This is a genomic window from Lacrimispora sp., assembly GCF_047605665.1.
GTDB lineage: Bacteria > Bacillota > Clostridia > Lachnospirales > Lachnospiraceae > Lacrimispora.
Map to the genome: position 1 here is coordinate 115,343 of NZ_JASGFH010000010.1, position 41,191 is coordinate 156,533.

At 46.7% G+C, this 41,191-nt stretch carries 32 protein-coding genes; 8 read left to right on the forward strand and 24 right to left on the reverse strand.

Going from position 1 to position 41,191, the window contains the following annotated elements:
• The first annotated feature begins 172 nt into the window (after window positions 1-172).
• Complete coding sequence (locus QM657_RS10140) at window positions 173-1,351, forward strand: M20 family metallopeptidase (RefSeq protein WP_415066522.1); 1,179 nt, start codon at window positions 173-175, stop codon at window positions 1,349-1,351.
• A gap of 244 nt (window positions 1,352-1,595) precedes the next feature.
• Here QM657_RS10140 and QM657_RS10145 read toward each other — a convergent pair whose 3' ends face one another.
• From QM657_RS10145 to QM657_RS10165, 5 genes are all read right to left on the reverse strand, one after another.
• On the reverse strand, window positions 1,596-2,681 hold the full coding sequence (locus tag QM657_RS10145; protein ID WP_415066558.1) for a methyl-accepting chemotaxis protein: 1,086 nt from the start codon (window positions 2,679-2,681) through the stop codon (window positions 1,596-1,598).
• 284 nt (window positions 2,682-2,965) lie between these two features.
• Window positions 2,966-4,237: a diaminopimelate decarboxylase gene (locus QM657_RS10150; protein ID WP_415066523.1), complete on the reverse strand. Its 1,272-nt coding sequence runs from the start codon at window positions 4,235-4,237 to the stop codon at window positions 2,966-2,968.
• A gap of 139 nt (window positions 4,238-4,376) precedes the next feature.
• Window positions 4,377-5,813, reverse strand: a complete 1,437-nt coding sequence (gene pyk / locus QM657_RS10155; protein ID WP_415066524.1) for a pyruvate kinase — start codon at window positions 5,811-5,813, stop codon at window positions 4,377-4,379.
• 16 nt (window positions 5,814-5,829) lie between these two features.
• A complete protein-coding gene (locus QM657_RS10160) occupies window positions 5,830-6,675 on the reverse strand; it encodes a hypothetical protein (protein ID WP_415066525.1) in 846 nt (281 codons plus the stop codon).
• 12 nt (window positions 6,676-6,687) lie between these two features.
• Complete coding sequence (locus QM657_RS10165) at window positions 6,688-7,629, reverse strand: magnesium transporter CorA family protein (protein ID WP_415066526.1); 942 nt, start codon at window positions 7,627-7,629, stop codon at window positions 6,688-6,690.
• Between the two features lie 244 nt (window positions 7,630-7,873).
• Between QM657_RS10165 and QM657_RS10170 the strand changes: the two genes are divergently transcribed.
• Entirely contained in the window at window positions 7,874-12,145 is a 4,272-nt protein-coding gene (locus QM657_RS10170) for an acyl-CoA dehydratase activase-related protein (protein WP_415066527.1), read from the forward strand.
• A gap of 45 nt (window positions 12,146-12,190) precedes the next feature.
• Here the strand turns inward: QM657_RS10170 and QM657_RS10175 are convergent, their stop codons facing one another.
• Both QM657_RS10175 and QM657_RS10180 read right to left on the reverse strand, forming a co-directional pair.
• The gene (locus tag QM657_RS10175) at window positions 12,191-13,042 is read right to left on the reverse strand and encodes a DUF6179 domain-containing protein (protein WP_415066528.1); all 852 of its coding nucleotides are present in this window, start codon (window positions 13,040-13,042) and stop codon (window positions 12,191-12,193) included.
• Window positions 13,029-13,487 (reverse strand): DUF6323 family protein, encoded by a 459-nt coding sequence (locus QM657_RS10180; RefSeq protein WP_415066529.1) that lies wholly within the window; start codon window positions 13,485-13,487, stop codon window positions 13,029-13,031. Before QM657_RS10180 ends, QM657_RS10175 begins: the two co-directional genes overlap by 14 nt.
• 18 nt (window positions 13,488-13,505) lie before the next feature.
• Here QM657_RS10180 and QM657_RS10185 point away from each other — a divergent pair, with 18 nt between their 5' ends.
• Window positions 13,506-13,745 carry a hypothetical protein gene (locus QM657_RS10185; RefSeq protein WP_415066530.1) on the forward strand — a complete coding sequence of 80 codons (240 nt, stop codon included), beginning with the start codon at window positions 13,506-13,508 and terminating at the stop codon, window positions 13,743-13,745.
• Here the strand turns inward: QM657_RS10185 and QM657_RS10190 are convergent.
• Window positions 13,729-15,396, reverse strand: coding sequence for an SEC-C metal-binding domain-containing protein (locus QM657_RS10190; RefSeq protein ID WP_415066531.1), 1,668 nt, complete (start codon window positions 15,394-15,396; stop codon window positions 13,729-13,731). The two genes, QM657_RS10185 and QM657_RS10190, sit on opposite strands and share 17 nt — an antisense overlap.
• 55 nt (window positions 15,397-15,451) lie before the next feature.
• The gene (locus QM657_RS10195; RefSeq protein WP_415066532.1) at window positions 15,452-16,300 is read right to left on the reverse strand and encodes a KilA-N domain-containing protein; all 849 of its coding nucleotides are present in this window, start codon (window positions 16,298-16,300) and stop codon (window positions 15,452-15,454) included.
• A gap of 499 nt (window positions 16,301-16,799) precedes the next feature.
• Here QM657_RS10195 and QM657_RS10200 point away from each other — a divergent pair, with 499 nt between their 5' ends.
• Window positions 16,800-17,306 carry an ECF transporter S component gene (locus QM657_RS10200; protein WP_415066533.1) on the forward strand — a complete coding sequence of 169 codons (507 nt, stop codon included), beginning with the start codon at window positions 16,800-16,802 and terminating at the stop codon, window positions 17,304-17,306.
• Here QM657_RS10200 and QM657_RS10205 read toward each other — a convergent pair.
• The 10 genes from QM657_RS10205 to QM657_RS10250 form a co-directional block, all read right to left on the reverse strand.
• The gene (locus QM657_RS10205; protein ID WP_415066534.1) at window positions 17,290-18,177 is read right to left on the reverse strand and encodes a ribokinase; all 888 of its coding nucleotides are present in this window, start codon (window positions 18,175-18,177) and stop codon (window positions 17,290-17,292) included. The two genes, QM657_RS10200 and QM657_RS10205, sit on opposite strands and share 17 nt — an antisense overlap.
• On the reverse strand, window positions 18,174-19,205 hold the full coding sequence (locus QM657_RS10210) for a LacI family DNA-binding transcriptional regulator (protein WP_415066535.1): 1,032 nt from the start codon (window positions 19,203-19,205) through the stop codon (window positions 18,174-18,176). Before QM657_RS10210 ends, QM657_RS10205 begins: the two co-directional genes overlap by 4 nt.
• The gene (locus QM657_RS10215) at window positions 19,189-20,364 is read right to left on the reverse strand and encodes a M20 family metallopeptidase (protein WP_415066536.1); all 1,176 of its coding nucleotides are present in this window, start codon (window positions 20,362-20,364) and stop codon (window positions 19,189-19,191) included. The genes QM657_RS10210 and QM657_RS10215 overlap by 17 nt, the downstream gene beginning before the upstream one ends.
• A gap of 10 nt (window positions 20,365-20,374) precedes the next feature.
• On the reverse strand, window positions 20,375-21,121 hold the full coding sequence (locus tag QM657_RS10220) for a glutamine amidotransferase (RefSeq protein ID WP_415066537.1): 747 nt from the start codon (window positions 21,119-21,121) through the stop codon (window positions 20,375-20,377).
• Window positions 21,114-22,397, reverse strand: coding sequence for a M20 family metallopeptidase (locus QM657_RS10225; protein ID WP_415066538.1), 1,284 nt, complete (start codon window positions 22,395-22,397; stop codon window positions 21,114-21,116). Before QM657_RS10225 ends, QM657_RS10220 begins: the two co-directional genes overlap by 8 nt.
• A 5-nt stretch (window positions 22,398-22,402) precedes the next feature.
• Window positions 22,403-23,341: a nucleoside hydrolase gene (locus QM657_RS10230; protein ID WP_415066539.1), complete on the reverse strand. Its 939-nt coding sequence runs from the start codon at window positions 23,339-23,341 to the stop codon at window positions 22,403-22,405.
• A 15-nt stretch (window positions 23,342-23,356) separates the two neighbouring features.
• Window positions 23,357-24,289 carry an ABC transporter permease gene (locus QM657_RS10235; protein ID WP_415066540.1) on the reverse strand — a complete coding sequence of 311 codons (933 nt, stop codon included), beginning with the start codon at window positions 24,287-24,289 and terminating at the stop codon, window positions 23,357-23,359.
• A 14-nt stretch (window positions 24,290-24,303) separates the two neighbouring features.
• The gene (locus tag QM657_RS10240; protein WP_415066541.1) at window positions 24,304-25,335 is read right to left on the reverse strand and encodes an ABC transporter permease; all 1,032 of its coding nucleotides are present in this window, start codon (window positions 25,333-25,335) and stop codon (window positions 24,304-24,306) included.
• Window positions 25,332-26,849: an ABC transporter ATP-binding protein gene (locus tag QM657_RS10245; protein WP_415066559.1), complete on the reverse strand. Its 1,518-nt coding sequence runs from the start codon at window positions 26,847-26,849 to the stop codon at window positions 25,332-25,334. The genes QM657_RS10240 and QM657_RS10245 overlap by 4 nt, the downstream gene beginning before the upstream one ends.
• A gap of 134 nt (window positions 26,850-26,983) precedes the next feature.
• Window positions 26,984-28,096: a BMP family lipoprotein gene (locus tag QM657_RS10250; protein WP_415066542.1), complete on the reverse strand. Its 1,113-nt coding sequence runs from the start codon at window positions 28,094-28,096 to the stop codon at window positions 26,984-26,986.
• Window positions 28,097-28,408: 312 nt separating this feature from the next.
• On the opposite strand from QM657_RS10250, the gene QM657_RS10255 reads away from it, so the two are divergent.
• The 4 genes from QM657_RS10255 (at window position 28,409) to QM657_RS10270 (ending at window position 33,122) form a co-directional block, all read left to right on the forward strand.
• Complete coding sequence (locus tag QM657_RS10255) at window positions 28,409-30,307, forward strand: PfkB family carbohydrate kinase (protein WP_415066543.1); 1,899 nt, start codon at window positions 28,409-28,411, stop codon at window positions 30,305-30,307.
• Window positions 30,308-30,550: 243 nt separating this feature from the next.
• Window positions 30,551-31,966: a cell wall-binding protein gene (locus QM657_RS10260; RefSeq protein WP_415066544.1), complete on the forward strand. Its 1,416-nt coding sequence runs from the start codon at window positions 30,551-30,553 to the stop codon at window positions 31,964-31,966.
• Between the two features lie 228 nt (window positions 31,967-32,194).
• Window positions 32,195-32,578, forward strand: a complete 384-nt coding sequence (locus QM657_RS10265) for a Fur family transcriptional regulator (RefSeq protein ID WP_415066545.1) — start codon at window positions 32,195-32,197, stop codon at window positions 32,576-32,578.
• A gap of 67 nt (window positions 32,579-32,645) precedes the next feature.
• On the forward strand, window positions 32,646-33,122 hold the full coding sequence (locus tag QM657_RS10270) for a 6-pyruvoyl trahydropterin synthase family protein (protein ID WP_415066546.1): 477 nt from the start codon (window positions 32,646-32,648) through the stop codon (window positions 33,120-33,122).
• Between the two features lie 111 nt (window positions 33,123-33,233).
• Here the strand turns inward: QM657_RS10270 and QM657_RS10275 are convergent, their stop codons facing one another.
• The 5 genes from QM657_RS10275 to QM657_RS10295 all read right to left on the reverse strand — a co-directional run.
• The gene (locus QM657_RS10275) at window positions 33,234-35,069 is read right to left on the reverse strand and encodes a methyl-accepting chemotaxis protein (RefSeq protein ID WP_415066547.1); all 1,836 of its coding nucleotides are present in this window, start codon (window positions 35,067-35,069) and stop codon (window positions 33,234-33,236) included.
• 40 nt (window positions 35,070-35,109) lie between these two features.
• Window positions 35,110-35,604 carry a chemotaxis protein CheW gene (locus QM657_RS10280; RefSeq protein WP_415066548.1) on the reverse strand — a complete coding sequence of 165 codons (495 nt, stop codon included), beginning with the start codon at window positions 35,602-35,604 and terminating at the stop codon, window positions 35,110-35,112.
• A gap of 92 nt (window positions 35,605-35,696) precedes the next feature.
• On the reverse strand, window positions 35,697-37,280 hold the full coding sequence (locus tag QM657_RS10285; protein WP_415066549.1) for an HD domain-containing phosphohydrolase: 1,584 nt from the start codon (window positions 37,278-37,280) through the stop codon (window positions 35,697-35,699).
• Window positions 37,261-39,753 (reverse strand): ATP-binding protein, encoded by a 2,493-nt coding sequence (locus QM657_RS10290; RefSeq protein WP_415066550.1) that lies wholly within the window; start codon window positions 39,751-39,753, stop codon window positions 37,261-37,263. The genes QM657_RS10285 and QM657_RS10290 overlap by 20 nt, the downstream gene beginning before the upstream one ends.
• A gap of 33 nt (window positions 39,754-39,786) precedes the next feature.
• Window positions 39,787-41,191 (reverse strand): methyl-accepting chemotaxis protein (locus QM657_RS10295; RefSeq protein WP_415066552.1); only part of this gene is annotated, 1,405 nt, incomplete at its 5' end.

The following is a 41,191-nucleotide window of genomic DNA, read 5'->3' on the forward strand; positions in this document are numbered from 1 at the left end:
GATCCACAATCCATTACCTTATTCCTTTTTTATTAGGATATTCCAGTCCGGGCCCCTTGGTTTCTTTTCCCCTGGAAAATGGAGTGAGAAGATTTTTTTGTTTAAAATATCATTTACTTTCTCCTTCCCCCTTTCTATAATAAAAATAAAAACACTTAAGGAGAATTTTGTTATGCAAGACCAATCATCCGGCGCTATTTCGCTGACACAGGCCCTGATCCGCATTGACAGCACGGACCCCGGCGCATACGAAACAAGGATAGGGGAATTTATTTTTGACCGCCTCTCCCGCCTTTTAGTTCCTGTTATCAAAAAAGAGGTCCTGCCGGGCCGTTTTAATGTCATGGCGAAAATCCAGGGAGAAATTGACGACCCGGCCCTGGTCTACATCTGCCATATGGACACGGTTACCGTCGGGGAGGGCTGGACTAAAGACCCCTTTGGCGCACAAATCCAGGACGGCCTGATTTACGGACGGGGTGCCTGTGACATGAAATCCGGACTGGCCTGCGCCCTTTCCGCCTTTGAGGCCATGGCTGGGGAAGCTGCCTCAGGAAAAAAGCCCAGGCATTCCTTTGTCTTTATCGGGACTGTTGACGAAGAGGATTTTATGAGGGGATCAGAAGATGTGATCAAAGAAGGCTGGGTTACAAAAAAGAGTCTCGTCCTGGACACGGAGCCCACTAACGGGCAGATTCAGGTGGCGCATAAAGGCCGTACCTGGTTTGAAATCACGGTAAACGGCACCACCGCCCACGCCAGCACGCCATGGAAAGGGGCCGATGCCATTGCGGGAGCTGCGGAAATCATCTCCTTCATCCGCAGGAAGATCGGGGAATGCCCCTCCCATGAAGACTTAGGCATTTCCACCGTCACCTTCGGACAGATCGAAGGGGGATACCGCCCCTATGTGGTTCCCGACCACTGCAAGATGTGGATCGACATGCGTCTCGTCCCTCCTGCCGATACCCAGGCTGCCGCCGGCATCGTCACACGGGCCATTGAAGAGGCTGCCAAAAAGGTTCCCGGCATAAACGCCTCTTACGTCATCACAGGTGACAGGCCTTATATTGAAAAGGATGAAACTTCGGTTTTATTAAAGGCTTTAAAGGCTTCTGCAGAGGAGATTACAGGAGAGCCTGTTCCCGTCACCTGCTTTCCAGGGTATACGGACACGGCTGTCATCGCCGGAAAACTGGGCAATCACAACTGCATGTCCTACGGCCCCGGCGACTTGGAGAGGGCCCATAAGCCTGATGAATTCGTCCCATGCGAGGATATTTTAAGATGTGAAAAGGTCCTGACCGGGCTGGCCAAGTCCATTCTCTTTGAGGATTTTTCGTTGGGATGACATATTAAGAAAATCTTCATAATCTATTCAAACAATATACAAACTTTTCCTGAGGTCTTGTGATATACTAAGAACATAAGAAATGCACAAGAAATAATTATCCTTACATCCTTTTTGAAATCCGAAAATCCTAAGAAAAATCTCCCTGTGTCATGTGGCACAGGGATTTTTCTATTAATTGGGAAAACGGCATACAAAAGCCGCTGTAAAAAGGCAGTTACTGCCTTTTTACAGCGGCTCTTTCTCATTCACATGGATTTTTCAGTTTAAAGGTCTGTACCATATCCTTTAAGCTTCCAGCCTGCTGATAGAGCTGGGAAGTGGCTGCGGTGCTCTCCTCGGACGCTGCCGAATTGGCCTGTACCACGGAGGAAACCTGATTCAGCTCATCATTGATCCGGGAAATGCCCTGGGCCTGCTCTGACGAGGCTCCGGCGATTTTCTCGGCCAGATCTGCAACCTCTTCGATTCCGCCCACAATTTTATTAAAAGCATCTGCAGTGGTCTTTGCAATCCTGGTTCCGTACTCAGCCCTCTGTATGGAGTTCTCTATCATGTCCGTACTTTCCTTTGCGGCCTTTGCAGAACGGGCTGCCAGACTGCGCACCTCATCGGCTACAATGGCAAAGCCCTTTCCGGCCTCTCCGGCCCTTGCAGCCTCTACGGAAGCGTTTAAGGACAGCATATTGGTCTGGAAAGCAATGTCCTCAATGACCTTTATGACCTTTGAGATATTTGCTGAAGATATGTTGATCTCATCCATAGCACGGAGCATTTCCTCCATGTGCTTGTTTCCTTCCACCGCTCCGTCCCTGACATCGTTGGCACACGTCCGGGCTGCCGCCGCATGGTCTGCGCTTAAGCGTATCTGGTTCTTCACGTCCTCTGCTGCCGCTGCCAGCTCCTCAAGGGAAGCTGCCTGACGGCTTGCGCCTTCTGAAAGGCGTACGCTGGCTTCTGATATCTGTCCGGCGCCGCCCACCACCTGACCGGAAGCACCGCATATCTGGGACAGAATGCGGTTGTTCTTATCCACAATCCGGCTTAAGGCAATGCCCAGAACATCTTTTTCTGAATTGACCTGTACATGAACCGTCAAATCCCCATTGGCGATGGCCTCGGCTGTATGAGCCTGGGCTCTGGTGTTTTCCACCATCGTCTTAAAGGACTGCATCAGTTCTCCTACCTCATCATTTGTGAGAACCCGTACATTTGCGCTGACATCTCCTACGGATAACTGCTGCGCTATGTTGCTGAGTATCTTAAGAGGACGGACAATGCTTTTGTTTAATACCCTGCTCACAATCTCGCTTACAATGAACGATATCACTGTCAAAAGCAGTATTCCTGCCAAAAAAAATACAAAAAATCCTGATGAAACACTGTCTTTAGAATATAACCCGTAAATAGTGAAAATGCTTACCAGCGAAATTAAAGCCGTGGTGATATTCACTATCCTGAATCCCCTTGCCAGCCTCTGACCGAGAGCAATTGAATTCTGTCTTTCCTGTTCTCCCATTTGAACTGCACCCCTTGTTTAGTTTTTATATTGTGTATATCGACAGTTTCTAAAATAATTTTAGCAAAACAGAAAATTTATTTTAACACATCATCTCACTTTTCAGCACTTTTTAACACATCGCAGAAATCAAAGGTGGCAAAGTAGTCCTCCGGAGTCTCCGCCCTGCGGATCATCTGGACGGAACCGTCTTCCTTTAAGAGGAGCTCCGCTGATTTTAACTTTCCGTTGTAATTATATCCCATGGCAAAGCCGTGAGCCCCTGTATCGTGGATGAACAGCAGATCTCCCCTGGAAATCTCAGGCAGCATCCGGTCAATGGCAAACTTGTCATTGTTCTCGCAAAGAGAGCCCACCACATCGTATTTGTGGTCGCAGGCAGCATCTTCTTTTCCCATGACCGTAATGTGATGGTAAGCCCCGTACATGGCGGGCCTCATTAAGTTCACGGCGCAGGCATCCACGCCCACATACTCCTTATGGGTGTGCTTTTCATGAACCGCGGTTGTCACCAGACCGCCGTAAGGCGCCAGCATAAAACGTCCAAGCTCTGTATAAATCGCCACATCTCCCATGCCTGCAGGCACCAGGATTTCCTCATAGACCTTGCGCACACCCTCTCCGATCACCTGGATGTCGTTAGGCTCCTGATCAGGGCGGTAGGGAATTCCGATTCCTCCGGATAAGTTGATAAATGCGATATCAGCTCCTGTTTCCTTTTCCAGCCTCACCGCCAGCTCAAAGAGCACCTTTGCAAGAAGGGGGTAATATTCGTTGGTCACTGTGTTGCTTGCCAGAAAGGCGTGAATGCCGAACTTCCTGGCTCCCCTGCTCTTTAATATCCTGTACGCCTCAAAAATCTGCTCTGTGGTCATTCCGTACTTGGCATCTCCCGGATTGTCCATGATATCCGTGCTGATTTTAAATAATCCGCCGGGATTATAACGGCAGCTTATGGTTTCCGGTATATAGCCGATGGACTCTTCCAGAAAATCGATGTGGGTGATGTCATCTAAATTGATGATGGCTCCCAGCTTCTCCGCATAGCGGTATTCGTCCGCAGGGGTATTGTTGGAAGAAAACATGATATCCGGGCCGGCAAAGCCTGTGGCCTCAGACATCATGAGCTCTGTTAAGGAAGAGCAGTCCATTCCGCAGCCATAGTCCTTTAACACTTTCAGGATAAAGGGATTCGGCGTGGCCTTTACCGCAAAATACTCCCGAAAGCCCTCATTCCAGGCAAATGCCTCTTTCAGCTTCAACGCATTTTCCCGGATTCCTTTTTCATCATATAAATGAAAGGGCGTTGGATACTCCCTCACGATTTCCTCTAATTTTTCCTTTGTTACAAATGGTCTCTTTTCCATGTTTCTTTCTCCTCTCGCATCTTTATGATAGCAGAAGGAGCCTGTCTCCGGCACCTAAGCTTTCCAGCTTTTATTGTACCGGGGATAGACTCCTTTGTCTACATTTATTGTATAAATACTCAAATCACCTGTAACTCAATCAGTCTACGGTCACCACGCGCATGATGTTGGTATGTGCTGCCGGTTCATACCGTTTCACCGGACTCACCACTCCTGCAGTTACCACAACCATGTCATCTTCCTTTACAATTCCCTTGGCCTTTAACAGCTCCATGGAGGAATAGATGAGAACGTCGGTGGATTCCGCACGTTTTGCATGAAGGGGTCTCACGCCCCAGTAAAGCTGCATCTGGCGGAGGGCCGCAGAGCTTGGGGACAAGCCGATGATCTGGCTTTCCGGCCTCCATTTGGACAGAAGCCTCGCTGTAAAGCCTGTAATACTGGGAGCCACAATTACCTTTGCACCCAGGTCATGAGCCGTTGACACGGAAGAATAGCATACGGCATTGGATATGTTATGGACGTTGACAGCGGAAACCTTGCGCTTGCGGTATGCGTTGTAATCGAGATGCTTTTCTGTCTCTTCCACAATAGAAGCCATCATGGAAAGGGCCTCCACCGGATACTTGCCCATAGCAGTCTCTCCGGAAAGCATGACCGCATCGGTTCCGTCGTAAACGGCATTTGCCACGTCCGTCACCTCTGCTCTGGTGGGGCGGGGGTTGCGGATCATGGAATCCAGCATCTGGGTTGCGGTAATAACCGGCTTACATGCTTCGTTGCACTTTTCAATGATGCGTTTCTGAATAAATGGAACCTCCTGAGCCGGAATCTCCACACCCATGTCGCCGCGGGCAACCATGATGCCGTCACTGGCTTCAATGATTTCATCCAGATTTTCAATGCCCTCTGCATTTTCAATCTTGGCGATAACGCTGATGTTGGAGCTGTTGGCTTCCAGGATTTCCTTGATTTCATAAATGGCTGCTGCCGTACGGACGAAGGAAGCCGCGATAAAATCAAAGCCCTGTTCGATGCCGAACTGAATGTCCTGCTTATCTTTTTCTGTCAGAGCGGGAAGCTTTACTTTTACATTGGGCACATTGACGCCCTTTCTCTCTCCCAGTTCTCCGCCGTTAATGATTTTACAGACGATTTCCTTACCACTTACTTTAAGAACCTCCAGCTCAATGAGACCGTCGTCAATGAGAATGCGGTTTCCGGCCTTTACATCCTGATTCAGTCCGTCATAGTTGATATGTCCTTTTGAGGCGTTTCCCACGATCTCCTCTGTTGTCAGAATATAAGTATCTCCATCATTTAAAATTACTTTCTTTCCATCTTCCAAAAGTCCGGTACGGATCTCCGGTCCCTTGGTGTCAAGAAGGGCTGCAATGGGAAGATCCAATTCCTCGCGGATGCTCTTTAAGTCGTCAAGGCGGGCCTTCTGCTCTTCATAATCACCATGAGAGAAGTTGAATCTGGCAATATCCATCCCGTGTTCAGCCAGAGCTTTCATCAGGGTGCGGTCATTGGTGTTGGGTCCCATGGTGCAAATAATCTTGGTTCTTTTCATGAATCGTCCTCCGTAGCTAGTTAATCGTGTCTCCGGATACAGGGTGATCCGGCGTAACGTGTTTATGTGTATACAAATGCTCAGAACAGTATTCATAGCTGCCCTGGCACTTTGAGCAATAACGGAATTCCAGATCAGGGGAGTCTTTTTCCGTCCGTCCGCACACGGCGCACCGGTGATGGGCTCCTCCCTGGGGTGTTATCTTCATCTGCCTGCGGAATGTCTGCTTTCTCTTCATTTCCTTTGGGTTAAAACGGTTTAAATTGCGGGTCAGAAGGAAAAAGAGAATGCAGTTGAACAATGACATAACAATGGTGATCCTGGTTGCCATTCCTCCCACCAAGAATCCGTAAATGAAGTAAATGCCATTAAAAAGGGCCATCCACTTAGCTTTGACAGGAATGGCAAAAAACAGCAGAAATTCCAGATCCGGAAAGGTGACGGCAAAAGCAAAAAACAGGGAATAATTGAGAAATTGGGTGGTCATAGGCACACTCATCCCTGTGAGGGCATAAACCGCGAAAGCAGCGGCCACATGTCCGGCCACTCCCATAAAGAAGTAGACATTAAAACGGAATGCGCCCCATACTCTCTCTAAATTGGTTCCCAGCATATAGTATAAATACAGGCTGAGAACAGCAAAAAACGGGTCGCTTCCCGGAGGATAAATCATAAAAGTCACAATCCTCCACACCTGGCCCTGAAGGATTTTCCCTGCGTCAAGAGATAAATACTGCAGGTAAAAGCCTGGGGCAAACCAAGTGATCAAAAGTCCCACACCGTACATGCCGATGATATAATACATCAGATTTGGAATCGCATATTTTCTGAATCTGCGCTCCAGGTTGTAAAAAAATTTCATGCTTTCCTCTTTTCAAAACATATCCTTTTTGGAAAAAATCCATGCCACAATCAGGGTCAGAACCAGGGTTAAGCCTAAGACAACGGAAAAGCCGTAAGGGCTGTCCGCAAAGGGGATTCCTCTGGTATTCACATTCATTCCATAAAAACTGGCTACCATGGTAGGGATGGACATGACAATGGTGATGGTTGCCAAAAACTTCATTACAATGTTCTGGTTATTGGAAATAACGGAAGCAAATGCATCCATGGTCCCGCTTAAGATGCCGCTGTAAATATTGGCCATCTCAATGGCCTGCTTATTTTCGACGATAACATCTTCCAAAAGCTCCGTATCTTCCGGATACTTCTTGATTTTTTCGTTTCTCATAAGCTTTTCCAGCACCACTTCATTGGAACGCAAAGATGTGGTGAAATACACCAGACTCTTCTCCAGTTCCAGAAGCTCGATCAGTTCCCGGTTTCTGGTGGACTTATGAAGCTGTTCCTCCACCTCTCCGCTTTTTTTGTCGATGACCCTTAGGTATTGCAGGTAAAGAGATGCATTCTTATAGAGAATCTGAAGAATAAAACGGGTCTTCATATAAGTGTGAAAATCCCGGACTCTTCCATCCATAAATGCATTGAGCACTGTGGTGTCTTCCAGACAGACTGTAATAATGACGTCTTCTGCTGTGATGATGCCCACAGGAATGGTCACATACCAGTCCTTTCCGCCTCTTTCCTCTACCGTGGGAACGTCCACCAAAATCAGGGTATAGTGATCCTCCACCTGAATACGGGAACGCTCTTCCTCATCCAGAGGGGCCCTTAAATCATCGGGATCGATCCGGTACGTATCGGCAATTTCCAGAATTTCCGTCGCAGTAGGGTTCGTAAGAGCCACCCAGCAGCCTGGTAAAAGTTCATCCTTTTGCTGGATCAGGCCGTTCTCTGTTTTATATATCTGAATCATGGCTTTCTCCCCTTTCTACTAAAAAATTTTTGCATACTTCGACTTATACATTATAGATTCCAGAAACCTTTTTGTCAAATAAAATGAAGGCATATTTAGTGAAGTTAAACAAATTTTGCTAGTTTTAACATATATTTATCGTGGGAACGGAATTGTATTATTTCTTATTTTATGGTAAACTGATGTCCGGTGAGCTTGTAAACTTACTTTTGCACAAAAGGAGGCAAGGGATTATCCCGCGCGTATGACTACATATAACACATTAGGAATCGATATCGGTTCCACAACCGTAAAAATTGCAATACTAAACAGCAGCCGCGAAATATTATTCGCTGATTATGAGCGGCATTTTGCTAACATACAGGAAACTTTAGCCGGCCTTTTAAAGAAGGCCTATGATAAATTAGGGCCCATGGACCTTCTGCCTGCCATCACAGGTTCAGGAGGTTTAACCCTTTCCAAGCATTTGAGAGTTCCCTTTGTTCAGGAGGTGGTTTCCGTGGCCTCCGCTCTAAAAGATTATGCCCCGCAGACCGACGTGGCAATCGAACTTGGGGGAGAAGATGCAAAAATAATTTATTTTACCGGCGGAATTGACCAGAGGATGAACGGAATCTGCGCCGGAGGAACCGGGTCTTTTATCGACCAGATGGCCGCTCTTTTGCAGACCGACGCTTCCGGATTAAATGAATATGCGGCCAATTATAAGGCTATTTACCCCATCGCAGCCCGCTGCGGAGTGTTCGCAAAGACAGATATCCAGCCGCTTATTAATGAAGGGGCTACCAGAGAGGATTTATCGGCCTCTATTTTTCAGGCTGTGGTGAACCAGACCATCAGCGGACTGGCCTGCGGAAAGCCCATCAGGGGCAATGTGGCCTTTTTAGGAGGGCCTCTTCACTTCCTTCCTGAGCTTCGCAAGGCATTTATCCGCACCTTAAACTTATCCGGGGACGCGATTATCGCTCCGGACCACTCTCACTTATTCGCTGCTGTGGGCGCCGCTGTAAACGCCGAGGAAAACAGCGCAGAAACCGTCTCCTTAGATGAGATGATCCACCGCTTATCCACCGGAATCCAGATGGATTTTGAAGTTAAGCGCATGGCGCCTTTATTTGCCGACCCGTCAGAATACGATGAATTCTTATCACGCCACAACAGCCACTGCGTAAAAAAGGGAGAACTGTCTTCCTATCACGGAAAATGCTTTTTGGGAATTGACGCCGGCTCCACCACCACAAAAGTGGCTGTCGTAGGAGAAGACGGCACCCTGTTATACAGCTTTTACAGCAGCAACAACGGAAATCCCCTGGCAACGGCCATCCGGGCCATGGGAGAGATCAAGGAGCAGATGACAAAGGACAGCCAGATCGTATGGTCCTGTTCCACCGGCTACGGAGAGGCCCTGTTAAAAGCGGCCTTTCTTCTCGACGAAGGAGAAGTGGAGACCATTTCCCACTACTATGCCGCCGCCTTTTTTGAACCAAAGGTGGACTGCATCCTGGACATCGGCGGACAGGATATGAAGTGCATCCGCATTAAAAATAACACCGTGGACAGCGTTCAGCTCAATGAAGCCTGCTCCTCCGGCTGCGGTTCCTTCATCGAAACCTTTGCCAATTCCTTAAACTACACTGTGGAGAACTTCGCCACAGAAGCCCTGTTTGCCAAAAACCCCACGGATTTGGGAACCAGGTGCACCGTATTTATGAACTCCAATGTAAAGCAGGCCCAGAAAGAGGGAGCCGAGGTTGCCGACATCTCCGCCGGCCTGGCTTATTCGGTTATTAAAAATGCCTTATTTAAGGTTATCAAGATCACAAACGCCTCTGATTTAGGACAGCATGTTGTAGTCCAGGGCGGCACCTTTTACAACAATGCCGTCTTAAGAAGCTTTGAGAAAATAGCAGGCTGTGAAGCCGTCCGCCCTGACATCGCAGGCATTATGGGAGCCTTTGGAGCTGCCCTCATTGCCAGGGAGCGGTACGAGGATTCAAAGACCACTTCCATGCTGAGCCTTGACAAGATTCTGGGCCTTCACTATGAGACCTCTATGACCCGCTGCAGGTGCTGTACCAACAACTGTGTCCTGACGGTCAACCGCTTTGACGGAGGCCGCCAGTTCATCAGCGGAAACCGCTGTGAGCGGGGCCTTGGAAAAGAAAAGGCCAAGCGGGAGGTGCCAAACCTCTTTGACTACAAATTCCACCGCATGTTCGATTACGAGCCTTTAGAGGAGGACCTGGCCGAAAGAGGCACCATCGGCATTCCCAGAGTTTTGAACATGTATGAAAACTATCCCTTCTGGGCCGTTTTCTTTAAGGAATTAAAATTCCGCACCGTGCTTTCTCCCCAGTCCACCAGAAAGATTTATGAGCTGGGCATTGAGTCCATTCCAAGCGAGTCGGAATGCTATCCGGCAAAAATCGCCCACGGTCATGTGGAATGGCTGATCCGCCGGGGAATCAAGACCATTTTTTATCCCTGTATCCCCTATGAACGGAATGAGTCCCCTGACGCAGGAAATCATTTCAACTGCCCCATTGTCACCTCTTATGCGGAAAACATCAAGAACAATGTGGAAGGGCTTCAGACGGAAAACGTCCGTTTCTTAAATCCGTTTATGGCTTTTACCAATGAAGAAATATTGACGAGACGTCTGACAGAAGTATTTGCCGAAGACTTTGGAATTCCGGCTTCCGAAACCGCCGAGGCCGCTCACAAAGCCTGGGAAGAGCTTTTGGCTTCCCGCTCTGACATGGAGAAAAAGGGCGAAGAGACGATTCTGTGGCTTAAGGAAAATAACAAGAGGGGTATTGTGCTGGCAGGCCGCCCCTACCATGTGGACCCGGAGATCAACCACGGAATCCCGGAACTGATCACCTCCTACGGTTTTGCAGTCCTCACCGAGGATGCCATTTCCCATCTTGCTGAAATTGAGCGCCCCATAGTGGTGACAGACCAGTGGATGTACCACACCCGTTTATACCGGGCAGCCAGCCTTGTAAAGAAAGAAAGCTGTCTGGACTTGATCCAGCTCAATTCCTTTGGATGCGGCCTGGATGCCGTCACCACCGATCAGGTCAGCGACATACTGACCGGTTCCGGAAAGATTTATACGGTCTTAAAGATCGATGAGGTCAACAACTTAGGGGCCGCCAGAATCCGTATCCGTTCCCTGATTGCCGCATTAAAGGTCAGGGACAAGAGCCATTACGAGCAGAAGGTGGTTTCCAGCGCTTACCACAGAGTCACCTTTACCAAGGAGATGAAAAAGGAATACACCATCCTCTGCCCCCAGATGTCACCCATTCACTTTGATTTCGTGGAGCCGGCCATCCGTTCCTTCGGCTACCGGATTGAGATTCTTCAAAATCACAACCGCTCTGCCGTTGACACCGGTTTAAAATACGTGAACAACGACGCCTGCTACCCCTCTCTCATTGTGGTGGGGCAGATCATGGACGCTCTTTTATCCGGCAAATACGATTTAGACCGCACGGCTATTTTCATGAGCCAGACCGGCGGAGGCTGCCGGGCCTCCAATTACATCGGCTTTATCCGCAGGGCCTTAGACAAGGCCGATATGAGCCAGGTTCCTGTTATTTCCGTCAATGCGGGCAACATGGAGACCAATCCGGGCTTTTCCATCACCCTGCCCCTTCTGACAAAGGCCATGCAGGCGGTGGTATACGGGGATGTCTTTATGAGGGTGCTCTACGCCACCCGTCCCTACGAAAAGATTCCAGGCTCCGCCAATGCCCTTCACGACAAGTGGAAACGGCGCTGCATCGAGTCTTTATCGGCAAAGACACCGGGCATGATGACATTTTCCAGGAATTTAAAGGGAATCATCAGAGACTTTGATAACCTGCCCAGAAATGAGGTCAGAAAGCCCAAGGTGGGAATTGTAGGGGAAATCCTGGTCAAGTTCTCTCCTTTGGCCAACAACAACATCGTAGAGCTTCTGGAGGCAGAAGGAGCCGAGGCCGTTATGCCTGATTTAATGGACTTTTTGCTGTACTGCTTCTATAACAATAACTTTAAGGCGGACAATTTAGGAGGCAGAAAAAAGACTGCTGCCCTTTCCAACATGGGAATTTCCCTGCTGGAATACTTCCGCAAAACCGCTAAAAAAGAACTGGAAAAGAGCAGACACTTCATCGCTCCGGCCCATATCGGAAATCTGGCGGATATGGCAAAGGATTTTGTCTCCATCGGAAACCAGACCGGCGAAGGCTGGTTCTTAACCGGCGAAATGCTGGAGCTGATCCATACAGGAACGAATAACATCGTCTGCGCCCAGCCATTTGGCTGCCTTCCCAACCACATCGTTGGAAAGGGCGTGATCAAGGAGCTGAGAAAGGCGTATCCCGATTCCAACATCATTGCCGTGGATTACGACCCCGGCGCCAGTGAGGTGAATCAGTTAAACCGTATCAAGCTGATGCTTTCTACGGCTCAGAAAAACTTAAACAAAGAAAACTCCGTTCATATGGAGAAGGAAATGAGTTAACATGCCGATGGGGAGGAACGTATACATTCCTCCCCATTTCGCATCCTATATGGCAATGATCCGGTTCAGGCACCGGTTTTTAATCCCCTGTTTCAGTTCAAAGACATAATCATGGATATCCCCTTTTAAATACTCTCCCAATTCCTCATCGTTTCCGTATCCCAGGTCCATCAGTTCATCGGTCAGCCCCTTTAAATAGAGCTCCAGCTCTTCTCCGGTGCTGCCGTTGATGCAGTTTTCCAGCCGTTTTACTTCCTCTCCCGTATACGGCCCTGTATGAATCCCCTTTCCTGCCATCCTGCATCCCAAAACATTGCGAAACACGATGGAAGCAGGATTGATGAGAAGGCCTTTATGATCTGCAGAATAGGCTTTCAGCACATGAAAGATGTATTCTTCCGGGAATTTCCCAAGAAATATCTGTTCTAAGCCAATGCTTTTCACATAGACGTAAATAGCATCGATTCCCCGCAAAGAGTCCATGGGCCGCAAAACAGGATAATCGAGAGTGAGAAGGTGATCCTGGGGCGCAAAGCGGGGATCATAATACAAAAAGAAAGAGGGAAGCCCCTTTGCAAAGGTATCGTAACAGCACCGGTTCCCATAGGGGTTAAAATCGCCTATGATGTGATTATACAGGGCCTGCGTTTCCTTTACCTTTTCAAGGACTTTCTCATAGCCCAGCCGGTAAGCTGTTCTGGCTTCTGCCCGGTCACCGGGGGAAATAAGTCCCTCTTTTTCTTCCAGGTCCTCTTCGTATTCCCGGATGCAGTACAGGACCGCCCCCATAAGCTGTCTGGCCTTTTCATAGGTGATGGACGTGCTCTCCCTGCCCGTATATTTTTCAGCCAGCTCGCCCACAAGGGGAAGTAGTTCTTCCATGTTATCCTTCTTCATCTTCCTCCTCATACAGTCCCTGCCCAAAGCGGGCCCTTCTTGCAAAGGTCTCCAGCCGGGTGTCCTCCAGATAATCCAGGGAGCCCTGGCAGGGCCCGTCAAACTGTTCCTTCATGAAATCGATCAGCTCATCATCCGTGTACTCATCCAGGGATTCATTCTTATAAAAATAAAAAATGTCCTGAAGCCGTCCCAGAGTTTCCACGTAATTGTCCTGATAAATGTAGGGAGAATCGCAGAAAGCATAAATCAGCTTGGGCAAAATTCCTTCTCCAAACTCCACCCTCTCCTGATTCCTTAAAACATCTTTTCTTTCCCTTAAAAGCAGGGTTCCTTCCTCCTCTGTCAGGGATAAGCCGAACTTTTTTGTATAGTCATTGGCCTTCCTGATTTTCTCAAGCTGCATACTGTCATTTGCCGCCTCAAGCCATTTTTTATCTTCCATAAAAAACGCCCCTTTCCTTTGATAAATACCAAGTCTACTCCCAAAGGGACGAAATTACAAGACTTGAAAAAAAGTCATTTTTGTGGTATGATATATACAGAAAATGAGAGGGATTATGAGTTGTGTCCTGTCAAGAAAAATTTAAATAATATGGAAAATGCCAATAAAGAAGAGGGTGTTGCAAAAAAGGAGCGTTGCTCCGCAGATGATTTTTCATCTATTTTGCAATGCCCTATTTTATTTATACTTCTTTCTTAATGCAACACTTCTTATACTTTTTTCCACTGCCACAAGGGCAAATGTCATTACGTCCAACGGAAACAGCCTTTCGAACTATATCATATTTTCCTTCCCGCCATGCAATTTGAATATTTCCTATTTTTTCGTGATAAAATTGTCTCCATAAACTCTCGAATACTCCTCCATTTTCGAGAGTTGTTTCACCATTAAGGTTATAATCAACAAAACAAACAAAATTTTTATTATTAGGATACATTTCTTTGTTTTTGCGCGAATCCTCTCTATATACTTTTATATATAATGAATCCGCTTCCATTGTTCCATATTTATGTGGCAATGTGGGTGATGGTGGATTTTTTACATTCTTCAACCAGGAAATTGACTGTTGAATAATCTCCAATATTTCTTTTTTGTCTGTTATGTGACCTATGAACAGGTGTGCCCTTATTCTCTTTTTGTCAGGCAAGCTGGCATCTTCAACCCTATTTATTTTAAAATTACTGCAAGAATAATTTGGAAATCTAAAATATTTAACTTCTTGTAAGTCGATTTCTTCCGTTGACACATTCCAGATAAGGCAGTCTTTCCGTTGAATAATATCTGTAACAACATCGCTAAATTCACGTTTTTTATTTATCATGTCAAACACATCTTGATTCGTGAAACGTATCCAGCTGGATTGCAGCCTTTCATTACTAAAAGAAACCATATATTGCTTATAGTCACTATATTTTGAATAGACTAGTATAACTAATTCAATTGCTGTTTGGAATAGAAAAGCTCTGTCTGTATTTTCAATATAAAAATCCAAGTTAATTTGCTTATTTTCTGGCAATCCACTTATACTTTTACATCTGATAGACGGAATACTTAATTCCATACCAAGCAGACAAAATGGGGCGAAAAATTCTCCAGTTCGATCAACAGTAATTGATGTTATATGTTCATTTAAGAACTGACTGATACCAAGCAAAACCCCACCCGCAACATCATAGACTTTGTTTATGAGTTGGTCGATTTCGTATGCATTTACGGATAATACCATGAGTTGCCTGTTTTCATTATACAAGAATTCAATTACTTTACCATTTTCTTTGAAAATAACACCACCATGATTTATAGCATTTCTTATATTAACATTGACATCTTTGACCAATAAATCAAACCCATTCCTTTGTAATGCTTCACAAATGGGGGCGAGTTTTTTCTGTGATGAAAAATCCTTAGATGATGTTTGATCTAAGACGAGAAGTATAAATCGAAATAGATTTGTCAAGCACCCCTCAACTATGGAAATATACGTAGGTATTCGGTATAAGCGATTTTTTATTTCATGGCTATCATTCAACTTTTCTAAATCATTGATGATGTTCGTAATCTGTTGATAAGTATGATATCCAATCAAGAAATGTTCAATTAGCTCATCATAAAAAAATATAGGTGTAGAATTTTCCTTGAATAAAGTATCAAGCTGTGAATATGTTTGTCTATAAACTGCATTATTCCAGTAGCAACAAGGTTCTTTTGTGAGAGTATCATAAAAAATACAAAGAAACTCAGGGGCGATGAAACAAATGTTTGAATCAAGTTTTTCCTTTACCAGCTTAGAAATTTCACTTGCCCGATTTTTGGAATAATGACGAATTTTAGCAGCAGTGATATAGTCCATATTGTCCCCTAATCCTATTAATTTTCAGTATACTGTAAAAGACTTATATCTCTTTTTACGTATTATCTTCTATATGCGGTAACCTAGAGGTATTCAAGGCTGCCATCGTTTGCAGCTGCCTGACTACCAAATCATGAAGAACCACCAAACGCTCTGACTGTCGCTTCCCCTGTTCAATCAAAATTGCATTATAACTTTCTATATTAGCAAGCACAAGAAGCTGATTGATTGTCGCTTCATCCCTGATATTACCTTTGCTGTCCGGATTTTCATTCCGCCACTGTCTCGCCGTTTTTCCAAACAAAGCCATGTTCAGCATATCCGCTTCGCTGGCATATGTATACGATATTTGCTCTGGAGTCAAATCAGGTGGAATCAGATTGGCCTTGATCGCATCCGTATGAATTCGATAATTCAGCTTAGAAATCTCCCTATTCAAATTCCAATTCAAAGAGAGGCGGCTGTTTTCATCTGATTTTAGCCGTTTATAATCTTTTATGATATATAACTTGAATTCTGCTGAAATCCATGATGCAAACTCAAAAGCAATATCTGAATGGGCGTAGGTACCACCATATCGGCCAGCTTTTGATACAATACCAACTGCATTAACACCCTCAATCCACTTTCTTGGAGACATTGTAAATGCGTTCAGCCCTGCCTGGTTTCTAAACCCTTCGAATTCGACGGGTTTAAAATCCGGATTATGCAGACTTTCCCATAAACCCAAAAATTCAAGTGTATCGCGGTTGCGAATCCAATTTTTAATTACATCATTTGGCTCGTCACTTTTATATTTAGCAATGTCAGTTATTGAAATATACTCATTCTGAAAATCCATTGTATAAATTCCAATATCAATCCCTTTTGCATGAATTATTTCTTTCACAGGTGTTTTTGCCATAATGTGCTCCTTTCTTCATGCTCCTTCATCATCTGCACTTGCGAATTATAATTATATTTTTTAATATCACACAATTCTCTATTCTGTTCATCAATTCTGTTTTTAAATTATATCATAGTCAAATACAAAAAAATAGCATTAGCCTTCCTATCGATACGAATGATAATATATATTTGAAAGAGGGTGCTGGCCTTTTAACTAATGCTTTTGGCCACACCCTCTTCCTATTTTAGAGCCAAAAAGAGCGCTGCTCCACAGATGATTTTTCATCTATTTTATAACGCTCTCTTCGTTCATTGTAAAAAAACGAATCTTCCTACCCATAGCTTATCAACCGGGCTGTATTATGGTCAGAAATCAGGCTTTCCAAATCAAAGAATAGAATACTCTCTTAAACTGGTATGTATAAATTTTATCAAATTGGATATTTAAAAAGTACCAGTATCCCTATATCATAGAGTTAAACAAACTATAGATGGCCTATGAGAAAGGGAAAGATATGAACAGCAGCAGAACAAAAAAAATCGTTTTCAGCGCCTTAATGGCATCACTCACCGCAGCAGCCACCATGATCATACACATCCCTTCCCCATTCAGCGGTTATATTCATCTGGGGGATGGGCTGGTGCTGTTAAGCGGCATACTCTTGGGACCCATGGCCGGAGCGGCAGCAGGGGGAATTGGCTCTATGATGGCGGACTTGCTGTCCGGCTACGCTTTTTATGCGCCGGCTACCTTAATTATCAAAGGGCTGGCGGCATTTTCAGGCGGATATCTGTATAAACGTCTTCGTACGCTGCCTTTTCTGGCTGCCGGAGCAGTGTGCAGTGCAGTCGTCACAGGCGGCTATTTCGCCTTTGAGCTTGCGGTGTACGGCTGGCCTGCCGCCTCTTCCAATGTTCCCTTTAATCTGGTGCAGAATCTGTTCAGCCTGATTTCGGCCGGCGTTCTGCTTCCCGTTCTTTTGCGGGTCCGTGAGATCAGGGAATTCAGCCGTTCTTCATAACCTCATCCCTCATGGGAATGGAAGGTGCGGCCCCTGCCCTGGACACGGCGATGGAAGCGGCCTTTGCCGCATGGTCCAAAGCCTGCTCAGGGGCTTCTCCCAAAGCGAGCCCTCCTATAAAGTAACCGGTAAAGGTGTCCCCTGCCCCGGTGGTATCCACCACCTGTACGGGATAGATCGCCTGTTTTATGACGTGACCGCCGTCTTTGTACAGAGAACCGTCCTGGCCCAATGTCAAAAGAATCTTTGCTTTGGGGAATTTTTCAGCCAGCTGATTTAACAGTTCTTCGCCGCTTCCGGACTTCTGGCAGATATCGCCTGCTTCAATCTCATTTAACATGAAAAATTCCACGCAGTGAAGGGGATAGGTCCATATCCTGCTGTTCATGGGGGAGGGGTTCAATACGATCCTCATCCCTTTTTTATATGCCTCTTCCATGATATATCCCACTTCATTGATCTCATTTTGAAGAATGAGAAAATCACCTTCATCAAACTCACTTAAAACATGATCCACATGATCCCTTGTGATTTCCTGATTGGCTCCCCCATACAAAAGAATGCCGTTCTGTCCTTTGGGATTTTTCTGTATGATGGCATGTCCTGTCTTATGTTTCAGCCGCTTAATATTTCTCGTATCCACGTCAAAACGCTCCAGCTCTTCGGTCAGGATTCCTCCATCCATCTCTCCCACTGCTCCTGCGTGCCAGACATTAACGCCGCTCTTACTCAGCGCCAGAGACTGGTTTAAGCCTTTTCCTCCGCAAAATGTCTCCAGAGAATCCGAGGATACAGTCTCCCCTTCCCTGACGAAATGATCCACCTGGTAAACATAATCAATATTCAGAGAACCAAAATTCAATATTTTCATACACTCCACTCCTGTCCGACTCCCACGGTACTGCTTCTTATGATCAATTCCGGCTCAAATACCGTATGGCTTTTTTCCGCCTTTTTCCCCTTGATCTGGGAAATCAACTGCTTTACAGACTCCACTCCCATTTCATATACAGGCTGTCTGACTGTTGTTAAGGGAACTGCCATCATTTCCGCATAAAGAGCGTCATCGTAACCTACCACCGAGATATCCCCCGGCACCATCTTGCGATATCCGGCCAACTGCCTGCACACGCCAAAGGCAGAAAGATCGTTGCAGGCAAATATGGCCGTAAATTGGTGCTCCATCAGCGCCGTGACGGCACGGGCGCCGCATTCCATGGTATAATCGCCTTCATAGACTAAATTTTCATCAAAAGGAATGTGAAATTCCCGGAGGGCGCGGGCATATCCTTTTAATCTTCTGGCTGAATCCGCCAGATTTTGGGGCCCTGTAACACAAGCGATCCGCTTATGTCCAAGCTCCGCCAAATGTCTGGCTGCCAGATATCCTCCCATTTCATGATCCAGGATCACTTCAGAGCAGTCCGTCTCCGTAAGAAAACGGTCCAGAAGCACAAAAGGCATCTGAAGCTGTTCCAGAAGACGGACTGATTTCCTGCCTGCTGCCTCATCGCATTTCCTGGACATGACATAGATGATTCCTCCCACCCCCTGATCAGCCAGAAGGTGGATGTATTCTATATCTCTTTCGTGAAGATCGTTGGTGTTGCACAGGATCAGGGTCTTTCCGTACTGCCTGCAGCACTCCTCAATTCCCTTCACCATATGAGCGTAAAAAACGTTTCCAATGTCAGGAATAATCAGACCTATGGTTTTGCTTCTCTTTTTAACCAGGCTGACCGCCAACTGATTGGGCCTGTAATTCAGCTTTCCGGCAGATTCCATAATCCGCTTTTTTGTTTCATCCGGTATTTTATAGGCTTTCCCGTTCAATACCAGAGAAACCGTAGTCACTGAAAGTCCCGTATCATTAGCAATATCCTTAATTGTCGCTCTCATCCTCAATCCTCACTGCTGTCATATTTGCCAATACCCGCACTGCATTGAAATAATTCTCAAGCGATACGCATTCATTGGGCTTGTGTGCCATATCCGCCGAGCCCGGACCGAATAAGACGGTGGTGAGCCCTTCTCTTCCTTCCGCCAGGATAGAAGCGTCGGTAAAATACGATATCCCGGAATAAGCCTCCCGGATTCCGACGGCCTCCATGCTCTTTACCAGCCTGGAAACTCCCGCAAAAGCCCGGTCTGCCTCGATGCTGATTCGGTGATTTTTAATCCGGACAGTCAGACCTGGGATTCCTCCGTGCCTTTTGCTGATGTCCTCAAATACGGTCTGCAATTGGCTGAGAATCTCTTCCCTGGTGAGCCCCGGCACAGTCCGGATGTCCATCAGCACAGTGCACAGATCCGGCGTCATATTGGGCTGTATTCCGCCCTGTATTTCCGTAATCTGAGCGGTGGCATTTCCCAATACGGGATGGCCGTGGCGGCAGATCCAGTCTCCCAGACTCTTTGCCGCTTCGTAAGCACAGGTGATCGCATTGCAGCCTTCCTGCGGATAGGCGCCATGACTGGTCTTTCCTCTTACCTCCAGCTCCAGCCAGATGCAGCCCTTTTGGGCGATGCCCACTGTACAGCCCGTAGGCTCTCCGATCAGCAGAGTCTTCGCATCCATCATGTGTCCGCCGGAAATAACGGCCCTTGCCCCGGCTCCTCCCCGCTCTTCATCGCAGGTTCCCAGAAACTGAATGGAGGTTTCCGGCTTTTTCCCGGACTCTCCCAGCCTTCCAAGAACGTATACCATGGCGGCCAGACCGCTTTTCATATCGCTGGCTCCCCGGCCAAAGAGAAATCCGTTTTCTATGACCGGAGTCCATGGGTCGGTGTTCCAGCTATCCAGCTCGCCGTAATCCACAGTGTCTAAATGGCCGTTCCAGATCATGCCCTTATCGGTGTTCTCTCCCGGAATCAGGGCGATGACGTTTCCTCTTCCTTCGCCTATATCCTGGACAAAGGTTTCAATTTTGCGGCTGCTCAAGTACCGGCAGATATATTCCGCAGCCGGTATTTCTCCGTCTTTTCCGTTGACAGTCCTGATTTCCATCAAATCCTGCAAAAGCTGCACTGCTTCCTGTTCCCAGCCCTTTTTTTCCATCTTAAATCCTCTATTCTTCCGTCAGCCAGTCAAGGATTCCCTTCCAAAGCTGATCGTAATATTCCCACTCGCAAAACTCCGGGGGAGCCCAGTGAGGAGCACAGTCTGTGGCAAATGCCGCACTTCTGCCTTTTCCATAGGTGCCGAAAGCGAGGAATGGGTCCCCTTCTACGGTAACAGGTACCGCGGCTTCCGGTTTTGCTATTATCTTATTATATCCCAGCACTTCCGGCCAGTCTGCCGGTATTCCGGATATGGCCGGATGAGCCTCTTTCACAACAGGCTTTACTCCGTCGCAGTGTTCCATTCTGTCATCTACAGTCAGAACTTCCACCGGAAGAACCTCCTGAACAGCCGTATCATGCCATTTTCCTTTTGCATCCACACCGGAAAATGTCAGATACCCTCCGATCATCAAAAGAGCGCCTCCATACAGAACATAGTCCCGGATCAGCTTGCAGCGGTCAGGCATCTTCTTGCTGTGAGTGAAGGTAGCGCCCGGCAGCAGCAGGGTATTGGCTCCGATATCGGACAGAATAACGCCATCATACTGCTTTAATTCTTCCATAGTGAAGGGAAACTCTTCCGTAGCCAGATGGTTCGGAAGGAAGGTCACCTCGTAGCCGGCATTTTCCAGCGCTTTTTTCAGCCATTTTTCTCCGGTCTCATAGGTAGAGGTATAAAAAGAATCAAACCCCTTCACATGTGTAGTATAACTCATCCAGGATTCTCCTGCCAGTAATATTTTCTTATTCATCTGCTTTATCTTCCTTTCCCCACTCTAAAATTAATTGTGCATAAATATGAATTGTTTCAATATAATCTTTAATTGAAATATGTTCATTGATGGCATGGCACTGCTCTAAGTCTCCGGGGCCGAACTGAACAGTCGGGCAGCCGGCTATATTTCTCCAAAGCCTGGAATCGCAGCCTGCCGGGGAGCCCTTGATCACCACCGGTTTCCCCTCCGCATTTTCAAAGGCCCGTTTAAAGCTTTCCACAAAGGGGCCTCCCTCCATTTCAAAAGGACCTCCCGCCTGATAAATGCTGATTTCCGGCATATGCTCTCTCAGCCATAAATCACTTTCTGCAAAACGCCTGATCTCGTCTGTGACCTCAGAAACCACCTGATCGTGGCTCATCTGGCCCGGCAGATAGTGAATGCACATTTCAAATTCACAGTCTCCGGCAACGGTAGACCCTGCGCAGCCTCCATGAATGGTCCCGACATTTAAATTCGGGGCCGGAAGGAGGGGATGCTTATAGGTGAGCAGCCATCGATGTTCCAGCTCGTTAAGCCGTTCCATGATCTTTACCGCCTTTTCAATGGCGCTGACTCCCAGCCACTTCGCGCCGGAGTGATTGGATTTTCCGGTGATCTTCACCTTCATAAATACGAATCCCATATGAGCCAGAATCAGCTCTCTTGAAGTGGGCTCGCAGACCACCACTCCGTCCGCCCTTTTTCCCCTCATGACCGCCTGAATGGAGCCGTTTCCTCCGCCCTCTTCATCACACACGGAGCAGATATGAACATCAAGAGGAAGCGGAATTTTCGCATCCTTTAAAAGCTTGACCGCCATGACGGAAGCCATGAGCCCGCCCTTCATATCCGCAGCGCCCAGGCCGTAGAGTCTGCCGTCTTCGATTCTGGGAGTATGGGGAGAAGAGGTCCATAAGGATTCATCCCCCGGAGGCATGGTATCCATATGCCCGTTAAACATCAGGCTCCTGCTTTTTTGTCCCTTAAAAACGCCATACACATTATAGCGGCCATCATAGTCATGGCCTGGATTGCCTTCCTTATATTTCTCTATGGATTCTGTGATGGTCTCTTCTGTCATCTGGTCCCGTTCGATCTCATCTACTCCCATTGCCTCCAGCAGCCGGATGAGGTAATCCTGTCCTTCTTTTTCTCTTCCGCCGGCAATGCCATGGCCTAAATCCTGGGTATCGATAGCGATCAGTTCCGATAAATACTTAATATACTCTTCCTTATTTTTCTCCAGCACTTCCCTTAACTTTTCCATCATTCACCTCATGAGCCGTAAGCCCGGATTCCCTCTTCAATGATATCCCAGAAACGTTCCACATCAATATCAATCGCCACATCAGCATTGGCCTCTCTGTGGCTGTAGCCGAAAAAGTCACAGTTGGTCCTTCCATAGCTCTGTACGCTCCTGATATCCACCTCCGTGTGCATGGGCTTTGTCACCAGAAGCTCAGGGTCCAGAATGGAAGCGATGGTCACCGGGTCGTGGAGAGGACCTCCCTCCCAGCCGAACACCTCTTTCTGGGTCTTGTTAAAATGTGCCATAAGGTCTGTAAACAGCCCTGCTGCCCTGGTGCCGACAGCTCCCATACGCTCTACGATCTGAGGATAACAGAGCACCTTTCTGGTCACGTCAAGCCCTACCATGGTGATGGGACAGCCGCTGGTAAATACCACGTGAGCGGCATCCGCATCGGCTATGATGTTAAACTCAGCCGCAGGAGTCACATTTCCCAACTGATAGCAGCCTCCCATGAGGACAATTCTCTTTATCTTCGGTATGATGCGGGGCTCCATCCTCATAGCCATGGCAATATTGGTCAAGGGGCCTGTAGGCACCAGAATAATATCCCCCTCCGATTCCATCAGGGTGCGGACCAGAAACAGCACTCCGTGTTCCGGTTCTTCCTTTCTCGTCAGCGGCTCAAAAACCGGGCCGTCAAGGCCGCTTTCCCCATGGATATCCCCTGCAAGCATCTGCTTATCCCGGATCATGGGCTGTCCGCAGCCTGCATAGACCGGGATATCAAGCCCCAGATGCTGGCAGACATGCAAAGCATTTCTTGTGGTTTTTTCAAGAGACTGGTTTCCCGCCACCACAGTGATACCCAGCACCTCGATCCCGCTGTTTTTTCCTGCCAGCAGTATATTCACCGCATCATCATGTCCCGGATCACAGTCCAGGATGACCTTTTGTTTTTCCATCGATCATTCTCCTTTTCAGACCTTTGTCAATGCGCTCTTTTTCTTATTTTCCCTGGCCAGCTTGGAAGCCATGGAAACAGCCAGTGTGACGATGGTCACCACATAAGGCATTAAAAGCACCAATTGGGACGGCACTCCATACGCCTGAAGCCTGGCTCCTATGGAATCTGTAAAACCGAATACCAGACAGCCGACTGCGGTTAAAATGGGGTGAGCGCCTCCGAAATACATGGCTGCCACGCCCATAAAACCTCTGGCATTGGTCATGTTCTCCACGAACATTTTGCTGTAGCCCAAGGATAAATGCGCTCCTGCCAGACCGCCGATCAAGCCGGAAATGGCAATGGCCCGGTACTTCATGGCGTTTACATTGATTCCCGCCGTCTGTGCGGCCATGGGAAACTGGCCTACCGCCCTCAAACGAAGCCCCCAGACTGTTTTGTAAAATACGAACCAGATCAGAATAATCAGCACAATGACAAACCACTCGGTAATACACCAGTTGTCAAAAATCTCTTTCAAAAACGGAACCTTTGCCAGGAAAGGAAGGCTGACTCTTGGGATGGCAATAATCCCCGGCTCTGAAAATGTGCCGCTCTTTCCTAAAACGCTGTTTAATAAAAACTTGGTGATTGCCAGCGCAAATAAATTGATTCCCATTCCGATGGCACATATCTCCGCTTTATAACGGATATGGCCCACTGCCATGATCATCGCCATAATCAGTCCTGCAATCATGGCAACGGCTACTCCCAGAACCCAGCTTCCGGTCAGATAACTGACTGCCACCGCTGCAAATGCGCCGGTCAGCATGATTCCTTCCGTTCCGATATTTAAAATATCCGCCTGCTGGGTGATGGCTGCACACAACGCCGCATAAATAATAGGCGTGGCAGAACGAAAGGTTGCATATATCAAGGACACACTGAAAACTTTGCTAAAATCCATAGTCCTGCCTCCTCCTATTTGCTCTTTTCCTTTTTACTTTTCTTATCCTTAAACTGAAACAGCAGCTCCATGGTCGCTACGATAATGAAAACTGCGGTTATGGTATCTACAATAGATCTGGGTACGCCGGTGCTCTGCTGCATCCCCAAGGCTCCTGATCTTAACACCGCCAGGAAGAAGGACACAAAGGGAGCAAAGATCATATTGTTTTTCACGATCAGAGAAGCCAGCATTCCGTTGGAGCCAAGGCCTGCGGCAAAGTTATTGAGGAAATAGCCGTGTACTCCCAATACCTCGATGCACCCGGCCATGCCGCCCAATGCTCCGCTCAGCATCATGGACTGAATAAATATCTTTTTCGGGCTGATTCCCACATACTCCGCATGGGCCGGATTCGTTCCCACGGTTTTTATCTTATAGCCAAAGGTGGTCTTATTTAAGACCCAGATTATAAGCACCACGGTAATGACAGCAATGAAAAGTCCTACGTTGGCGCTGCTTGGCTTCATAAACTGGAACAAATTCACCGTTACGGGCAGGGACTGGGCATTGGCCACGCCTGCACTCATGGGGCCGCTGACCAGATAAGAGGTTATGTAAAGGGCCACACTGTTCATGAGAATGGTCACGCAGACCTCGCTCACCCGGTAATAGGCCTTTAAAACGGCTGGAATCAGCGCCCACAAAGATGCCACTGCCATGGCCCCCAGAAAGCAGACCACTAAAAGGACGGGCTTTGGAAGAAAGGTCCAGTTGATTCCGATATAGGCGGCGGTAATTCCTCCCAGAAATACCTCGCCCTCCACTCCTACGTTAAACGCTCCCGCTTTTGCCGCTACGGCAAAGGCGCAGGAGGTGAGAAGGAGAGGCGTGAAGCTGGCCAAGGTAGCGCCTACCTTAAGCTTTCCGTTAAATGCTCCCTTTAGCAGGGCCATATAGGCTTCTATGGGGTTTTCTCCGATAAAGAGGATGAACAGGGCCCCGATAGCCAGTGCAAGGAGCATGGTGAGCAAAATCTTCTGTATACTTTTTACCGCTGCATTCATGTTGTGCCTCCCCTCTCCTCGGCCGGCTCAGTTCCGCCCATCATCAGCAGTCCTAAATTGTCTTCATTTGCTTCCTCCGCTTTCAGCCTTCCGGTTATCCTGCCTTCGTGCATGACCACGATCCGGTCTGAAAGGGACAGTATTTCCTCCAAATCCGCGGAGACCAGCAAAACTCCCAGGCCTTTGGATTTGACTTCCTGTAATATTTTCCGTATGGACTCAATGGCTCCGATGTCAACGCCTCTGGTGGGCTGGGATGCGACCAGCAGCTTTCCGCCGATGGAAACCTCTCTCGCGACCACCACCTTCTGCGCATTTCCGCCTGATAAGGACTGGGTGGATATCTCCGGGTCCCTGGGGCGGATGTCAAATATCTCAGACAGCTTTTTGGCGTAATCCAGGCTTTCCTTATCGTTGAGCACCATGCCCCGGCAAAATGGGGGCTCCCCCGCCTGAACGGCGATGATATTGTCCTTGATGCTCATGGCACGGTTTAAGCCTCTTGTATTGCGGTCCTCCGGGATGTGGGACAGACCGGCCTTTCTGATCTGCCTGGGGCTTAAACTTGTGATATCTTTTCCTCCTAAGAGCACGGTTCCTTTTTCCACCGGGCGCAGTCCTGTGACCGCTTCGATCAGCTCACTCTGCCCGTTTCCGTCGATTCCTGCAATGCCCACGATTTCCCCTTCACGGACATCCAAGGATACGCCGCGGATTTTGGAAATCTCCTTTTCTCCGGAGACCCATACATCCTTCACTTCCAAAACCTTTTCCCCCGGCTTTGCCTGGGCTTTTTCGATATTTAAAAATACTTCCCTTCCGATCATCATCTTTGCCAGCTCAGCCGGAGAGGTTTCTTCCTTATTTACGCTTCCAATGTAATTTCCCTGGCGCATGACGCTGATGCGGTCTGAAATTTCCATGACCTCATTTAATTTATGGGATATGAACACCAGTGATTTTCCGTCTTTTCTTAAGTTCTCCAGAATCACAAAAAGCTGTCTGGCTTCCTGAGGTGTTAAAACTGCCGTTGGCTCATCCAGGATGATCACATTGGCCCCTCTGGTCAGGGTCTTGATGATCTCCACCCTCTGAGCCTCGCCCACGGAAATCTGGTTGATCTTTTTCCCAAGCTGGATATCCATTCCGTACTGGGTGACATACTGCTCCACCATACTTCTGGCCTTGTCAAAGTCAATGGTAATTCCCCGGCTGGGCTCAAATCCCAGAATAATGTTTTCCAGAACCGTCAGTTCATTGACCAGCATGAATTCCTGATGGACCATTCCGATCCCTTTTTCAATGGCAGTTTTAGGAGTGATGGCAGGAATTTGTTCTCCATTGATCCGGATGGCTCCTCCATCAATGGGATACATGCCGTAAAGCAGCTTCATCATGGTAGACTTTCCGGCTCCGTTCTCTCCGATCAGGGAATGAATCTCGCCCTTTTTTAAAGTGAACTGGCCGTTTTTTACTGCCTGGACATTTCCGAATGACTTTACAATGTCCTTCATTTCAATCACGTATTCGCTCAAACTTTCACCCTCTTTCTTATGGCAAAACTTTCACGTGCCTCTGATTGTAAAATGGTTTGGAAACCCCATGGGCATCAGGAGCTCCAAACCATTTTCCATTCTTTCAGGCTTTGTTATTTGTTTGTGCCAAAGCCGGCATAATTTTCTACCACGATTTCTCCTGAAGTAACTTTTGCTTCCAGTTCCTGTACTTTCTCTACGATGTCCTCAGGGAACTTATCTCCTAAATGCTCTCTCATAACGCTGAAATCGGTCAGGCCCACGCCTTTTTCCTTGATGGTCAGATAGGAAGTGGTGTTTCCTTTAAAGGTGTCTTCCACAACGGACTGGATTGCCAGATAACATGCTGTGTCTACGCGCTTTAACATGGAAGTCAGTATGCTTCCTGGCTGGTCATTATCCTGGTTTAAGTCCACGCCGATGGCGTATTTTCCGGCTTCCTTGGCTCCCTCTAAGATTCCAGGGCCTGTACCGGAGGCTACGTTCATGACGATATCGGCACCCTGGTCAAACTGTGCCAGAGTCAGCTCTTTGCCCTTTAACGGGTCATTCCATGTTCCTGCAAAGGACTGAAGAACCTTTACATCCGGGTCTATGTACTTGGCACCCTGCTCATATCCAACATAGAAATCATGAAGAACCGGAATGTCCATTCCGCCTACCCAGCCAATGATCTTTTCAGGGTTAACGCCTTCAATCTCTGTCTTCTGGGTGAACATGGCTGCTGCCGCACCTGCCAGGAAAGAGCCCTGGTTCTGTGCAAAGCTGATGGATACAATGTTGTCGCCTTCTACTGTGGTGTCAATGATGGCAAACTTCACATCAGGATAGTTGGCGCAGTGTTCTTTCATGTACTCCTCAAAGTTGGAAGAAGAACAGATAACCAGATCATAGCCTTCTTCGCAGGCTGATAAGAAATTGGACTCCCATTCCTCAGCCGTGGTTCCTTCCAGATTCTTGATTTCCACCCCGAAATCTGCTGCCGCCTTCTTCGCTCCTTCGTTACAGGAGTCATTGTAGGACTTGTCCCCTAAGTTGCCGGAATACACGATGCACACTCTTTTTGCGTCAGCAGCCTTTTCCCCCGCTGCCGTCTCTGATGCTGCCGCTGTTGTTCCGCCTGCCGCTTTCTCTGTCTCTTTGGCAGTGCCTGCCCCGCCTGAGCAGCCAGCCATGGATACAACCAGCGCTGCTGCCATCAGAATGCTTAAAAACCTCTTTTTCATCAAAAAACCTCCTTTAAAAATATTATTGAAAAAGGATATCATTCTACTTTTTCCTTTAGTAAAACGTTTTTCCTTTTCGTTTAAAAATAAAACAGCCTCTTAACCTGCGTTTCTTCTAACCACATGCTACCATCCTGCAAATGAGATGTCAAGTACTTTTGCATAAAAAAATACTTTATTAAATCATTTTCCTTATTAATTTTATTAGTATTTTTCATGTTGTTCATTGACAAATATATATTTCTGTTTCATAATTAACTAAATATCATTACCTTTTTGTCAAAATCATTAAATTCATAGGGAGAAATTCACATGACCATCAAGGAAATCGCCCGGCTGGCCGGTGTTTCAATATCCACTGTATCAAAAATAGTGAACAACAAAGACAGCAACATAAGCCCCGAAACGAGAAACCGGGTCCTTAAAATTGTAAAAGACTACCACTACACCCCTTACAGCGGGGTTAAAAATAATCCGGAATCAAAGACCTTTGTCTTCGGCCTCCTTCTCAAATCCCTTCGGAAAACCGGGAAGTTTATAGACGGGGCCCTGGCCGCAGCGCAGAAAAGCGGCTACAGCATTTTAATCTATGACAGCATGGAGAACTGGGAAAATGAGCTGAAAAACATCGCTTCTCTCTGCAAAAATCACGTGGATGGCGTCATTTGGGAACCGGTAAATAAAGACAGCCTGGAAAACAGGCATTATTTTGAAGAACAGGGCATAGAGGTCTGCTGCTTTAACAGCAGGGAGGACCCCCATTCCTATTCCATTGATTTTACAGCCATGGGGTATCATGGGGCAAAAACTCTGATTCAGTACGGCCACACAAAACTGGGCTGCCTCACAAAGCGGGACAGCCTGCGGTCAGAGATGGTGCTTGACGGGTTTAAAAGATGCCTGTTCGACCACAGCATCCCTTACAGCAGTTCCATGAGCCTTCCCGTTGAGTCGCAGGACTGGTACAGCGGCATATTGACCCACACTCCTACGGGAATCGTCAGCACCCATTACGCCTCTGCTCTCACACTCATGGAACATCTATCAAAGCTCCGGTTCCACGTTCCGTCGGATTTGTCCCTTATCAGCTTAAAGGACGATGCCCGCGAAACCGTCGCCTTTCCGGGCATCTCCAGCTTTCGGATTCCCTACTACGAGTTTGGGAACTTTGTCTGCAAGCGTCTGATAGAAAAATGCGAAAAGCGGGAAGAGGAAGCCTGTGCCTTTCACGTGGACTTTTCCCTGGAAAATACCGTAAGCCTTGACTCCCCCTTTGCTTCCCATGCCAAAAAGATCGTGGTGGTGGGAAGCCTTAACATTGACGTGAACCTAAACGTGGATGAGCTTCCCCAGCCGGGACGGACCGTGAGCACCAGCAGGCATTCCGTCATTCCGGGAGGAAAAGGAGCCAATCAGGCTGTGGGAGCTGCAAAGCTTGGAAATGAAGTTTCCCTGATCGGCAGGGTGGGAAACGATTACGATTCCAGCATGATTTACACCTGCATGGAGGAAAACCGGGTGGATGCCCAGGGGGTGAAACGGGATGCCCAGGCGGAAACAGGCAAAGCTTATATCCATGTGCAAAATGACGGGGAAAGCATGATCACCATTTTAACCGGAGCCAACCAGAACTTAATGCCGGAAGATATCACCTCCTGCGAGCGGGCCTTTGAGCATTCCGGCTACTGTCTTCTCCAGACAGAGGTTCCTGAATCCGCCGTGGAAACGGCTGCCGCACTGGCAAAGAAATACGGCGCAAAAAACATCTTAAAGCCTGCTGCCATGAAAGCCATCAGCCCCTCCCTCATGAAGCTGACCGATATATTCGTTCCAAACCAAAAGGAAGCCGAGCTGCTGTGCCCGGATATTCCGGATGTGGAAGGAAAAGCCGATGAATTTATCAGGCAGGGGGCTAAAACTGTGATCATCACCCTGGGGCACTGCGGCTGTTACGTAAAGGATTCCTCTTTTCAGGGATATTTACCCGCCTCCCCCTTCCCTTCTGTGGACACCACCGGAGCCGCCGATGCGTTCATTGCAGCGCTGGCCGCTTATTTGTCCTCCGGGTATTCCATGGAAGCATCGGCCAGAATCGCAGCATATGCCGCAGGCTTTTGCGTATCGAGGCAGGGAGTGATTCCGGCTCTCATTGACCGGAATTCCCTGGAAACGTATATCAGCAGAATGGAACCAAAGCTTCTGAGCCGGTGATGATTCTGCATATCCATATGCTCCCCTTATGGGGAGCATATTCCATTTCTTCCATCCTCATCCTGTCCTTCCAAATCGAGACAATATCATGACATTTTCCTTAAGTTCTCACCCATTTCTTACGCATTCTTACGCCTTTTTTACATCGCTTGACCCTGGACTTAGTCCATGGTTTATGATCATGCCATCAGCAAAAGCGCTGAACAATCAAACAGGATTTTCTCAACCGAAAGGAGAACAAGAATGAAAAAACAGAAACTGAAATGGCTGATTCCATGTGCTGCCGCTGTTTTTACAATAGGTGCTTCCATGACATCATTTGCGGCACAGGGCTGGGCTCAGGAAAATAATACCTGGGTGTACTACGATTCCAATGGGGATTTGACAACCGATGCATGGCGCAAGTCCGGAGACCACTGGTTTTACCTGGACGAGGACGGACAGATTGTTACCAGCAGCGTGGTGGAATCCGACGGAGATTATTATTATGTAAACTCACAAGGCGCCATGGTCACCAATGAGTGGAGAGCTATTGAGTCCGATTATGACGAAGAGGATGCCCCTGATGCATACTGGTATTACTTCGGAAGCAACGGTAAAGCTTACAAAGCTCCTTCCTCCGGAAAGACCACATTTAAATCCATCAAAATCGCAAGCGGAGAAACGAAAAATTACGCTTTTGATGAAGAAGGAAAAATGCTGTTCGGATGGGTGACGGAAGCATCCACAAGACTTACAGAAGATGATGCCTGGAAAGAAGGCGTTTATTACTGCGGAGATTCCTCAGACGGAGCCCAGATTAACGGCGCCTGGAAACTCATCGAAGCAGATGATGACAACAATACGAAAGACAACTTTGAAGGGGCTTACTGGTTCTATTTTGGAACAAACGGCAAAAAACTGAAAGAAACCACCAAGACCATCAACGGCTTAAAGTACCTCTTTGATGAAAACGGCGCTGCCCAGTCAGAATGGCAGGAAGGTGATACTGCTACCTCTTCTTCCGCTAAATACTACAACCTTCCGGAACAGTCCTGGCTTGCAAAAGGCTGGTTTAAGACCGTTCCAAGCGAAGACATTGATGCGGAAGCTCATGAAGACGGTACAGAATACTGGTTCTATGCTGTGAACAGCGGAGAACTGACAAAGAGCGAGATCAAATCCATCAATGGACTGCGTTACGGCTTCAATGAAAAGGGCGAAATGCTTCACGGCCTTTATAAACTGACCTTTGAAGACGGCAGAAAAATCGCCTCTGTTGAAGAAATCGAAACAGAAAGCGATCTTCCGGGAGCCGGTGATGCCGCAGAAGTTTACTACTTCGGCAACTCTCCAAAGGAAGGCGCAATGGTTACAGGCAAGACCACTCTTGAAATTGACGGCGAGACCTATACCTACAACTTCCGCAAAGCCGGAACCAACAGAGGAGCCGGTTACAACGCCATCTACGATGACAGCATCTATGTTCAGGGCAGACTGTTAAAGGCTGACAAGGACGAGAAGTACAAAGTAGTGGAATACGACGGAAAAGAATACTTAGTCGGCACCTCCGGAAAGCTTGCTAAGAATAAGAAGAACATCAAAGACGGTGATGAGAAATATTATGTGACCAACAGCGACGGTTCTATTAAGGAATCAGGATTCGAAAAATTCAACTAAGAATTGATTGAAACAGCAAAACAGCGGTGCGCTTTCCTCAAAAGCGCGCTGCTGTTTTTTATTGGAGGTATGATTACGTTGTATTAAATGTCCGGAGGGCTGTCCGGCATTACGGAGTAAAATAAAAGTACATTTATAGGCCTGTTATTTTCTTTTGGGGCTTGACATTTTCTTCCAGAATGTATATAATTAGAATTATTCTAATTAAAATTTTACAGAGGTATTGCCATGACAAAAAACGCCGCGATGATTTTAGATATCATTCAGAATTCCGAAAGTCATTTAACCGCCGAGCAGGTATATCTACATCTGAAAAATCGTGATGCGAAGCTTGTCCTGGCAACGGTTTATAACAATCTCAACTTACTATATAAAGAAGGGCGGATCAACAAGGTGTCTATAGAAGGCTATCCTGACAGATTTGACAAGGCAACGAAACACGATCATTTAGTCTGTAAATCCTGCGGGAAACTGTCTGATATCTGCCTGAATGATTTAACAGAGCAGCTAAAAGCTCAGTTGGATGTGCCCATTTTGGACTATGACTTAAAAATACACTATATTTGCCCGGATTGCAGACGGCAGCAATCCGCTTTACGAAACCAGCCGTAAATCAGACAGGTCACACAGCAGCCGGAAATGGCTGCTTGGACAATAAAATACTATAGGAGGGTTATTTATGCGTTCAATCACGAAATTAAACATCCAGTATGCACATCGTTTCTTGAATTATGAGGGCGAAGCACAGTATCTTCACGGCCATACCGGTCTGCTCACCATCGAGGTCGAGGGTGACGTAGATGCCAGAACAGGCTTTGTATATCCGTGTAACAGCATCAAACGGATTGCCTGGGATTTTCTGAAAAACTTTGACCATGCACTGATTTTACAGGAAGAAGATCCTCTTCTGCCGGGCCTCCTCAAGACTTATGAGGAACAGGGCATCCGCAACGGTTCTGAAACCAACACCATGGTTGGTCTGCCTTTCGAAAATGATCTGGCTAAAGCTTATCCGGAATGTCGTTTGGTTGTTGTCAAGAAAGTGGCTACCTGCGAAAATTTAATTGAAGTATTTTATAGTCTTTTAAAAGATAAAGTCAACATCAAAAAGATGACTTTTGCATCCGGCGACAACTGCGCTTCTGCAGAATTCTAATTTTGAATGATGCATGAAAAGCAAGGGTGGAAACCGATACCGGTTCCTGCCCTTGCTTTTTTGTATTCGTTTTTCTGGAAACTCTTTACTCTTTTTATTTCCTATTATCTTCTAATATTTTCCCAAGTCCATACTGCTGGTCCGGATTTGCTTCTTTACATCTGCATGGAGCAAAATCCCTTTCTCTTCGGGCACACCATCTGCTTCATCATAAGAATTTCCTTTTCCTTCCCACAGCTTAAATCTTCCGACTTCCTGCTGCAGTATATCAGCCTGTGCCGACATTTCTTCACTTGTGGCAGAATTTTCCTCTGCGGTGGCGGCATTCGTCTGTACCACTGCGGATATTTGGGAAAGCCCTTCCTTAATCTGATCAATCTCTCCGGTCTGCCTCTCGATCGACTGCTCAATCGCTCCAAAGCTTTCCGTCACCTCGTGAGCAACGCTGCCTATCTCTCTGAGTATCTGCGCCGTCTGATTTGCGATTTTCGTTCCCCGTTCAACCGTGGTAACGGAATTTCCAATGAGTTCTCCCGTCTGCCGGGCCGCTTCGCTCGACTTGGCAGCCAGACTCCGTACCTCATCAGCCACAACCGCAAAGCCTTTTCCGGCGGCCCCTGCACGTGCCGCTTCAATGGTAGCATTCAGGGCCAGAATATTGGTCTGGAATGCAATATCTTCAATTACTTTGGTGATATTTGCGATCTCTCCGGATGCAGAACCCACATCCTCCATGGCCTGGGTAAGCTGTTCCATATGCCTGTTCCCCTCTTTTGCGCTTTCATCCGACTGCCTTATGGATTTAGCCGCAGACTTAACCATGTCCGAGCTCCCATACGCCTGCTGTGCGATATGATCTACGGAAGCAGCCAGTCCCTCGATGGAAGCCGCCTGCTCGGTGGCTCCGCTTGCCAGCCCCTGGGCCCCGCAGGAAACCTGGTCGGAACCTGCTGCCACTTGGTCCGCTGCCGTATTGATATTGCGCAGCGTATCGCTGAGCTGATTTCGCATGGCCCGAAGGGAATCCATCAAAGGCCGGTAATCGCCCACGTAATAATTCTCCGCCTGGGTATCCACCGAAAAGTTTCCGTCAGCGAAGGCACCAAGGCCCATGGAGAGATCACTTATAATGGTTTTCAGCGTGTTGGACATCCTTCCCGAAGCCTCGGACAGCACACCGATTTCATCCTTTGAAGCGGTATCAATCTCCACATCCAGGTTACCCTGGGACAAATGGCTCATGGCTTTTACCACCGCTCCGATCCGTATGGACAGATTGCGGGCGATGAGGATTCCAACCAGCACTGCCGTCAATACACCAACCACGATGCAGATGACCATGATAATTTCAGCGATTTTTACCAACCGGTCATTTGCGACAATCTGATTTTCAGCATACGCATTGTTATACTCGATGAGGGCCTCGATTCCATTGTCCACCTCCACGCGGTAGGGTGCCACATCATCGTTTAAAAAGGCATAGGCTTCTGCCCTGCGCCCCGTATCCATTGCCAGACCGTTTACCAGTTCGCCGCGTTTTTCGCGGTAGGCTTCCAGCTCCCGCTCCAGTTCGCCTATCAAGGCCGCTTCTTTTTCAACTTCCGAAATATCGTACTTTATCAGTATTTCTTTGTAGCCCGTCACCGCTTCCTTTATAACATCTTCAATGAGAACCAGTTCATCCTGAATTTTCTTCTTTTCTTCCTGTGAGTCCGCCAGCAGAAGTTTATAAAGGTTGGCACGAATCCTCTGGTTGGCTGTACTGATTTCCTGGAGGTATTCCAGCGCTGCAGACGTGTCCTGATACGCAACCCGATAAGACGCTTCCACCCTTTCCATTCCGATGATTCCAACTCCTCCGATGATCCCGGCAATCACTGCCACGATCAAAAATCCTCCAATAATCTTCATACCTATCTTCAAGTTTTCAAACCAGTTTTTCATCATTCGAATCCTCCCAATTCCATCAAATAATTTTCTGCCAGAGTCACTCCTGCAGATTTACTTCCACCAGCTCATCGCCGTTTAATACCTTTTTGCAGTCCAGCAGCAGCGTGATTCTTCCTTCTGTTTTACCGATGCCTTTGATATAGCCATGGTCCCCTTTTTTTAAATCCGGCAAAGGGGAAATTTCCTCATCCTGTATCGTAAGAACCTCGTCTACACGGTCTACAATCAGGCCTATGGAAAAGTCATCTGTATTAAGCACTATAATACAGGTTCTCTCATCATAAGCCTTTTCTTCCCTTCCAAAGCGCTTCCGGACATCCATAATGGGAATGATCTTTCCTCTCAGATTCATAATTCCCTTCATATATTCCGGCATTTCCGGCACCTGTGTGATCGGTTTCATTCCAATGATTTCCGTAACATACCGGATATCCATGCCATACAAATCCCTTTCTCCAAGAGAAAAGGTTAAGTATTTTCCCTGCAATGTATCCTCCTGTTCAGATGTTTTTTCTAACTCCAGTTCCTGCATTTTTTCATACCTCCTTCTATTTCAACTGCTTATGCCCGCAATGCCTGATATACTGCCCCCTACAGAAATCGCAGGAGCACAAATCAGCCGTCTTACGGGCAAAGCAGCACCTCTTTCTCCATACCTCCGATGATATCAGAATAATTCTTCAAAAATGTCTCCGCCAAATTCCCATCAAAGTGCTTTCCTTTTTGCGATTCAATATATTCCAGTGCTTCCTCACACGTAGATGCTTCTTTATAAATTCGCTTATGGCACATCGCATCGTACACATCAATGATTGCAATCATTCTTCCCACCAAAGGAATCTCTTCCCCCTTTAAGTTCCTGGGATACCCCGTTCCATTATACCGTTCATGATGGGTCAGGGAGATTTCCGCGGCCAGCTTCATAATCTCCAGATTGGACTTTGATAAAACGTCACATCCGATTATCGTATGCTGCTTCATAATTTCAAATTCTTCTATGGTAAGTCTTCCGGGCTTTTTCAAAATGGTATCCGGAATCCCAATCTTCCCGATGTCATGCAGCACGCTTGCAAGCTTGATTTTTTCACACTCGCTATGAGGATATCCTATTATTTTTGCAAAATTATACATCATAACAGATACCCTTTCCACGTGTCCGCCCGTTTCCTCAAAATGCTTCTCTCCAAGTTCTCCCAGGGAGAATATGATTTCCTTCTGGGCATTGAAAATCATATTATTCAACAGATAATTATCCAGGGCCACGGAGTAGTTGGATAAGAAAAACTTTATTAATTCAAAATCGTATAAATCCTTTTCCCCTTCAATAAATATGTAATTATCCTTGACCCCAGCGGCATTATTGCGTATTACAAACCCATCTCCCACATAAGCCACCGGCTCATCTTTATTCTCTTCCTTTGTCATCCAGCTATAAATATCTTCTAATTCCTCTATCTTCCTAATATCTCTGCCAATGTGGGAGACATAGTTTCCCGTAGCAGCAACGATCACCGGTACGCTGCTCTGCTCCATCGTCACAAAGCCGTTGTTCTTCTCTTCCGCAAAATGATCCCTGATATACAGCATCCCTTCCGTCTCATGGTAAAAACCGGACAGATGATTCAAAATGCTGGTCAAAAAATCAGACAGGGTATTATGGGTAAACATATTGGCACTCGTCTCTATGATCTTTTCCAGTCCCTTGCGATAGCTCTCAATCTTCATAATATCGCGGTAATTTCGCAGCGCAGTAATGACAGTCGTCTTCAGTCTGCTGACAGTAAGGTCTGTTTTCAGACAATAATCATTAATATCGTATTCTCTGATCACCTGTTCTTCCGGGGCTTCTCCCGGCTGTCCTGTCCTGAGGACGATACGGGTCTTCCTGTTTTTTAAGGTATACCGCAGATAATCAATAATCTCCAGACCCGTATCATTTTTCTCCATAACCACATCCTGAAACAGCACTGCAATATCCGGATGCTCTTCAAATATCCTCACGGTTTCTTCCTTATTACGGGCATAGAAAAACTCCAGTCTATGATGTTCAAATAAAAAATCCCGCAATATCATTTTTGTAATGTGATATACTTCCGATTCGTCATCGGATATTAATATCTTATAACTCCCAGATTCCTGTCCCTGGCTTACGGGGTCTTCCTTTAGAAAGTCATACTCCAATTCAATCTCATTCCAGTCTTTCCTCATCTTCGTTTTCCTCCGTAACAATCGGTACTTTTATATAGAATACAACGCCGCTTCCCAAGGCGCTTTCGCAGGTTATTTTACCTCCCAGCTGTGCCGTTACAATGTTGTATATAATGCTGAGTCCCAGGCCGCTGCCTCCTCCGCTTCTGTTTGTTGTAAAAAACGGATCAAAAACTTTATCCATATTCTCAGCCGGAATTCCCCGGCCATTATCCGAATAACGCAAAATCATTTCTTTTTCCAAGGTATGAACCGTGATCTTAATCACTCCTTCCCTATCCCCAAATGCATGGATCAGGGAATTCATAATAAGATTGGTGAGAATCTGAGAATAAGCACCGGGATAACTGTATATTTTCCGCTTTTCCGCACATTCGATTATAAATTGCACCCCTCTGTTCTTATAAGCATGTTTTAAGTTGATCAGCAGGGTATTTAAAAAATCCTCCATATAAAAACCGACTTTTTCTTCGATGCTTTGATTTACCGCCATCTGTTTAAAGTTCTTGACCAGATCGGCAGCCTTTCTTAAATTATTATTTAAGATAAAAGAAGTTTCAGTCATGCTGTCCATGTATTTCATGAATTCAGATTTCGTCATCTGGCCATTCTGCAGCAGTTCATTTCCGTGATGATTCATATTCTCCATAAAGGAAGCGGCAGATACTGCCACGCCTAACGGTGTGTTGATTTCATGGGCAACACCGGATACCAGGCTCCCCAAAGACGCCATCTTCTCCATCTCCATGATTTCCTTCATGGCCTGGCTGAGTTCAGAGGTCTTTTCTGTCACAAGCTCTTCCAGCCTCTTTTTTTCCCTCTCATGAAGCTGTTTTATTTCTTTTTGCATTTTATCTAATTCAGTAATATCCGTTGTGCTACCAAGAATGCGAAGCAGCTCTCCCTCGGAGTTTAAAAGGGGAATGAAGTTGATGATGTAGACGTGGCGTTCTCCCTCCACATCCATGAACGTATAGGGAAAACTGATACATTCCTTTTCCTCCTTTATTTTCAGGAACATATGATCAAAATAATGGATGTCTTCTTCCTTGGCAAAAGCACTGCTAAAGTGTTTCCCTTTAAAGTGTTCTCTGCCCCGTCCCTTCATTTTCTCAAATACACGGTTGACTGAGAGAATATCTCCTTCCGGGGATAAGCTGAAAATCAAGTTATTGATATTTTCGATCAATGTACTGTATTCTTCTTCATTGTGCTTTATCCTCTCCACTGATTCTTTGAGTTTATCCGACATCTTATTAAAAGCGTTCATAAACTCAGCCGTTTCCTTGATCCACATCCTCTTTCCGGAAATATGGATGCCGTATTGTCCCTTGGATATCTCAGAAGCCGCAAGAACACCTTTTGATATGGGGCTGATAAAGGAACTGACCAGGATAAAACCGATGATACAGCCTAAAACAGTGATCCAAAATCCGAAAGCAATCAGAAAGTTCTGTTTGGCCTTCATATTTCCCATGAGTTCGGTTTCCGGCAAAAGAATTACCACCCTCCAATTGAGCCCTACAAGCTCCTTCATCTGGGATATGTATAAAAAGTTTTTTTCTTTTTCAATGTCGACATGTATCATTGTGTCCGGGAGCTCCCCCAGACCCTGTAAGTATCCGGCGCTTTCCCTGATCGGAAGCAGACTGCTTTCCAAAGCATTGACAAGCAGTTCCTCTTCCTGTCCGCCTTTTTTCGCCGTCTCCTCTTCCTCCCTTGACTGCACAATCAGATTCCAATCCTTGTCCACGATATAGATGAGCCCGTTGCTGCCTTCTAACTGCTTTGCCAGAAATCCATTTAATCCTGACATAGAAATATCATAACAAATCACACCTTGAAAGACATTTGCTCTATCATAGATGCGGGCCAATGCGGAAATCGTTGCCTGCTGCTTTTCATCAAAATTGACATAGACATCGGACCACTTTGCCTCCTGGGAGGATTTCGCCTGCCTGTACCACGGGCGGATTCTGGGGTCATAATCATCAAAATCCGCCAGAATCCCGGAGTCCGTCTCTTCTCCTTTATAGATAACAAGTTTTTCTTCCGTGCGTTCATCCTGCAGCATGAGATTATACGTATTGTCTGAATTCAAACGGATTCCCGAAAAGCGGCCCTCTTCATCCCCATAGGATATGGTAGCAATCTGAGGCAGGGAGAAGTCAAACGTGTTATAGAGGCTCTTTTGATATCGCTGTATTTCGTCCATATTCTCTGCTTTATAAAGTTCCTGGCCGGCAATATAATCAGCAGAGACTTCCGCAAGCCTGTAAGGCTCAAAAAGAAAAGCTTCCAGCCGGTCCTTTGTCAAAGTGCTCATAGCCTGGGCAATTCTTTCACTGTGCTTTTGGGCAAGACGTTCATAATCGTAATTCCACAGAATCGCAAAGGTGCTGACTACTATTAAAACAATCACCGTAAAAGGTATTACCACCGCCTGCCTAAGCCCTATCCTTCGTTTCATCATGGCTCCTGTCCGATCACTAATTTTTTATATTCGTTAACGGGTTTCGTCCCTTTTCACCTGCTTTAACAATCCATTGCTGACCTCATCTGCGATGTCAACGGATTCATTCATTCGTACCAGCCTGGAATACTGGCCTTCAATCGTTGCCAGAACTTCTTCGGTTGCCGCCGAATGTTCCGTGGAAATGCTCGCAATGTTTTCGATGTCAATTCCGATTTCCTTAAAATCTCCGCTGATGTTTTGAATCAATCCGATTTCCTCTGAAAGCCGGCTGTTGGTTTCTTCAAATACCGCCTTAATCTCCCTGTATTGGCTCACTACCTCCTTGATGGAACAGACGCCTTCCCTGGCAGCCTGATGCCCCTGTTCCACAATTCCTGCCACTTCTCTCGTCTTATCGGATACACCTCTGATAATCTTTTTTATGTCGTCTGAGGCCGCCTCACTCTGTTTTGCCAGATTCCTTATTTCGGATGCAACTACAGCAAATCCCTTTCCTGCTTCTCCCGCTCTTGCGCTTTCAATGGAGGCATTTAAAGACAAAAGATTGGTATGGGAGGAGATGTCCTGAATGACCGCCAGAAACTTCCGAATTACTTCCATCTGGTCTTCCAATTCTCTTACGGTTATTAACGCGGCCTGTATGGCCTGGTCAATGATCTCCATCTTTCCATCCATATCCGTCACTTTTATCCTGCCGGCCTCCACATTGCCGGCCATATCCTGAGCCTTCTGCGATAATTCTTCGGAAATTTCACTGGTCTTTTGAACATCTCCTGTAATGCGTGCAATCTTCTCATGGATATCATTGACGCTTTCCGTCTGTTCCTGCACGCCTGATGTAATATCCGTCATGGCGGCGGTAAGCTGATTGGCGGATTCCTTGGTTGAACGGATATTTCCTGTTATTTCTGACATAAGGCCGTTCATCTGAACCGTACTTTCCTCAATGGTATGAAAGGTTCCTTCCAACTGTTCCAGGGCCGAAGAAGCCGTTTTTTCTTTTTCAATGGCTGCCGCCAGAATATGCCCTCCCCACTTTGCGGAAAAATACAGAATCAGCATGGCACCGTTTATCATGATAAACAGGCTGATCACCATACTCCACGGGTCCTGCATGTCTCCCACCAGTTTTCCGGTATCATAAACAGCCACGGAAAAATAAAGCAAATTCAACACCCCTGCATATACCATCAACAGCCGATGATTAAAGTACAGCGCTGTCATGGTGATGCATATGAAAATCATATAATGTTTTACCAGGGTGTTTCCTTCCATGTAGAACAGGACCATAAGGGCAATTGAAGGCAGCAGCCCGAAAGAAAGCGCTTTGACCATATCCTTTAATGGCAGTGCAAATATAAGAATCAGAATAATGATAATCGGTAAGCTGGACTTAAAATTTCTAAAAGCTTTCCCGTAATCTCCCAGCAGAACT

What these genes read in the sequence shown, in the direction of transcription:
- QM657_RS10140 (WP_415066522.1), top strand. Translation starts at nt 173, where the DNA reads ATGCAAGACCAATCATCCGGCGCTATTTCGCTGACACAGGCCCTGATC.
- QM657_RS10150 (WP_415066523.1), bottom strand. Translation starts at nt 4,237, where the DNA reads ATGGAAAAGAGACCATTTGTAACAAAGGAAAAATTAGAGGAAATCGTG.
- pyk (WP_415066524.1), bottom strand. Translation starts at nt 5,813, where the DNA reads ATGAAAAGAACCAAGATTATTTGCACCATGGGACCCAACACCAATGAC.
- QM657_RS10160 (WP_415066525.1), bottom strand. Translation starts at nt 6,675, where the DNA reads ATGAAATTTTTTTACAACCTGGAGCGCAGATTCAGAAAATATGCGATT.
- QM657_RS10165 (WP_415066526.1), bottom strand. Translation starts at nt 7,629, where the DNA reads ATGATTCAGATATATAAAACAGAGAACGGCCTGATCCAGCAAAAGGAT.
- QM657_RS10170 (WP_415066527.1), top strand. Translation starts at nt 7,874, where the DNA reads ATGACTACATATAACACATTAGGAATCGATATCGGTTCCACAACCGTA.
- QM657_RS10175 (WP_415066528.1), bottom strand. Translation starts at nt 13,042, where the DNA reads ATGAAGAAGGATAACATGGAAGAACTACTTCCCCTTGTGGGCGAGCTG.
- QM657_RS10180 (WP_415066529.1), bottom strand. Translation starts at nt 13,487, where the DNA reads ATGGAAGATAAAAAATGGCTTGAGGCGGCAAATGACAGTATGCAGCTT.
- QM657_RS10190 (WP_415066531.1), bottom strand. Translation starts at nt 15,396, where the DNA reads ATGGACTATATCACTGCTGCTAAAATTCGTCATTATTCCAAAAATCGG.
- QM657_RS10195 (WP_415066532.1), bottom strand. Translation starts at nt 16,300, where the DNA reads ATGGCAAAAACACCTGTGAAAGAAATAATTCATGCAAAAGGGATTGAT.
- QM657_RS10200 (WP_415066533.1), top strand. Translation starts at nt 16,800, where the DNA reads ATGAACAGCAGCAGAACAAAAAAAATCGTTTTCAGCGCCTTAATGGCA.
- QM657_RS10205 (WP_415066534.1), bottom strand. Translation starts at nt 18,177, where the DNA reads ATGAAAATATTGAATTTTGGTTCTCTGAATATTGATTATGTTTACCAG.
- QM657_RS10210 (WP_415066535.1), bottom strand. Translation starts at nt 19,205, where the DNA reads ATGAGAGCGACAATTAAGGATATTGCTAATGATACGGGACTTTCAGTG.
- QM657_RS10215 (WP_415066536.1), bottom strand. Translation starts at nt 20,364, where the DNA reads ATGGAAAAAAAGGGCTGGGAACAGGAAGCAGTGCAGCTTTTGCAGGAT.
- QM657_RS10220 (WP_415066537.1), bottom strand. Translation starts at nt 21,121, where the DNA reads ATGAATAAGAAAATATTACTGGCAGGAGAATCCTGGATGAGTTATACT.
- QM657_RS10225 (WP_415066538.1), bottom strand. Translation starts at nt 22,397, where the DNA reads ATGATGGAAAAGTTAAGGGAAGTGCTGGAGAAAAATAAGGAAGAGTAT.
- QM657_RS10230 (WP_415066539.1), bottom strand. Translation starts at nt 23,341, where the DNA reads ATGGAAAAACAAAAGGTCATCCTGGACTGTGATCCGGGACATGATGAT.
- QM657_RS10235 (WP_415066540.1), bottom strand. Translation starts at nt 24,289, where the DNA reads ATGGATTTTAGCAAAGTTTTCAGTGTGTCCTTGATATATGCAACCTTT.
- QM657_RS10240 (WP_415066541.1), bottom strand. Translation starts at nt 25,335, where the DNA reads ATGAATGCAGCGGTAAAAAGTATACAGAAGATTTTGCTCACCATGCTC.
- QM657_RS10245 (WP_415066559.1), bottom strand. Translation starts at nt 26,849, where the DNA reads ATGAAGGACATTGTAAAGTCATTCGGAAATGTCCAGGCAGTAAAAAAC.
- QM657_RS10250 (WP_415066542.1), bottom strand. Translation starts at nt 28,096, where the DNA reads ATGAAAAAGAGGTTTTTAAGCATTCTGATGGCAGCAGCGCTGGTTGTA.
- QM657_RS10255 (WP_415066543.1), top strand. Translation starts at nt 28,409, where the DNA reads ATGACCATCAAGGAAATCGCCCGGCTGGCCGGTGTTTCAATATCCACT.
- QM657_RS10260 (WP_415066544.1), top strand. Translation starts at nt 30,551, where the DNA reads ATGAAAAAACAGAAACTGAAATGGCTGATTCCATGTGCTGCCGCTGTT.
- QM657_RS10265 (WP_415066545.1), top strand. Translation starts at nt 32,195, where the DNA reads ATGACAAAAAACGCCGCGATGATTTTAGATATCATTCAGAATTCCGAA.
- QM657_RS10270 (WP_415066546.1), top strand. Translation starts at nt 32,646, where the DNA reads ATGCGTTCAATCACGAAATTAAACATCCAGTATGCACATCGTTTCTTG.
- QM657_RS10275 (WP_415066547.1), bottom strand. Translation starts at nt 35,069, where the DNA reads ATGATGAAAAACTGGTTTGAAAACTTGAAGATAGGTATGAAGATTATT.
- QM657_RS10280 (WP_415066548.1), bottom strand. Translation starts at nt 35,604, where the DNA reads ATGCAGGAACTGGAGTTAGAAAAAACATCTGAACAGGAGGATACATTG.
- QM657_RS10285 (WP_415066549.1), bottom strand. Translation starts at nt 37,280, where the DNA reads ATGAGGAAAGACTGGAATGAGATTGAATTGGAGTATGACTTTCTAAAG.
- QM657_RS10290 (WP_415066550.1), bottom strand. Translation starts at nt 39,753, where the DNA reads ATGATGAAACGAAGGATAGGGCTTAGGCAGGCGGTGGTAATACCTTTT.